Here is a 42776-nt window from a genome sequence, read left to right as displayed (position 1 = left end):
TCCCTCCACCGCGAAAAGCTGCTCCTCGACATGGTCGAGAGCGAGCCGCAGGGCGCCCGTGGCCACCGCCGCCTCGCCGAGCAGCGACAGCGTGACCCGCGGTGGCCTGAGGCAGTAGCGGGCCAGCTCACGGCGGAGCGGGTCCAGCACACCGTCCAGCCCCGCGGCCCAACCGCCGATCACCACCAGCTCGGGGTCCAGCGCCAGCACCAGCGCCGCGACATCGTGCACCAGACGCTGAATGAACCGCTCCACCGCCGCCTGCGCCCGGGCATCGCCATGGCGTGCCTCCGCGAACACAGCGGCGACCGCAGGCTCGTCCAACGGGTCCAATGGCGTGTCCGTCGTCGACAGAAGCCTCTCCGGCGTCGCCTCGCGGCCGAGGAGATGCAGCGCGCCGATCTCCCCCGCCGCACCGCCGAAACCCCGGTGCAGCCTTCCGCCGATCAGCGAACCGGCGCCCGGGCTCAGCCCGGCAAGGACGAACACGATGTCGTCCGTTTCGGTGGCCGCGCCCTTCCAGTGCTCCGCGACCGCCGCCGCATTGGCGTCGTTCTCCACGAGGACGGGACAGCGGAAGGAGCGCCTCAGCCGCTCGCCCAGCGCCAGACCCGTCCAGTCCGGCAGTGCGGTGCCGAGCCGAACGGTCCCGTCGGCCTCCACAATGCCCGGACTGCCGATGCCGACCGCACGCAGACTGCTCCGGGCCACACCCGTCCGCCGGAGAACATCGGCGACCACGGCCCTGACCTTTTCGAGCCGGTCGTCGGCGCAGGCCGTCTCCGACACCTCGCGCGATCCCGCCCCGATGATCCGTCCGTCGAGCCCCGACAGCAGAGCGGAGATCCGGTGTGGGCCGATCTCGATGCCGAGCAGATGCCCCGCCTCGGCGCGAAACCGGAACCGGCGGGCCGGCCGCCCCTGCCGCCGGGCCTCGCCGCCGTCGGGCACCGACTCGACGACCAGTCCGGCTTCGAAGAGCCCCTCCATGACGCCCTCGACCGTCGGCCGGGACAGACCCGTGATCCGGGTGAGGTCCGTGAGGGTGGGGGAGTCGGCGCCCCGGAGGGCATGCAGTACCACCGCGGAATTGATACGTCGCAGCAGCGACGGATCCCCACCGGTCAGCCGGCCCACGGTGTGTCCTCCCAGCTCGTGCGCATGTCAGGCGGATCGTACTCGCTGCCCGGGTAGAGGGCGACCGTGGGCCGGGACAGACATCCCGAGGCGGCGGTCCTCAGCTCGGCGCGACGAACCCCGACTCGTAAGCAGCGATCACCGCCTGGGTGCGGTCCCTCGCACCCAGCTTGGCCAGTACGGCGCTGACATGGGTCTTCACCGTCTCGACACCGACCACGAGCTTGGCTGCGATCTCCGCGTTCGACAGACCACGGGCCATCAGCCGGAGCACCGCGGCCTCCCGCTCGGTCAGTGAAGCCCGGTCCATGGCCGCCCGCGCTTTGCTCGTGCCGTACTCGGCGGCGAGCTGCCGGACCGCCGCCGGGAACAACAGCGACTCGCCCTCTGCGACCAGGCGCACCGCATGCACGATCTCTGCGGGCCGGGCGCGTTTGAGGAGAAAACCGTCCGCTCCGGCACGCAGCGCCTCGTACACGTACTCGTCGTTCTCGAATGTGGTGACCACCAGGATCTTCGGCGGATCCGGCACGGTGCGCAGCACCACCCGGGTCGCCTCGATGCCGTCCATCAACGGCATCCTGACGTCCATGGCCACCACATCGGGGCGTAGCTGACGCAGCAACGGGATCACCGCGGCGCCGTCACCCGCCTCGCCCACAACTTCGATATCGGGCTGAGCCTCAAGCACCGCGCGCAATCCCGCGCGGACGAGGGGTTCGTCGTCGACCAGAAGAACGGTAACCGGCATCAGGTCAGCCTAGGCCGTTCAACGGAAGGCTTGCGTGCACCCGCCAAACGCCGCCGTGCGCACCTGTCTTGGCTATTCCGCCCAGCAAGGCGGCCCGCTCACGGATGCCCCGCAAGCCGCTCCCACCTCCAGGTGTACCAGCCGACCCGGTCAGCGGATTGGTCACCTCCAACTCCAGCCGGCCGTTGGTGACGCTGATCCGTACCCGGACGGGAACCGTCCCGGAGTGACGCAGCACATTGGTGAGCGACTCCTGAAGGATGCGGTATCCCTCACGGGAGACCGCCCCCGGAACCTGCTCCAGCGGACCGGATACATCCGCATCGATCTTCGCCCCCGAACCACGAGCGGAGTCCAGGAGCCGGTCCGCTTCCGCAAGGGTCGGCTGCTGTCCCACCGGAGCCCCAGATTCGCGCAGCACCCGCAGGACCCGCTCCAGATCGTCGAGTGCCTCCCGGCCGGTCTCCTCGATCGCGACAAGTGCTCGCTCGGTGAACTCCGGGTCGCGAGCCGCACGTGCCGCACCCGCCTGAACGACCGCGACCGTCAGCGCGTGCCCGATCGAATCGTGCAGCTCCCGGGCGATGCGGTTGCGCTCCAGCAACTGCTCGGTGCGCTCCTCCAGGGCGGTCAGCCGCTGCACCGGCGAGGGGCCGAGGAGCCGACGTGCGGTGGCAGTGACGAGCTCGCCACTCGCCACGACCACGGCCAGCAGCACCAGGATGGGCAGGGGCGAGAGCAGGGCGTACCACCAGTGCGGCTCCACTTCGCGGACCAGCCACTGGCCGCTCGGGCCGGTGCCCGAGGCGGTGAGGACGAGATCGACCGCTGTCCCCGACAGCCACACCGTTGCGAACCCTACGACGACGGCGACCAGCAGGCGTATCTCCAGCCACAACACGGTTCGCCAGCGATCCGACCAAGTGGTCGCAGCGGTTGCGGAAATCGTGGCGTCGGGCCTGCCCCGCTCCGCAGGCGTGAGCAGGAGCTGTGCCTGAACGCCCTCGGCCAGCCGCATGCCGGGCAACAACCCCACCGGCACAGCGAAGACCATGGGCGCCCACGGCGTGTCCATGGAGATGAAGAGCCACACGCTGCAGGCCGCCCCCGGGATGAGGAGATGCAACCATCGGGAGTAGGTGGCAGAGGCGGCCAGCGGGCGGAGAAGACGGAACATGCTGTCATCGTGTCAGTCCGCACGGGTGCGACGGCTCCCCCGAGCGAGGGAGATGATCCCCACCCCCGGGGGAGGCCAGGAACCCGGCGCGGCCGCGAGTCTGAGGACATGACCAGCATCGACGTCCACGAGCTCACAAAGGAATACGGCAAGACCCGTGCCGTGGACGGCCTCACGTTCAGCGTGCGCCCCGGTCGAGTCACCGGCTTTCTCGGCCCCAACGGTGCCGGTAAGTCAACCACCATGCGACTCGTTCTCGGCCTCGACCGACCCACCAGCGGCACAGCTACGTTCGACGGGCAGCCCTATGCCACGCTCGACGATCCGCTGCGCCAGGTGGGCGCCCTGCTCGACGCGCAGGCCGCCCACGCTTCGCGTACCGCGCGAAATCACCTGCTGGCCCTCGCGGTCAGCAATGGCATGGGGGCTCGGAGAGTGGACGAAGTCCTGGAGGAGGCAGGCCTCGGCCAGGTCGGCGGAAGACGCATCAAGACATTCTCGCTCGGCATGCGACAACGGCTGGGCATAGCGGCCGCGCTGCTCGGTGACCCGGAGGTCGTGATGCTCGACGAGCCGTCCAACGGACTGGATCCGGAAGGCATCATCTGGATCCGTGAGCTGATGAAGCGGCTCGCCCGAGAGGGCCGCACAGTTTTGGTCTCAAGCCATCTCATGAACGAGACATCCTCGTTCGCCGACCACTTGGTGGTCCTCGGCCGGGGCCGACTCCTTGCCGACCTGCCGATGCAGGACTTCCTGGACTCCCGCAGCCGGCCCCGGGTACGAGTGCGCACGACCGAACCCACTCGCCTGCGAGATGTCCTGATCCGTAAGGGATATTTGCCTGCGCACGACGGCGACGGGCGGTGGTCCGTCGACGGGGCCAAGGCCGGGGAGATCGGTGCGATAGCCGCTGCAGCAGGTATTGCCGTGCTTGAACTCATGGACGAGCAAACCACGTTGGAACAGGCCTACCTCGACCTCACCGCTGACGCGATGGACTTCTCCGCCGCGGCTACTTCGTCCACGAAGCGACAGGAGAGCTGACCGTGTCGACCACAGCAGTGCTGCACTCTGAGTGGATCAAGATCAGATCGGTGCGCTCCGTCATCGGATCCCTGATAGCGGTCCTTCTCGTGACGCTCGCCATCACCGTGCTCAAATGTGCCAGCGTCGGCCAGTCCGAGGCCGACAGGGCTGACACAGAGCTGCTCTTCGGCGCCTTTTACGCATTGAACTTCGGCCAGGTCGCGGCCATCAGTTTCGGGGCGACGGCGATCTCGTCCGAGTATGTCAACGGTGCCTTGCGGATATCACTCGCCGCCGTGCCGCGCCGCGGCGTCTTCTACGCGGCCAAGATGGCCCTCGTCGGTGTGCCGGCTCTTGTCGTCGGCCTTGTCACCAGCTTCAGCGCCTTTCTGGTGGGACAGATGTTCATGGGCAAGTACGCGATTGGCCTGGGGGAGCCGGGTGCCTTGCGGGCAGCCTTCGGTGGTGGGATATATCTGGCCCTGATGGCTCTGTTCGCGGCCGGGGTGACGATGCTGCTGCGCAGCGCTGTGGCCGTCCTCAGCCTGCTCATCCCGTTCATTCTCATCGTTTCCTTCGTGGTCGGAGATGTGGCGGGTGGAGTGGCGCAGTATCTGCCCGACCGGGCAGGGCAGTTGGTGCTCCACCAGAACCCCACCGACGGTCTCGGTCCCTGGAGCGGCCTCGCCGTGACTGCCGCGTGGGCAGCGGCCGCACTGCTGGCGGGCTGGTGGGCGATCCGGCGCAGAGACGCATAATCGGCTCCCGCGTCCCGCGTCCATGTTCATGTCCGCGTCGGCGTTCGTACTTCACCCTGCCTCATCGGTGGGAGCTGAGCGTTGTGGTGACGGAGATCTATCCGCTGCGACGTGCGCGGGCCACTGCCCACTGAGACGGAACGCGGCAATCGTCGTTGGGTCCGGCAGGAATGCGCTGTGAGTAAGCTCGGGACCCGCTGTCAGTGACGGCCCCGCCTCGGCCCGCCTCGCCCAGCGACGGGCCTCGGTAGTCGAGTCGGCCAGTTGGCGGGCTCGACCGCCTACGGACAGGCTGGTCGAAGGAGGGGCCGGTCAGCCCTCCGGCCTCCTTTGCTGTGGTCAGGCACGGACACCTCCACAGCAAGATGGCGGTCGCAGTCGCAGCCACGACCGCTGTCGCAGCCACAGCTATGTGGCCATCGGTGTCGAGTCTTTGTGTACTTGCCGAGGCTGTCAGGCTTCTTCGGTGGTGAGGGTGTTGTGCTCGACGAAGGCGCCGAGACGCCTGTACTCGTCCGCCATTGTCTGAGTGGTCCAATGGGCGTTCAGACCACTGGGATTGGGCAGGGCCCAGACGCGGGCGCCGCCGATCGTGTGGTCCTGCGGACCGATCCGGGCGGTCCGTCTGCCGAAGGCCGTGCGGTATGCGGTGACCCCCACGACGGCCAGCCACTGCGGTCGCAGTCGCTCGACCTTGGCCGCGAGGATCTGTCCACCTTCTCGGAACTCCTCGGTGGACAGCTCGTCCGCCCGTGCGGTGGCCCGGGCCACCACATTGGTGATGCCCAGGCCGTAACGCAACAGCTCGGTCTGTTCCGCCGGCTTCAGCTGCCGAGGGGTGAAGCCCGATCGATGGAGTACCGGCCAGAACCGGTTGCCGGGATGGGCGAAGTGGTGGCCCGTCGCCCCTGTCATCAGGCTCGGATTGATCCCGCAGAACAGAACACGCAGACCGCCCGCGACCACATCGGGAACGGTGCGGTCGCGGGCGGCCTGGAGCTCTTCGGGTGTCATCCGGGTGTGGTGGCGGCCGTCAGAGGATGGAGCCGGGCGCGTACCCGGCGGCCTCGGGATGCTGCTTGGTGATCTCTTCGATGCGCGAGATCAGCGCGCTGACCTGGTCGCCCGCCGCCCCCGTGAAGGAGAGCTTGTCGGCCATTAGCGCGTCCAGCTGTGCGCGGTCCAGCGGGATGCGATCGTCGGCGGCCAGCTTGTCGAGCAGTTCGTTGCGCTCGGCGCCCTGCTCGCGCATGGCCAGGGCCGAGGCAACCGCGTTCTCCTTGATCGCCTCGTGAGCGACCTCACGGCCGACACCGGCGCGCACCGCACCCATCAGGACCTTGGTCGTGGCGAGGAACGGCAGGTAGCGGTCGAGTTCACGGGCGACAACGGCCGGGAACGCTCCGAACTCGTCGAGCACCGTCAAGAAAGTCTCCAGCAGACCATCGAATGCGAAGAACGCGTCGGGGAGCGCCACGCGGCGGACCACGGAGCAGGACACATCGCCCTCGTTCCACTGGTCGCCCGCCAGTTCACCGGTCATCGACGCGTAGCCACGCAGGATCACCATCAGGCCGTTGACGCGCTCGCACGAGCGGGTGTTCATCTTGTGCGGCATCGCGGACGAGCCGACCTGGCCGGGCTTGAAGCCCTCGGTCACCAGCTCGTGCCCGGCCATCAGGCGGATCGTCTTCGCGACCGACGAGGGTGCCGCGGCCAGCTGTACCAGCGCGGTCACCACGTCGTAGTCGAGTGAGCGGGGGTAGACCTGGCCGACCGACGTGAAGGCCTGAGCGAATCCGAGGTGTGCAGCGATGCGCTGCTCGAGGTCGGCGAGCTTTCCGGCGTCGCCGCCCAGCAGGTCGAGCATGTCCTGGGCCGTGCCCACGGGCCCCTTGATGCCCCGCAGCGGGTAGCGGTCCAGCAGGTCCTCAAGCCGCCCGTAGGCCACCAGGAGCTCGTCCGCCGCGGTAGCGAAGCGCTTGCCGAGCGTGGTCGCCTGGGCGGCGACGTTGTGGGAGCGGCCGGCCATGACCAGCTCGCGGTACTCGCCCGCCAGCTTGCCGAGCCGGGCCAGGACCGCCACCGTGCGGTCGCGCATCAGCTCGAGGGAGAGCCGGATCTGAAGCTGTTCGACGTTCTCGGTGAGGTCCCGGGAGGTCATTCCCTTGTGGACCTGCTCGTGGCCGGCGAGGGCGTTGAACTCCTCGATCCGCGCCTTGACGTCGTGGCGGGTGACCTTTTCGCGCTCGGCGATCGAGGCCAGGTCGACCTGGTCGAGGACACGTTCGTAATCGGTGAGGGCGGCGTCCGGCACCTCGATCCCGAGGTCCTTCTGAGCGCGCAGCACCGCCAGCCACAGCCGGCGTTCCAGCTTCACCTTCTGCTCGGGGGACCAGAGGACGGCCAGCTCCGTGGAGGCGTAGCGGCCGGCCAGGACATTGGGGATGCGAGGCTTCGCAGACACAGCAGTCACGTGTCCAGAGTTTACCTGTCGTCTTCAGCGGTTCGTGAGCGTCCACAAAGTACATAAGGTCCAGGTCAGAGGCTCCTGGACCACAGCCTCACACACAGCGTGCGAGACACGCGTGAGACGAAACGCCCCCGGCCGGTGATTCCAGCACCGTCGGCGCCTTGAGACGAACCCTCCGATCAAGGGAGCCGAACCCATGCAAGACCGTAGCCCGAGCGCCTAGCTGGGCGGCATCCTTGCGGCTGTCAGGGCCGCGGCCGCGGCCGTGACCGTCGTTCTCGCCGGTGTCGGATGCTGGCAGAGCGCGTGACCTGCGGGTCAATACAGCTAGCCCCCCCGGGACGGCCGGGGCGCTTTTCGCCCTGAACCGTTCGCTCGGCAACGGAGTGGGGAACCTCGGTCAGTGTGCGGTGGGCACGGAGCTTCGACGCCGATATTCTGCACGACGTGATCAACTCATACGCGAGCCTTGACGATGCCGGCATTGCCATAGCTGCGGCACGTGCCGGCGCGGATGTGGTGCACAACATGTACGGTCAGGGGCTCACCCGCATCGACAAGGGCGCCGGGGACTTCGCCACTGCCGCCGATGTCGAGGCCGAGAAGACGATCCTCGGCGTCATTCGTGCCGCTCGACCCGATGATGCCGTGCTCGGCGAGGAGGGCGGGCATCAAGGTGCCGCCGAGGCCGTCCGTCAGTGGTTGGTAGACCCTTTGTGCGGCACGCTGAACTATGCCGTCGGCAACATGCTGGTGGCCGTCAATGTGGCGCTGCGAGACGGGGCGGCTGCCGTGGCCGACCCGTTCAGTGGCGAAGTTTTCTTCACCGATGGTGAGACCGCCTGGGTGCAGCACGACGGGGCCGATGAGCAGCTGGCACCCACGTCCGCCACCCGACTGGTGGACGTCAACCTGGATCCGCCGTTCCCGAGCGCGCCCGGATTCCGGGCCGTGGACCTGCTGGCCCACCCCGGGTTCGTTGAACGGTTCCGGCCGCGAGTCGTGTCTACAACGCTGGCGTTGGCCTGGGTCGCCGCAGGCAAGCGTGCTGCGTACGTCACCGATGGCGGCGACCTGTCCGGGAGTGTGCATTTCGCCGCCGGCATCGCTCTGTGCCGGGCCGCCGGCTGTGTGGTCACCGGGATCGACGGCGCTCCGATCGGGCAGTCAGACCGCGGACTTGTCGTCGCCGCCGACCCCGAAACCCACGGGCTGCTGATGTCGTTGATCCGCAGTCGAAGCCAGTAGGGCTTGGCCAGGTTGGTATCGGGGTGGGTATGTGGCGGTGGCAGGTGGGGCAGGCGCCGGTCCAGAGGGTGACGAGGGTCTGCAGTTCGCGGACCACCTGATAGAGGCTCAGGCGGCGCCGCGTCTTTGGAGGCCCGGGCAGCCGCGGTTGGGGTCTTCGGTACTCGTCGACCGTGTGAAGGGCGGGGGCGCGTCGTGTGAGCTGTTCGACGCCGAAGGTCGGCACGCCGACGCCCGCTCCATCCGCAATACGCATCGGCGGTCGTCCGCATCAGCTCGTAGCCGACCCCTACACCCAGGCAACCCCGAACGGTCAGCCGCTGAGCGCCGAACGCAGCCCCGGACAAGCCGAGTGACCCCGGGAAAAGCCCTCCTGCGCGCGGCTCGCCCAGGCCGCGGGGCGGCGTCGGGCCGGGGGCTGCCCGCGCCGGACACCGCGCCCGGGCCGAGGCGAAAGAGGAACGATGCGCTGAGACCGCGCGCAGCCGCCGCCCCGACAGCATGGCCCGCATGGCTCGGCCGGCCGCATAACTCCGTGGTGACACGGCGTCGGATGTCCGCGTACACCCGCCCCTCACGCCGCCCCTCCTGGAGATCGCCGCGCCGGAGTGATCCTGGAGGTGGCCCACCGCTGCGGCAGGCTGTCCATCACCGCACGGATGGTGTGCTCGTCGTCGGCGGTGACGTTCAGGACCACGAGGCCCGGCTCGGTGAGGTGCTGCTCGTCCGTCACGCCGACCGGCCGAAGGGTGCTGTGTCCTCCGGTGGAGCCGATGCTCGCCCAGGTCCGTGACACGGTGCTCGCACCAGGCGCGCTGCCCGGCGGCCTTGCCCTCGAAGTCAAATTATGGACAGGGTTTGATGTTGTCCGCTGTCCAAGGGAGTTACCAGCACCGAATGATGCGGTACGAAGTCCGGTGTGAACGAACAGACTCAGCCCGCGACCGTTCGCGTGTTCATCGCCCTCGCCCCGCCCGACCACGCGAAAGAAGAACTAGCCAGGGAGTTGCGGCCCGCCTATGACACACACCCTCAAATGAGGTGGAACCGCATCGAGGACTGGCACATCACCCTGGCCTTCCTCGGGGAGCTACCGGCCGAAATAGTTCCGTTCCTGCGCCCGCCCCTCGCCAACCTCGCAGCGGATCACCAACCACTCTGTTTGGCACTGCGCGGCAGTGGAACCTTCGACGACCGGGTGCTGTGGAGCGGAATCGACGGAGACCTCGATGGGCTGCACATGATGGCCGCCGATGTGCGTGCCGCGGTCAAGAGCTGCGGTGTCGACTTCGAGGATCGGCCCCTGCGCCCACATCTGACGTTGGCCCGTGCACGCCGGGGAGATCGATCATCGGCGGGCGAAATCGCCGAAGGGCTCGCCGGATTCACCGGCTGCCGGTGGCGTGCCGAACGTCTGCACCTGGTGGGCAGTAACCTCGGCCGAAGCCGTGGGCCGATCCACTACCGCGACATCGAGGCTTGGTCCCTCGGCAACGGGACTGCACTGGATCTTGAACGAATCAACCAGGGCCAGCCGACAGGCAATATTCGACCTGGCGGGCCATGAAATCGTCGAGCGCGGCGCGTCGTCCGGGGCTGGGGCTGCGGCCCACCGTTCCTCCACCGCGTTGCAGGGGCCGCGTGTTCGGCGGTCGTTGATCCTTCGAGCATGAAGAGCAGTTCAACCGCATGGCCGTCTCCCGACCGCCGACGAGCCCCGGCGCGGCGTGCCCGAACTGATGGCAACCGGCATCTGGCTGCGGATGGCGCGCTCCGTCCCCCACGGCGACACGACTCCGTAGCGTCGAAGGCACCGACGGACCACCAGCCGGAGAGGCGGGACTCGATGAGCAGCTGCTGCGCGCCCGGGGCTACAGTCACGACTACGACGACCTCGACCCGGGCTCGGGGGTGCGCTGGATGCAGACCATGGCGGCGTCGTCTCCCAGGCGCCCGCCCACATGGGCCAGAAGGTCGGCGCGCAGGTGGTGGATCAGGGCCTGGGGGCTGTCGTGTGCCTGGGAGGCGGCACGTTCGGCCAGCGGGTAGAAGACTCTGCCGGGGTCCCGGGCCTCTATCACACCGTCGGTGTAGAGCAGCAGCAGGTCTGCGGGTTCCAGGGCGAAGGTGTCCACCTGGTACTGGGGTGTGGTCAGCTCGCCCAAGCCCAGTGGCGGCGCGGGGCGGCCGGCGTTGAGTGCGGTGGCCTGTCCGTCGCGTAGTAGCAAGGGGGGCGGGTGCCCGCAGCTGATCATCTCCACCGTCTCACCTGCGTCGGGGATGTCGATGATTGCGGCGGTGATGAAGCACTCCCCTTCCTGCTCCGACTCGGTGGGTTCCACCATGCTCCAGCACACACTGTTCTCGAGGTAGGCCATGAGGTCGGGCAGGGAGGATTGCCGGTGTGCTGCCGCCCGGAACGCACCCAGCAGCAGCGCAGCATCACCGATCGCGGTCAGACCCTTGCCCCGCGCATCCCCGATGATCAGCCTGGTGCCGACCGAGGTGCGGGTGGCCGCATACAGGTCGCCACCGATCTGAGCCTGCTCCTCCGCCGCGAGATACACAGACGCCACCCGCAGCGGCCCGATCCGCCGCGGCAGCGGTCTGAGCACCGCTCGCTGCGTGGCCTCCGACACCGTCCGCACCTGCGCCAGCTCACGACCGTACCGATCCCGCAGCCACCGGAACACCGTCACGATCGCCGAGACCACCACCACGGCGACGATCTGCGCACCGATACTCTCCGTGGTCAGGATGCGGAGCCCTACGCCGACGCCGAACAGGGCCGCCACGGCGATGACTCCGACCACGGCGGTCACGAGGGGGCCGGCGAAAGAGGCGGTGAGCGCGGGCGCCACGATCAGCAGGGGCCCCAGCGGCACGTCGGACCCGGTCGTTGCGTCGGCCAGCACGATGCATGCGATCAGAGCGAGCGGGATGGCCAGCAGGGCGTCGCTGGCCTGCCAGGAATGTTGGCGGAACGCGAGCCGCCGCCGTATACCCATATGCCGGAATTGTACCTTCCGGGGTGGTCTCGCAGATCCGTCTCCGGTCCTGCCGGAGCGGTTTTGGCCGTGACCGTCGTGGTTGGTGAGGTCACCATGGGCAGAAGGGACCCTTCGGTTCCTGTCCGGCCTGCTGAGCGCCCGACGTCGCGAACGCGGCACGCGGTGGCGTCGGCTTCCGGCGGACCGGCATACCCTACTCGTGCCGGCCCGGCTGCGCTGCCGAGACAACTGCACCCAGCTCGCGGCAGGCTTCGGCGTGGGGATCGCCACGGTCTACCGCTATGTGGCGGAGACCGTCGGGATGCTTGCGGCACTCGCCTCGGACCTTGCCGCCGCCACCCGGACAGCGGCATGCAAAGCGTTCGTGATCCTCGATGGCCGATCGACCGACGACGGGGACACGATGCGAGTACCTCCTGGTGTCGCTCGTGGCACAACGGGCCGATCCCGGCGACCGGTTCAGCGATCACATCGGGCGACAAGTCGGTGAGGCGCTGGCTCTGGATGATTGCTGAACGTGCTCGGTTCCCCACCACAAAAGTCGCGGCCCGCCGGGTGATCCGGGGCGGGCGCCGGCCTCTTGCTGAGCCTCATGGGCTTACGGCCTGCTGAGGTCCGCGGCATGCGCTGGACGGACGTCGACCTGAAGCTGTCGACCCTGGAGACGGCCAGTACCTGCTGGCGGTTCGTGCAGGCCGGCGCCGCGGTCCGGATTGTGGGTTGCTACGAGAGCGGAGGCGCGTCCACCTGGCGCCAGGTCGCCACGGGGCCGGGGTCGCGGACATCCTCGGGGGTGACCCAGAATGCCGTCCCCAGTTCCGCGTTGTACTGCGCGCCCGTCCGCCCGTCCCCGGACGAGCGGCCGGTCAGCCGGCGGCCGATCCACGGCATCAGGTGCCGGCGGGCGAAGCGGACGTCTTCGGCGCGTCGTATCGCCCATCCCGGGGGCACGGAGGTCGGGAGCGGCGTGCGCCAGTCGTTCTCGGGCGGCAGCCCCAGCGTCTGCCAGACCGCCTCCGCCACCCTGTGGTGCCCGTCGGCGGTCAGATGGAGCCGGTCGACGTCCCACAGCCGGGGATCGCCCAGGGCCGGTGCCCCGTACAGATCGACGACCAACGCACCGTGGCGGACCGCCAACTCGTCGACCAGGGAGAACAGCTCCTCCATCCGCGGCCGGAATCGTTCCATCACCGGGCCGTTGCGACCGGGGCTGCGCATGAGCACAAGCTTCTTGCACGAGGGCGCGAGACGTTCCACGGCCTCTTCGAGACGTCCGCGGACCATGCCCATGTCGCACTTGGGTCGCAGCGTGTCGTTGAGACCGCCGACGAGCGTGACGACATCCGCCCGCATGGCGGCCGCCGCATCGACCTGCTCGTCGACGATCTGGCCGATCAGCTTGCCTCGTACGGCGAGATTCGCGTAGCGGAATCCTGGCGTACGGACCGCGAGCCGTCCGGCGAGAACATCGGCCCAGCCTCGGTACGAGCCGTCGGGCAGCAGGTCCGACATGCCCTCGGTGAACGAGTCGCCGACCGCGACAAGGCTGGTGTAGGAGGCATTCAATTCCATGACGGTGCGATCGTATCGCGGTGTCCACGAACCCTTCCGGGCGACGTCGGCCAGGCACGAGGCGTGGCAGTGGGCTGCGAGCGGCCGCGTCCTCAGCCGCTCCGCCTGCAGCCGGGCCCCAGGACCAACCCGGCGTTGACGGTCCCGGAGCGACAGTCCTCCCACGACCGGCGTCCCCTCTCATGACTGGCGGCTCTCATGACTGGCGGCCCCTCCCGTGAGCGGTGGTCCTTCCGCGGGACGGGGCGCGGCCGGACCCGCGCGGAACCCGCGCGGAGCCCCCCGCGGCCGGACGCGCGCGGAATCTCGGCCGGACCCGCGCGGAACCCGCGCGGAGCCCCCCGCGGCCGGACGCGCGCGGAATCTCGGCCGGACCCGCGCGGAGCCCTGCGCCCTGCCGCGCTCCACCGCCTCGGTTCACCGGTCAGCGTGCCTGCGTCCGGCCCACCAGTTCCCGCAGCACGTCCTCCATCGTGACCAGCCCGGCCAGTCGACCGTCCTCGTCGAGCACCGCCGCCAGGTGCGTACGGCTGCGTCGCAGCGCGGTCAGTACGTCGTCGAGCGGCGTGGCGGCCCGCACCCGGGCGATCGGCCGCATCGCCGTGACCGGGAACGGCACATCGCGCGGTGTGGCGTCCAAGGCGTCCTTCACATGGAGATAGCCCAGGATCCGCTCCTCGCTGTCCATCACGGGAAAGCGCGAGAAACCGGTCTCGTACGAGAGCTGTTCCAACTGCTCCGGCGTCGTTCCGATCCGGGCGTACACCACCCGCTCCACCGGCAGCACCACATCCCGCACGGGGCGCCGGCCGAGCTCAAGAGCGTGGTGCAGCCGTTCGGCCGCGCGGTCGTCGACCAGTCCCGCGTCGCCGGCGTCCTTCACCAGCCGGGCCAGTTCGTCGTCGGAGAACGTGGCGGACACCTCGTCCTTCGTTTCGACGCGCAGGAGTTTCAACAGTGCGTTGGCGAAGGCGTTGATCGCGAAGATCACCGGACGCAGTGCCCTGGCGAGAGTCACCAGCGGCGGTCCCAGCAGCAGCGCGGCCCGTACCGGCTCCGCCAGGGCGATGTTCTTCGGCACCATTTCGCCGAGCAGCATGTGCAGATACGTCGCCAAGGACAGTGCGATCACGAATGAGATCGGGTGGATCAGTCCGTGCGGCACACCCACCGCGTCGAAGGCGGGCTCCAGCAGATGTGCGATGGCCGGTTCGGCGATGATGCCGAGGACCAGTGTGCAGAGGGTGATGCCCAGCTGCGCCGCCGCGAGGAGCGCCGATACGTGTTCGAGGCCCCAGACGACGCTGCGGGCCCGCCGGTTCCCGGCCTCGGCCTCGGGCTCGACCTGGCTGCGGCGTACGGAGATCAGCGCGAACTCCGCGCCGACGAAGAAGGCGTTCACGACCAGGGTCATCGCCCCGATGAAGAGCTGGACGGCGATCATCGTGCGTCCTCCGTCCGCTCGTCGCAGTCGCCGGGCAGCGGCGCATGCAGCAGGGCCCGCGCGGCACGGCGCCCGGAGGCGTCCACCACATCGACCCGCCAGCCGGCCAGCTCGAACGAATCACCCACAGCGGGTATGCGGCCGACCTCGGTGGCGACGAGTCCGGCGAGCGTCTCGTACGGTCCGTCCGGCACTCGCAGTCCGATCCTCTTCAGCTGGTCGATGCGGGCGGCGCCGTCGGCCGACCACAGGGTCCGACCGTCGGCGTCCTCGCCCGCCGGTGCCAGATCCGGTGTCTCGTGCGGGTCGTGCTCGTCGCGCACCTCGCCGACCACCTCCTCGACGATGTCCTCCAGAGTCACGACGCCGGCCGTGCCGCCGTACTCGTCGATGACGACGGCCATGGCGAGCTTGCCGGACAGCCGGTCCAGAAGCCGGTCCACAGTGAGGGTCTCCGGTACGAGCAAGGGTTCGCGCAGCATCTCCGAGACGCGGGTCCGGGGCCGCTGCTCGGCCGGGACGGCCAGCACGTCCTTGATGTGCGCCACACCGACGACGGTGTCGAGGCTGCCGCGGTAGACGGGGAACCGGGACAGGCCGGTCGCCCGGGTGGCGTTCGCGACGTCCTCGGCGGTCGCCTGCACCTCCAACGCGGTGACCTGCACCCGTGGCGTCATGACGTTCTCCGCCGTCAGCTCCGCGAGGTTGAGCGTGCGGACGAACAGCTCCGCGGTGTCCGCCTCCAGCGCGCCCGCCTTCGCTGAGTGCCGGGCCAGCGCCACCAGCTCCTGTGGGCTGCGCGCGGAGGCCAGCTCCTCGGTGGGCTCCAGACCGAGGCGGCGCAGGATCCGGTTCGCGGTGTTGTTGAGGTGGCTGATGAACGGCCGGAATACGGCGGTGAAGGCCCGCATCGGGGTCGCCACGGCCTTCGCTATGGCGAGCGGGGAGGAGATGGCCCAGTTCTTCGGCACGAGTTCGCCGACGACCATCAGGAACACCGTGGACAGGGCGGTTCCCAGGACGAGTGCGACGGAGGACGCCACGCTCGGGGACAGGCCCACGGCCTCCACAGGACCGCGGATCAGCTTCGCGATGGACGGTTCGGAGAGCATGCCGACCACCAGATTGGTGACGGTGATGCCGAGCTGTGCGCCGGAGAGCTGGAAGGTGAGGCTGCGTACGGCCTTCATCGCGCTCGCCGCGCCGCGCTCACCCCGTTCCACGGCCCGTTCGAGCTGGCCGCGCTCGACAGTGGTCAAAGAGAATTCGGCCGCGACGAAGGCACCGCAGGCGAGCGAGAGCAGCACCGCCACAAGCAGCAGAAGCACTTCGGTCATCGGTTCACCTCCGTCCCATGATCGGGCAGGGGCGGGAGGATTGCTCGGTGCCGGGACTGTCGACTACTGGGGGGCTCGCCCATGGGCGGACGCTCACACCTTTCGGAAGGATCGGTCAGGAGTCCACCTATCGTAAAGGATCGGCAAAGAAGGCTGCTCCTTTCGGGTGGTCATCCTTCAATCCGTGAGGGGTTTCACCCAACGGCTCCACTGTGGCTCGGGCCCGTAGCCCGCGGCGCGCCAGGCGTGCTGCGCCAGTTCATTGCGGTCGAGCACCATCGCGTCGCCGCGTCGCCCGCCCAGCCGGACGAAGCGTTCCTCCGCGGCGGCGAGCAGCGCGCTGCCGACTCCTCGGCGCCGTCTGTCGGGATGGACCGCGAGCCGGTACAGGTGGCACCGCCAGCCGTCGAACCCGGCGATCACCGTTCCGGCGAGCACGCCGTCGGACTCGGCGAGGATCAGCGCCCGCGGATCGCGGGCGACCAGCCGCTCGACCCCGTCCCGGTCGTCACTGATGCTGTTTCCCTCGGCCGCTACCTTCCAGAAGGCGAGGACGGAGTCGAGGTCGGCCGGTGTCGCGGTCCGTACGACGAGGTCGTGCATGTCGGCATCGAGGTTGTTCATGCCGGGATCCCATCACCGGGACGGCGGGGGCGACGAACGAATTCCACCATGTGGTCACGGGCGGCCGGGCCGGCATGCACGACCGCGTGGTCATGGACGACCGGTGCGGTCAACGCGGCGACCGGAGCAGGTGCAGTCACGCACGACCGGTGTACGGGGCACCGTAAGGCTCCTCTTGCTGGTGCTAGCACGCCCGCGCTAGCGTGTTGCTGTGCCCAAGACTCAGTTGAATGTGAGAGTGGACGAGGCCACCGCCGAGGCCGCGCGACAGCGCGCGCTACAGAGGGGGATGAGCGTGAACCGCTACATAGAGGAACTCGTGAAGCAGGATGCGGGCGAGGCCGGACACACCTTTGTCGAAGCCGCGGCCGACTTCATGAAGCAGTACGAGTCGGTGTTCGCCGAGGAGTTCGGCCCGGAGCGCAAAGGCACGCGTTGAATCTCCAGATCGACCTCTCCTGGCTGCTCATGGTGGCCGAGCACAAGACTCCCGGCGATCCGCAGGTCGCGGACTGGGGTGCGCTCGTGGCCGCGGTGGCCCGCCATGAGGCCGAGATCTTCGGCAGCCCTGTCTACAGCGACCCGCACTCCAGGGCCGCGGCCCTTCTGCAGTTGCTGCTCCATGTCCCCGCGCTCGAACACTCCAACGCGATGTTCTCCTCGGCTGTCGCGTACGGCTATCTCGTCGCCTCCGGGCTGAAGGTCATCACCTCGCCCGAGCAGGTGCGTGACCTGGCCCGACTGGTGAAGGAGGGCAAGGCGGACGTCCGGGCCATCGCCGACGAACTGCGCCAGTGGAGTCTGTGAGGTCTCCGGATCACAGGCCCCCGGCCCGCGGGACGCTTCCGGTGCGTGCGTGGGCTGTACGTGTCCGATGCGCGCGGTGGGCTGCGCGGCGGTGAACCGACGGGTCAGTCCACCACGGCCGGCCTCCGGGCCACGCCCAGCACGCAGTCGGACGTGGGCAGCCGGAATCCCCAGTCCGGCATTCTGACCCGCCGGTAGGTCTCCACCGTGAGTCCGGCCCTCTCGATGGCGGCCAGGGTGTCGCGCGCCGTGTGACACCCGCCCGCCAGCAGTGGCCAGACCGTACGGTCCAGTGCCCGCTGGGTTGCTGCCATCACCCGGTCATCGGCTCGCACATGCTCGAAGAAGCGCAGCTCGGCGCCGGGCCGCAGCACCCGCACGATCTCCGTGAGCGATCGCTCCACATTCCGTACGGTGCACAGCACGAGCGAGGTGACCGCCCCGTCGAACGCCTCGCTCTTCACCGGCAGGGCCTCCGCCACGCCCGGCACCACATCCACCGGAATTCCGGCACGCAGCGCCGATGCCACCGCCAACTGCCGCAGGCTGCGCTCGGGTTCGATGGCCACCACCTCCGATACCGCAGGCGGGTAGTGCGCGAAGTTCAGGCCGTTGCCCGCACCTATATCGATGACGCGGCCGGACAGACCGGCCAACAGCTCCGAGCGCACCGCGGCCAGCCCCGCCCCGGTCTCCGCCGCCACGCTCATCCGGGCGTAGATCCGGGCGAAGACGGGGTGGTGCACGGCGTCCTCCGGGATTTTCGTGCTGCGAAGACGCATGACGCGCATGGCGGACCTCCTCGACACGGCACTCGACCCGCAAGGTACGGCTACTTCGATTCTCCCCCGTCACGCACGGCTCAGCCGCTCATCCGGCGGCCGGTTCCCGCCCAGCTCCGCAGCCAGCCAACTCCCGGCCCGTGCACGGAAAACGGCCGGCTCCAGTGCCCCAGCACCGGCCGGGACCGCGCCGAGCAGCGGAGCACCCGCCGCCACCGGAAGGTCTGACAGATTGCAGCGCGCCGCGAGGTCCGGCTCGGCGGGCATGCTGCCCACCACCACACCCAGGCACTCCAGCCCCCGGGCCCGCAGGGCCTCCGAGGTCAGCGCCGTGACATTGAGCGTGCCCAGTCCCGCCTGCGTCACGACCAGAACCGGTGCGGTCAGCAGCCGGGCCGCGTCGGCGAGGGTCGTGCCCTCGTCGTCGAACCGCACGAGCAGTCCGCCCGCACCCTCGACCAGCACCAGATCGTGTTCGGCTGCCAGCTTCTCGGCCGCCTCGGCGATCTCGTACGGCCGTACCGGTGGGAGACCGGCCCTGCGGGCGGCCGTGGCCGGGGCCAACGGCTCGGGGAACCGGGCCAGTTCGACCGCGGTCACATGGCCGCCCGCCAGCCGTACGACCTCGGCGGCGTCGCCGTGCTCGCCGGGGGCCAGCCCTGTCTGCGCGGGCTTGAGCACCGCGACGCGCCGATCCCGGTACGCCGCCGCCACGGCCGCGGTCACCACCGTCTTGCCGATCTCCGTGCCCGTACCCGTCACTACCAGAACCGTCATCTCAGCCCTCCCGCGCAGCCGCGCACACGGCGCGGCAGATCCGCGCCACATCGTCGTCATCGGTCACATACGGCGGCATCGTGTAGACGAGATCGCGGAACGGCCGCAGCCACACGCCTTCCCGCACCGCCGCCCGGGTCGCGGCAGCCAGGTCCACCTCGTGATCGAGCTGTACGACGCCGATGGCCCCCAGCACCCGCACGTCCTGCACGCCGGGCAGCTCCGCCGCCGGGGCGAGACCTTCCCGCAGCCCCGTACCGATCCGCCGGACCTCCCGCTCCCAGTCCTGGCCGAGCAGCAGGTCGATCGAGGCGCACGCCACCGCGGAGGCGAGCGGATTGCCCATGAACGTCGGTCCGTGTGCCAGCACCGGCACGTCGCCGCGTGAGATGCCCTCCGCCACCCGAGAGGTGCACAGCGTCGCGGCCATCGTCAGGTATCCGCCGGTCAGCGCCTTGCCCACGCACATGACATCGGGAGAGATCCCCGTGTGCCCGGCGGCGAACAGCTTCCCCGTGCGGCCGAACCCCGTGGCGATCTCGTCGAACACCAGCAGCACGTCGTGCGCGTCGCACGCCTCGCGCAGCACCCGCAGATAGGCGGGGGAGTGGAACCGCATGCCGCCCGCGCCCTGCACCACCGGCTCCACGATCACCGCGGCCAGCCGGTCGGCGTGCTCCGCGATCAGTTCCCGCAGATGGCGGGCGTACGCGGCATCCGGCTCCGCGTCGAAACCGGCCGGTGGCTCGTTCGCGAAGATCTGCCGGGGCAGCACGCCCGACCACAGCTCGTGCATGCCACCCTCGGGGTCGCACACCGACATCGGCTGCCAGGTGTCCCCGTGGTAGCCGCCGCGCCAGGTCAGCAGCCGCTGCTTGGCCGGCCGGCCGGCCGAGCGCCAGTACTGCAGACACATCTTCACCGCGACCTCGACCGACACCGAACCCGAGTCGGCGAGGAAGACATGCCGCAGCGGCTCCGGGGTGATCTCGACCAGCCGGGTGGCCAGCCGCACGGCGGGCTCGTGGGTGAGCCCGCCGAACATCACATGGCTCATCCGGTCCAGCTGGCCGCGCGCCGCCTCGTTGAGCACCGGGTGGTTGTAGCCGTGCACCGCCGACCACCACGACGACATGCCGTCGACCAGCTCCTGCTGCCCGTGGGCCGGTTCGGCGAGCCGGAGCCGTACCCCGGACGCGGACTCCACGACCAGCGGTTCCTGACGTCCCGGCATGGGGCCGTACGGATGCCAGACGTGGGCACGGTCCAGGGACCGCAGCTCGGCAGGGGCGAGGGACTCAGGCATTGGGAGCGAGATCCGTGCCCGCACCGCGACGGCGCACCGCCACCAGATCCGTGCGCGCTGCCGGGACGTCGCCGGGATCGGCCACGGCATCCCCGGGCGCGTCGCCGCACGGCGCGCACCCGGCGTCCTGCGAACCGCATCCGGCGTCGCGCGAACCGCAGCCGCCACCCGCCGGCGCACGGTGTGCGGGCAGCGTCGTCGTCTCCGCTCCCTCCACCTCGAAACCGGCGTCCGCGATCATGTCCAGATCCGCCTGCCCCGCCTGCCCCTCACTGGTCAGGTAGTCGCCCAGGAAGATCGAGTTGACCAGGTGCAGGGCGAGGGGCTGCATCGAGCGCAGATGCACCTCGCGTCCGCCCGCGAGCCGGACCTCCACATCCGGGCACACGAACCTGACCATCGCCAGAATGCGCAGGCACCGCTGCGGGGTGAGGTTCCACTCCTTGGCCAGCGGGGTTCCCTCGAACGGGATCAGGAAGTTCACCGGCACCGAGTCCGGGTCCAGCTCCCGCAGCGAGAAGACGACATCGACCAGATCGTCGTCGCTCTCGCCCATCCCGGCGATCAGCCCGGAGCACGCCGAGAGCCCGGCGGCCTGCGCCTGCTGTACGGTCTCCACCCGGTCCGCGTAGGTGTGGGTGGTGGTGATGTCCCCGTACGTCCCCTCGGACGTGTTGAGGTTGTGGTTGTACGCGTCGGCGCCCGCCGAACGCAGTCGGTCGGCCTGTCCGTCGGAGAGCAGACCGAGACAGGCGCACACCTCGACGCCCTCGTGTCGCTCCTTGATCGCCTCGATGGTCTGCGACACCCGGTCGACATCACGGTCCGTCGGTCCGCGGCCGCTCGCCACCAGACACACCCGCTTGGCGCCACCCGCCACCCCGGCCGCGGCGGCCTTCGACGCCTCATCCGGTTTCAGCCAGGTGTACTTGAGGATCTCGGCCTTCGAGCCGAGCCGCTGCGAGCAGTACGAGCAGTCCTCGGGGCAGAGCCCGGACTTGAGATTGACCAGGTAGTTCAGTTTCACGCGCCGCCCGAACCACTGACGGCGCACCCTTCCGGCCGCGGCCACCACGTCGAGCAGATCGTCGTCCGAGGTCGCCAGTACGGCGAGTGCTTCTTCGCGGGTCGGCAGCTCGCGCCGCAGCCCCTTGTCCACCAGCGTGTTCAGGAGGTCCATGACGTTGATCCTGGCCTACGGGACGGCCCGCAGCCAAGGAGGAACCGGACAACGGAGCCCGCCGATGGTGTGTGTATTGCCACACCATGACCTGCTGCGCCCCCGGCTAGGCTCTGTGAGCTGCCTACAAAAGGGACCGCTCATGTCCTTCGCACCGTTCGACTGGATCGACGGCGAGGCGCGCCGCCGCGCGGACGCCGGACTTGTCCGTACGCTCCGCCCCCGGCCCGCCGAACCAGTACTCCTGGACCTCGCGAGCAACGACTATCTGGGCCTGACCCGGCACCCCGAGGTCACCGCTGCCGCCGCCGAGGCCGCACGCCGGTGGGGCGCGGGCGCGACCGGATCGCGGCTCGTCACCGGCTCCACCGCCCTGCACACCGAACTCGAACACGAACTGGCCGAATTCTGCGGGTTCGAGGCGGCCCTGGTCCTGTCATCGGGGTACGCGGCCAATCTCGCTGCCCTTACCGCGCTCACCGGCCGCGGCTCGCTGATCGTCTCCGACGCGGGCAACCACGCCTCGATCGTGGACGGTTGCCGGCTCTCCCGGGCCGAGACCGCCGTCGTGCCGCACGCCGACCCCGACGCTGTGCGCAAGGCACTGCAGACGCACGACGGCCGTGCGTTGGCAGTCACCGACTCGGTCTTCTCGGTCGACGGCGACGCCGCGCCGCTGCCCGAACTGGCCGACGCCTGCCGGACGGAGGGCGCCGCACTGCTCGTCGACGACGCGCACGGTCTGGGTGTGCTGGGGGAGGGCGGCCGGGGTGCGCTCGCCGCCGCCGGTCTCGCGGGCGGCGACGGAATCGTCACCACGCTCACCCTCTCCAAGTCCTTGGGCAGCCAGGGCGGAGCGGTCCTCGGTCCGGCCCGGGTCATCGAACACCTGGTCAACACGGCCCGGACCTTCATCTTCGACACGGGTCTCGCGCCGGCCGCTGCGGGCGCCGCGCTGGGCAGCCTGCGGCTGCTCGGCCGCGAGCCGGAGCGCGCCGAACGAGTCCGAGGCGTCGCCACCGCGCTGTACGAGCGGCTGACCGCCGCCGGCCTGACCGCCGTGCGCCCCGATGCCGCCGTGGTCTCGGTACGGGCGCCCTCGGCGGACGCGGCGGTGCGCTGGGCGGCCAACTGCCGTACCGCCGGAATCGCGGTGGGATGTTTTCGGCCCCCGTCGGTGCCGGACGGCGTCTCCCGGCTGCGGCTGACCGCGCGCGCCGATCTGACCGAGGAACAGATCGCCGGGGCGGTGGCGATCATGCGACGGACCGCTCCCGTCAGCTGACCTGACCCCGGTGCAGGCCGGAGACGAAAGAGGTCCAGGCCGCCGCGGAGAACCGCAGCGGTGGCCTGGACACGTCCTTGGAGTCCCGCACGGCGAGCCGTCCGTCATCGAACGGCGCGGCCTCCACGCAGTTGTTCATCCCCGTGCTGCGGCTGCTGCGCCGCCACCGTAACGAATGCTGTGCGAAGCAATCCGACATGACGCCCCCCTCGGGCGGTCCGGGGTCACTGATCGTCGCGGTCGATCGCGACGATGAGGTCCAACGAGTGCTGCGGCGACAGCGCGTGCGCCTGCATCGTGCGGAAGGCCGAGCTGTACGCCTCAAGGTCTTCTTTCCGCTCCAGATAGAGGCTACTCGTCAAATGGTCGAGAACTACCACGTCCAGATCAGAAGTGTTCGGAAATGAGAAGATAACGAAAGGCCCGGTGAGACCGGCATATTCACCCACCGAGAACGGGAGCAACTGAAGCTGAACGTGGGGAAGTTGAGCCACTCGGGTCAGATGACGCAGCTGGTTTCTCATCACCCGGCGCCCGCCGACCCGGCGCCGCAGTACCGCCTCGTCGAGCACCGCGCTCAGTCGCAGTGGCGGATCGGTCCGCAGCACCCCCTGCCGGGCGAGCCGCACCTCCACCAGGGAGTCCAGCTGGCCGGCGGGTAACCCGTCCAGCGACGCCCGGGTCACCGCACGGGCGTAGTCCGCCGTCTGCAGAAGCCCGGGCACCACCGACGTCTCCAGGGTCCGCGCGGTCCGCGCCTGGGACTCCAGACTGATGAAGTCGCGGTACTGGGGCGGAATCAGACCGCGATACGCATGCCACCAGCCGGTGCCGCCACCGCCCGCCGAACCCGCCAGTCCCTCCAGGAGCGTCCGCAGTCGTGGGTCGTCCACGCCGTACGCGTCCAGCAGCAGTGCCACATCGGCCGGCCGCACTCCACTGGCACCGGTCTCGATCCGGCTCACCTTCGACTGGTGCCAGCCGAGCATCCGCCCGGCGTCCCGGCTGGTCAGTCCCGACGCCAGACGCAGACTCCGCAACTCCTCCCCGAGCTTGCGGCGTCGTACCACAGGACCATGCCGCATCTGCGGCCTCCCTCCCTTTTCCGCTCCTCTTTCTGCCGAGCGGACAGTGTGACGCCCGCATACGGTTTTGCGTGGCAGGGTTCACCGCATTGAGCGACAGATATATGCATATCTTGGTGGATCGCCGCCGGAGGGGGCAGCATCAGTGGCAATCTGGCGCGAAGCACAGCCGGGACCGATCGCGAGTCGGTCCGGGTGGGAAAGGGACGGCTCGCCATGGCAGACCACCAAGAAGCAAGCGTCACTCTGCCGAGCGAGCCGGTCTCGGTCGCGGCGGCCCGGAGATACGTGGACCGGGTGCTCACCGAATGGGGACTCGCCACCGACACGGAGTTCGCCGACGGCATCCGGCTCATCGTCTCGGAACTCGCGACCAACGCCGTCCAGCACACCTTCGGACAGTCGCCCACCTTCACCGTGGACCTGAGGCTGGAGCGGGAGGAACAACTGCAGTTGGGGGTGACGGACAGCCACCCGCGTCGGCCCCGGCGGCTGCCGGCCGCCGTTCAGCAGGACAACGGACGGGGCATGGTGATCATCCGCTCCCTGGCCAAGGAGTGGGGAGGCCGGCTCACCGTCACCCCCACCGCCGACGGCGGCAAGACGGTCTGGATCGCGCTCCCGTGGAGCATCCCCGTACAGAACTGAGCGGCCGCCCGATCCACCCCGTTCCCCTGGCAGGCCGACGGCCACGGCTCGCTCGCCGACCGAACCTCCGGGGCAGCGCGCCGGATTGACGGATCGATCCTTGTCCAGTGGCAGTTGGAGACCCATGGTGACCGAAGTCGTGCTGTTTCATCATGCCCAGCGCCTGCCCCCGGGGGTGACCGCCTTTGCCGACGAACCGCGCGGCGACGGGTTCACCGTGCGTACGCCCGACCTGTACGACGGCCACACCTCCGACACCCTGGAGGCGGGACGGGCGTATGCGGAAAAGATCGGCGTCGAGGACGTACTCGATTCGCGGCACGCGGGCGGTGGCCGACTCACCGGCCGAGCTGATCCGCATCGGATTCTCCCCCGGCGTGCTGCCGGCGCAGACGCGGCCCGGCATACGCGGTGCCGTACTCGTCCACTCGTGCGTGCCGAGATCCTTCTTCGGAACGTGGCCATCGTAGGTACCGGCCCATATGCACGCCATGCGATGGGCCGGTGGCTGCGCCGGCCGCGTACCGCCCGCGCCATCGAGGGCGGCAGTGGCGCGGCGCTCGCCGCGTTGGGGCCGGCGTTGGTGTCGGGCCCCCTGCTCCGCTGAGACCGCGTCAACGGACCCGACCGTAATAGACGTGTTTCGTCCAGATCTTCTCCAGCCGGACCACCGCACCGGTCCTCGGCGAGTGCCAGATCTTGCCGTGACCGGCGTAGATCCCCACGTGGTAGACGCTGCGGCCGTAGTGGAAGAAGACCAGATCGCCGCGTTGCCTGTGTGAGGCCGGGATGTGGCGGGTCTTGTTGTACTGCTGCTGGGCCGTGCGGGGGAGCTTCTTGCCGGCCTTCTTGAACGAATAGGCCGTCAGCCCCGAGCAGTCGAAGAGGTTGGGGCCGGTGGCCCCCCATCTGTACGGCGATCCCTTCTTGGACGCGGCGACCTTGAGCGCCTTCATGGAGAGAGTCGCCGCCTGGGCCTCCGTCGCGGCGCCCGGGGCGAGCATGGTGCCACCGACGGCGGCCAGAGTCAGAACCGAGGCCGTACCGGCCCGGGCGAGCAGAGACGGGACATGAACCTGCGCAGTCATGCGCAACCCTTCGTCAGCCGCCTGTGAAGGATGACCTGTCGGGTTCGGGCTGGCGAAGTTGCCCGGCCGCGCTCGGCGGCTTCACCCCGAGGGCCGACCGGTGATCCGGTCGACCCGTTGTGCTCGGGTCCTCCACTCCTGCCGATCCACTTCTGTCGACCAGACATCCGGACGGCGGCAGGACTCGGCGTCCGCCCGGACCGCCCCGTCGCTGTGGCGGGGGCTTGTCGTCCCAGGGATCTTGACGCACCGACTGCCGGATTTCAGAGGATAAGCGATGAATTGTGAGGTCCCTCACGCCTGGCCCGTTCGGGTGGAGCCGAAGATTCCGTGAGCGCTGACGGTTACTCGGACTGGTCCCCGTACCAGCGGTGGAATCACAGATTCCGCCCATTTCTCACCTGGGGAACGCAAGTGGAGAAATCCCTCGCAAGAGGGACTTTCTACGCCGAAAGAGCTAGGAATTTTGATGTGACCACCGGGCGTGTCGCGAAGGGGAGTTGGACGCCTCCTGTCGGGGGTGGGTGCGGGGGAAGCCGGCTGGTCCCGGCCGGCCTGGCGGCGAATCGGTTGATCAACTCGTCGGAGCGGGGGGTACGGTGACGCGTCCGGCCCGCCGTTCCCCGTCCAGCACCCGCAGCGCCCGGGCGAGGGTGATGGCGTGGAGCTGCGCCTCGCCGCGCTCGTGCATCAACGCGAGGGCGTCCCGCAGCGCGCCCGCCCGTGAGGCCAGTGCCTGTGCGGCCCGCAGTGCGGAGTAGGTGTCGCCGCCGTGGGCCGGATTGATCCGGCCCAACTGGTCGAGGACTTCGAGATAGCGGTCGATGAACTCGCCCTCGGCGCGCGTCAGTGCGGGCAGTGGTGGCAACTCGGGTGGCCGCATCAGGCGTTCACCGTGCGTCGTGCGGCGGGAGCGACGACTTCCGGTTCTCCATGATGTGGTCCACCAGGCCGTACGCCTTGGCGCCGGGGGCGTCGAGGATGAGATCGCGCTCGATGTCGGTGGCGATCTGCTCGGCGTCGCGGCCGGTATGGCGGGCCAGCAGAGTGGTGAGCATCTCGCGGACCCGTTCCAACTCCCGTGCCTCGATCTCCAGATCGGACGGCTGGCCCTGTACCGGTTCGGTGAGCGCGGGCTGCTGTACGACGACCCGCGCCCCGGGCAGTGCGTGCCGCCTGCCGGGAGCGCCCGCCGCGAGCAGTACCGACGCGCAGGAACCTGCCTGGCCGAGGCAGTAGGTCTCCACCTCGCAGGTGAGGTACTCCATCGTGTCGTAGATCGCCGACATGGCCCCGAACGAGCCGCCGGGGGAGTTGATGTAGAGGGAGATGGGCCGGTCCGGGGCGGCGTGTTCCAGATACATGAACTGGGCGACCAGGTCATTGGCCGCGGTGTCGTCGACCGGGGTGCCGAGGAAGACGATCCGTTCGGCGAGCAACTTGGAGTACGGGTCGAGGGTGCGGGTCCCGTTGGTCGTGCGCTCGGTGAACTCGGGCAGCACATAGCGGGCGGCAGGACGGAACAGCATGAACGATGCCTCTCCTCCGGGATCTGTACGAGATGCGCGTGAGCGGGCTCTGCGCAAGTACCTGTAAAAAATGTACAGGACGTACAGGAGATTATGATGGGAGCACATCCTAGTGATCCACTAAAAGTCCCAGGTCAGACGCTATTTTAGCTGTTCTCTGAGGGCGTGTATCTCACAATCTGTCACGACGTCTTGATCATCAGGCTGCTTCGCCCTCACTGAAACCGAGTAGAGAAGCGAGGTGGTCCGAGGCGACGCGGAGGTCCTCGGGGCTCGGGCGGACGTACACCCGCTTGGTGAAGTTGGCGTTGGCATGCCCGGCCCATGCGGCGAGGACGACGTCCGGCACGCCGTTGACGGCAAGAAACGTGAGGCACGAGTGGCGCGCGTCGTAGAGCCGGACCTTCCGCAGCTCCAGCTTCCGCTGCAGGGAGTACGCGGCCTCACGCAGGTGGCGAGTCGTGAGGGGCTGGCCGAGGTGGTCGACGAACATATAGTCAGAGCGCTGATAGCGCACGCCCATCGACATCTGCTCTGCCTCTTGCGTCACCTGAAAGGCGAGCATCGCCTGCTTCACCGGCAGCGGCAGCGGCAGTGTGCGTTCGCCCGCCTCGGTTTTGGTGTTCTTCTCCAGCACACGGGCGTTGCCGATCATCGTCCTGGTGTTGGCGATGACCAGCGTTTCGGCGTCGAAGTCGATGTCCTCCCAGCGCAGACCGGCGACCTCAGCGGGACGCAGGCCCATGAGGCTGAGTATCAGCGGGGCAAACAGGCGTTCGTCCTTGATGCCGAGAAGGAAGTCCTTGACCTCGACGACGTTCCACGGGGCGGGACGCTTGTTGGTGCGCTTGTCCTCCTTGCGGGCGCGGCGAGGGATCTTCACGTACTCGGCGACGTTGGCATGCACCAATTTCCGTACGACGGCCCGACCGAGGGCCTCTTTCAGGCGACTGAGCACCCCTTGGGCCGTCGAGGGGCGCAGTCCTGTGCCGGCTTGGCCGCCGCGCCTGCGGGCGCCGACGAGTAGCCAGGCGACCATGGACTCGACGTGTTCCTCCGTCAGTTCCTGCAGGCGCATATAGCCGAGGTAGGAATGCACGTGGACCAAAGCGTTCTTGTACCCCTGGACCGTGCTCTCCTCCAGATCCTCGGCCTTCTTGGCCAGCCAGATGTCGAGCCACTCGGACACCGTGATCCTGCTCGGCATGACGAACATGCCCGTCGCCCGCTGATTGCGGATGCGGGCGATCTCGTCACGCACCTCTGTGGCAGTGTCCATCGTGACGGTGCGCTGCATGCGCTTGCCTTGGGCGTCATGGCCCATGTCGACGACGGCGCGGTAACGGACCTTGCCGCTCTGCAACGTGACCTTCTTTATCTGCGGCATGTACCCCCCTTAACTGGCCTACTTCAGCAGGCTTCCTGAAGTGCCTAAGGTAAGCCGCGATTCCTCCTGCCCGGGAGGCCTTCCGCCTGGTCAGGCCCGCACGGCCATGCTCCCGTCATAGATCAGTGAAAGAGCGCGTGAGACGACGAAGCCCCGTCAGCACGCCCCGGCGAGGCTTCGTCGCGCAACGGGCTACGACGTCGTGTGGCATTCGGCGCGGGCAGCGTTGTACTCCGGCTCTCCGCTATCAAGCACGCGGTGACGACGCGAGTCGAGCGGCCAACCCTGAGTACCCGGCACGGGAACTCGCCCCGACGAACCAGCGCGTAGCCCTTCGCCCGCGAAAAGCCCAACGCCTTCGATGCGTCCGTGACGCTTCCCGTTCCGTCCCACGTGGCTCGAATGCGTGCGGAGCTGTACTGGGATTCCGGCAGCTCGGGGGTTTCTTTGTGCAATTGGATTCTCCAGGTCATTTCGGGTCCGCGATCAACGAGTCTGGCTAAGAGTGCGTGTGGCTGTCAGGTCGTGGCTAATGACCCAACACAGCAGTGGCGTATCCGTGATCTGCGGGATCGCCGGTTTGGGTAACCGGCGACCCCGCGCTTTGTTGCTCCGTCTTGAGTCACCTTGCTGAGTCTCGTCGACCTGTTCCCGATGACGCATCATGTGGGGTGCTTGGCGATCCTAGAACCCATCGCAAAGGGTGCCTGACCTGCGAGTTTGGGTGATGTGCGTTATGTGCACTGTGAGCGTTACGGGCGATATCTTGACGCTGAAATGACGCTCTGCGAGGCATCTTGACGCTCATTCTGATGGAGCGTCAGGAGTCGGTTCTTGCAGGTGATGGTTGGTTAGGCGCCGCTTGCGGGAAGTCCGTCTTTGCCGTCTCTTGACGGGAAACGGCTCAGCAAAAGTGAGGACCGTGCAGGCTTCAGCCGTGGAGTTCCGGCTCCAGGGCTACGGGTCTGGGTGTGGGTGGCGTGGGGAGTTGTTGCCTGTCTGCGGCGTTTTCTGGGCTACGCGGCGTTTGCGTTCTATAGCTTCGCCGCGTATGACGACTTCTTGCGTGATTTCCGAGAGCTGTTCCTCGAGAGGACGGCTGGGAGTGCCGGCGCTGCGGCCACGGCCGCGGAGTCACTCAGCGGCGGAGGGTGAGGGCTGCCAGGCCCGCTGGTCCGCCGAAGGCGATCGCCGGGTCGGTGGTGTCCGGCATGCCGCCGTCGGGCAGGGCTCTGAGGGAAGTGAGGGGCGTGCCGGTGACCACCCGCATGAGCTCTTCCCCAGTCCACCGGTTCCAGAGGCGCACGGTGGTGTCGCTTGAGCCCGCAGTGGCGAGGAGCGGCTGCGGCGAGGTGGGGGTGGGCGGCAGAAGGTCGATGGCGGAGACCGGGCCGTGGTGCCCCTTGAGCACGGGGTACGCCTCCGTCCGAGGAGCGTCCGGAGACCAGAGCCGGACGCAGCCGTCGCTACCGCCGGTGACCAACAGGGAACTGCCGTCCTCCGCGGGGCAGACGGCCAGCGAAGGGACGGGGCCCGTGCGGCCGGGCAGGCGCAGGTGCGACGGCGCACCGACCGCGTAAGCCGCCGCATTAGTTTCCCACCAGCGGCCCAGCGCCCGTACAACGGGATGGGGCAGCAGGCGTGCGGCCATCTCGCGGTCCACCGCGTCCGCACGTTCCTGGCGACCCTGCCCGTCCTGTTCGTTCACGAGCCGTTCCTTGCCTGATGTGCCGCCGGGCTCGAGGAGGACACGGCAGATTCCTTCGATTCTTGCTGCGGTACGCCCCCGCCGGGCACGAGCTCGGCGGCTGCCTGCTCCAGCTCCTGCCGGCGAAGTTCGCCGCCCTCGATCAGGTACGTGTCAGGCAGAGGCCGTGCAGGCAGCCCCCAGGCGCGGGCGCGGGTCCGTACACCGATGTCGCGGCTGACGACGACCACCTCCGCAGGAGCGACGGCCTGGTGCAGACGCAGTGCCGAGGCCACCAACTCGTCGTCCGGCACGGGAAGGCGGGCGTGCCCAAGCTCATCGGCCGCGATGAACACCGAGGTTCCGTCGTCCGCGGTCGCTTTCTCGGGCCCTGCTTCCAGTACCGAATCCAGCAGCCGGAATACGCCGCGCGCCAGCCGGGAGATCTTCCTGTCCCCGGTCTGGTAGCTCTTGGTGTCGATCTCGTCGACCACGACGTGCGGCAACATGACCGCGGTGCCCTTCCCGAGCACCTTCTGCCAGGGGACCTTGTCGAACCGCGTGAAGTGCAGCGTGGTGTTCGTGTCCAGCACCGCGTACCGGACGGCACCGGCGCGCCCGTACCGCTCCTGCATGGCACGCACCCGGTTGGCCACGGACCTGAAGTAGCCCTGGAGCTCGGCGATTTCCACGTGCATCATCAGCCGGGCCTCGTCCAACGGCGCAGTGAGGATAGCCCGGTAGCGGCCAGCGCGGAGCTGCCCTGCAACCTCCCGGTCGCTGAACCGCCGGTTCAGCTCCTCCGCGGCTTTCCAGGTCCACTCGTCGTACCGCTTGCGTACGGCCCGCATCTCGGCCTCGGCTTCCGCGCCCGTTTTCATCATGTGAGGAATCTGGATAGAGACGTCGTTGAGGCTCCCGGCCACGAGATCGTTATCCAGGAAATTGATTGCGTCAGTGCAGGTCGTTCCCGCTCTCAGCATGCCCTTGTTCCCCCGTCGGGACGGGGCTCGGTACGCCCCGTCCCGTCCCATCCTGCCAGCGTTGATTACGTCCGATGCGAGTTCCGCTTCCTGCGCGCGGCGGCCTGCTTCCTCCCGGGCGGGGGCGCCGCGCCCGGAGACCTCCCGGTGTCGTTGTCCAGGTGCCGTTCAGCAGGAAACGGGGCGACGGCGTCCAGTTGTCGATCGGGCCGGTCGCCGTGACGGACAACGGTGCGCCGGGCCTGCAGGGCAGCGGCGAGCGGGTGCCGGCCGCCGTGCTCCTCACGTGGCGCATGCTGGAGCTGATGCGGCTGGTCCCCGAGGAGATCGGCCACCACGGTGGCTTCGTTCATGTTCAGCGACAGCGATTGTCGACGGGTTTGAGCAGTGTTTAGTGATCAATGGGCTCGCAGATGTTCACGAGAAATGGTTCTGGTCCAACTTTCGTGGTGTGCCTACTCCCTGTGACTGTTGGTACTGCTGGCAGGTCTCGCGAGATCGTCTGGAAACTGCCGATGCCGACCCTGTTCGGGCTGATGGTTCTGGGCTGTGCGCAAGGTACTGCTTGGGCTGGAAGAGCTGCTCTTCCTGGCGGATCCGAGGATCAGGGTGGAGTCGATGCAAAACGATGGCGAGGTGATCCGAGTCGGAGGCAGATGCCGGACGGCCGGGGCTCGGTGCCCAGGCTGCGGAAGCTGGTCGGGGCGGGTGCACGGCTCTTACCTGCGGTTTCCCGCTGACCTTCCCGTAGCCGGCAGGTGGTGTTGCGGCTTCGTGTCCGGCGCTTCACATGCGAGGACGCCTCATGCGAGCGGCGGACATTCGTCGAGCAGGTCGCGGGCCTGACCCGGCCGTACAGTCAACGGACCGAACGAATGCGGTCGGTGCTGGCCGAGGTCGGCCTCGCCCTGGCCGGTCGCGCCGGTGCCCGACTGGCTGACGTCTTCGGGGCGAGGGCCAGCCGGAACACGGTCCTGCGACTGGTCGATGCTCTCCCGGAACCCCAGCCACAGGTCCCGCAGGTGGTCGGCGTCGACGAGTACGCGATGCGCAAGGGCCGTGTCTACGGGACCGTGCTGGTCGACGTCGAGACCCGCAGGCCAGTGGACCTACTGCCGGATCGCGAAGCAGGCACTGTCGCGGCCTGGCTGGCCGAGCACCCGGGGATTGAGGTCGTCTGCCGCGATCGCGCCCCGTTCTTCGTCGAGGGCGCCAGGATCGGGGCTCCCACCGCGGTCCAGGTCGCCGACCGGTTCCATCTGTGGCGCAACCTTGGCGAGGCGGCCGAGCGGTGCGTCTCCCGCCATCGCTCGTGCCTCCGCGCGACCTTCGTCGAGTCGGCGCCGGAGAAGGCTCCGGCACAGGTGCCGACCGAGAGCGGGTCGCCATGGCCCACCGGGCACCGTTTCGCCGACCGCACCCGCGCCAAGCACGCTGCCGTCCACGCGCTGCTGGCCGCCGGCCACAGCCGACGCTCGATCCAGCGACAGCTCGGCATGACCTACCGCACCGTCCAACGGCTGGCGGACGCTGCTCCTCGAAGCAGTGCTGCATGGTCGGCCAGCTCAGGTGCAGGTCGCGGCCGGCCTGCACGACGGTGCGAGAGCCGTCGCAGACCGCGGCCCCCGCCGCCCGGCGCAGAGTGAGGGTGGTGCGCATCCCGGCGGGCACCGCGGGGATCGCCTCGGTGAACGAGCCGCGTTCGCAGGCGGGTTCGGTGCAGTGCCAGCGCGCCTTGTGCCACCGGATACTCACCGGGCGTCCACCGCAGGGCAGGTGCCGGGGCCGGGTGGTGCGGTAGTCCTTCAGCCGGGTGGCGAAGACCCCGCACGAGGGGCAGGCCCGGGCGGAGTCCTCGCTCGTGACGACGTACACCGTCGAACCGCCCGATCCGTCGTCCTTGACCTCCGTCACACTCACCCCCTCCAGCCCCAGAAGTCGCGTCGCCGCCTCATTGATCCCGGTATCGTCGATGTCCAAGCCCGTGGGGTTTCATGATCGGTTGCGTAGAGAACAACCATGATCACGAAGGCCCGCGAGCGACTTGCGTCCGGGGCGCCCTCACCTCCACCGCCCCACGCAGCGTGACCGGCAGGCCTGCCCGTCACCGCCGCGCCCCCATCAAGTTCGAAGCCCCCTCTTCCCTCCCAGGCAATCTGCCAAGGGATTGGTCGACATCAAGAGGCAAGGCGAATCGATCACCGTTATCGCCGAAATGCTCGGTCTCGGACCACCAATAACGTTCATTTTCGTGAACGAGACCGCATTGGAAGGCTGTTACGCCTTCCACGTCCCACACGGGGCCCCGCGAGTTTCCGTGCGGCAACTCTCCGATGAGACATGCACAGCCAGTACGGCCAGCACACCTCCGAGCGCGCTCACTCGGTGACGTGCCGCGGTTTGGTGCCTTTCTTGTTGGTGGGCGGGGCGGCTGAAGGCCTTCCCAGTGGCGAGGACGCGGACCACGTCGTGGCGGATGGCCGTGCAACGGTCCTTCGGGCCCGCTGGCCTTCCGGGGCCTGGCCGTGAGGGTTTTGGTGCACCGGCCGGTGAGCGGGCCTTCGTGCGCAGGTTCCTGAACCCCCTGCGGACCCGGGCGGGCGTGAGTTTGTTCGGCTCTGCCGGCTTCTCCCAGGGCCTGCGGAGGTCGGCGGCCGGGGGGCGGGCGAGTCGGGAGCTGGGCATGCGCTGCGATCACCAGCCACGTCCCCCGGTCGGCCGCCTCCGAGCTGCGAAGCCGGGGCTTGGTCCACCCGAGCGTCTGCTTGAACAGGTGAAACGTGTGCTCGCGGTCGAAGCGGCGGAGGAAGGACTGCCAGCAGCGGTCGACGTCTGTGGTGGTGGCGCCGGTGTCGGACCACCACAGCCAGAGCGGCTTGTTCACCCCGCCGCTGGGCAGCTTCTCCACGATCAGCCAGATGACGGTGCCCTCGATGATGGGGAGTGGTCAGCCGGGGATGCAGCCGGTCCCACGCCTGCGCGGTGGCCTTCCCATAGAGGCGGGTGACGGTGACGGCCGGGCGCTGCGCCGCTGAGTCAGCGACCGCTGCGGCGGCCAAGGGGCCCCACGCGGGTATCCTGCTGCGGGAGTTGCAGGTGACAGGTACGAGCGGACGCAGTTTCAGCCGGAGGCAACGTGGTGCGCGTGCTTAAGGCGGTAGTCCCGGTCCTCGCCCTGGTGGCGGTGACGGCCGGGTGTTCCTCGTCCGAGGGCAAGGACGAGCAGCGGCTGACCGCGCAGCGGGAGAACTACTGCACGCAGCTGGGGGCGTGGCAGAAGGCGCGGAACGCGGCGGGCACGGACACGCCGGAGTCGTCAGGGTACGACGAGGTCGGGGCCGTCGCTCAGGACGCCTTCCTCGCGATGCGACCGCTCCGGGATGAGACTGTTGGCGGAGGCCGCACCTTGGCGGAGGCGACGGTGGCAGCGATGAACAACAGTGACTCCGAGGCGGAGGGGCGCGTCGTGCAGTACTGCGAAGATGTCGGCTTCGAGACGCTGACCCGCTAGTGCCGTAGCAGACAACGTTTGCCCCGTTGTGATGTGACGCACCGTCCGGGTGTTGTGCCGGGCGGCGCGTGGCCGTCACCCTGACTGGGAGAGATCCCGCACGCCTCCGCCATCCGCACCAGGCCCAGATTCGTCGCCTCCGCGATCAGGACCCCCAGCGGGTTGCGCTTGAGCTCCGGCGAGCGGGTCTGCTTGCCGCCGGCGTGAGTGAGGCAGTCCAGAAAGCCGGTACGGCGGTCGAGTTCGACCAGCAGCGAGGCAATCGGGGCTAGCGGCAGCAACTCCGAGAGCTCTTCCTTCAGCTCGGCAGCCTCGGCCGGGATGTCCTCCGCCGACAGCGGCGGGATGATCAGCTCCCCCTCCGGCAACAGCCGCACCTCACCGGCACCGGCCTTCCGGTTGCCCAGCACCTTCTCCAGGTCGCCCACCGCGGCCGCCAGCTCCTCCCTGCACGCGTCCAGCGCGAGGCGGACCTCGGTCGGCTTGCCGACCAACTGGCAGAACTGCTCCTGCTGCCCCTCCCACTGTGCGGCCGTGAACAGGTACGAGGCGGGGTCGGCGTACCGGCGCGAGGACGGCACGTACACGTCCCCGCTGCGCAGCCCGTCCCGCAAGGCCCAGCAGCACCGTCAGCTCCCAAAAATGGGCTCTCCTGCCGCATGTGTGGGTGCCCTGAACTGCGCTGATACGTGAAACACGCCGCTTCCTGCCAGGCTTGGAGTGTCGAGCAACAAACCTGATCTTGCAGAGAAGCGGCGTGTCTGTCTTCAGCATATGGAAGCGGATCCTGACGGTCGAGAACACCGTGGTCGAGGGCGTCCGCTGGGACGAGGGCGAACAGAGCGTGATCGTGTCGGTACGGCCCGACGCCCGTTGGCGTCAGCGGTGCGGGCAGTGCGGCAGGCCGGCGCCCTGGTATGACGCCGGCCGGGGGCGTCGCCGCTGGCGGGAGCTGGACCACGGGGCGGTGAAGGTGTTCTTGGAGGCGGACGCCTGGCGGGTGGACTGCGGGCGGCGGGCGGCTCGTCCCCGGTGACGGTTCCGAGCCCCTGACGCTGACCCCGAGCACCGTCACCTGGCTGCCCCGCACCTCACGCCGTTCGCTCGCCGCGGGTGCGGACGGGCTGGCCTATCTGACCGTGCACCGCCGCCGCCCCGGTTTTACGGTCGGCCGCGCCCCGGCCCCGGTGGCGTACGAGGGCGGCGAGGCGCCGTGTGCGCTGGACCGGGCCTGTCCCGAGTGCGGCCGGATGGCGATCGAGTCGGCTCCGGTGTTCTGCAGCGCCTGCGGCGAACGCTTCCCGGACCGCTGACCCCGGGAACTGCCCGCGCCGCCCGTCCGTCCTAAAGGGCGAGGCCACAGATCATGCGGGAACGGACGGATGGCACGGTGGACGCGGAGGCGACGACGGGATCGGCCTCGGATTCGGCTGCGCGTCCGGGGCCGGAGGCGGGCGCGGGTCCTGCCTCGGATTCCGCTGTGGCGGGTGGCGCCGGAGCGGGTGGCGGGGCAGGTGGCGGGGCGGCGCGCTCGGGGCGGTGGCGGCGCGGGCGGGTGACGGCCGGGTTCGCCGCCTTGACGGCGGTGCTGCTGGTGTTCCCCCGGGTGGTGCCGAACACCCCGGGCCGGCTGGGCAGTCTGCTGGAAGCGTTTCTTCCGTGGCTGGGGCTGTGCGTCGTTCCGCTGCTGGCGGTGGCGCTGCTGCGGCGTTCGGCCACCGCGCTGGTCGCGTCGGTGCTGGCGGTGGCGGCGTGGGCGTACGCGTTCGGCGGGCTGTTCCTTCCGGCGCCCGCGCCCAGCGCACGCGACCTGGTCGTGGTGCAGCACAACGTCAGCGATGTGAACAAGGACCCGGCGGGGACCGCCCGCGCGCTGGCCGCCGCCCGCCCCGACCTCATCGCGCTGGAGGAACTGGTCCCGGACGCGCTTCCGGCGTACGAGAAGGCGCTCGCGCCGCAGTACCGGTTCCACGAGGTGCGCGGCACCGTCGGCATCTGGTCGAAGCTCCCGCTGTCCGGTACTCGTGCCGTGGACATCAGACCGAAGGGCGTCGAGGAGGGCTGGAGCCGGGGCCTGCGGACCGTCGTCCACACCGCGCAGGGCGAGGTCGCGGCGTACGTCGCCCATCTGCCGTCCATCCGGTTCGGCGCGGGCGGCTTCGGGTCGGCGCGCAGGGACGAGAGCGCGCATCTGCTGGGCCGCGCGATCGCCGCCGAGACGGTCTCCAAGGTCATCGTGCTCGGCGATCTCAACAGCACGGTGGATGACCGGGGGTTGACTCCGTTGACCTCTCAACTCCACGTGCCAGAACGCGGGTTCGCCTTCAGCTTCCCGGCATCCTTCCCCGTGGCCCGTATCGATCAGGTCCTCGTCCGCTCGGCCGCGGTCGGCGCGATCCAGGCGCTGCCCGCGACGGGGAGCGACCATCTGCCGGTGCTGGCACGGGTGTTGCTGGACTGAGGCTCGGGAAGCCCAGTCCCGTGGCGGGCGGGCACTGTCGACCCAGGGGCCTTGGCGGCGGGGCGGAGCCCTTCTCGTGCTGCACGTAAACGGGGCAAACTCTGCAATACAGGTGAATTGTATGTGGATTTACTGGATCGATCGACAAGTGAACTGTGCCGGTGAATCGCAGTCAACAAGCGGTTCGTGCCCGTAGGTAGAGTTTGTTATTGATGCCCAATTTTATATTCAATGCCCCGTTGCCCGGGGTCGCGTGGATAAAAGCCCTCGCAAAATCCGCGCCCGGTGCGATACTCTCCGTGCGCAAGGGTTACATGGTTATCGCATCTAGGGGGAAATGTGAACCGCGGGTACTGCGGGCAGACGTACTCGTACATGAAGGTCGGCACGATGGTCGTCGTCGACAACTACATGACCGTCGGCGCATGCAACTGACGCGATTCCGCCGGCCTGTGCGCTCCATCACCTGGAGCGCGGCACTGCTGGGCACCGTGCTGGTCACGGGATGCTCAAGCTCTTCTCCGTCCGATACCCCGCCGCAGGCCCCCGCCGTGACTCCCTCCGTCTCCCCTCCTGCCGCGTCGAGCGGTGCGCCGAGCGCTCCGGAGACGGATGCGGATGCGGGCGCGGACTCGGATACGGACGCGGAGGCCAGTGCGGAACCGTCGCCGGTCGTCAGCCATATGGGGAAGACCAAGGTCGTCACGCTCGGGGATGTGGAGGTCCGGGCCGCTCGCAGCGCGATCGGCTTCACTGTGGCCTGTAATTACCTCAACAGCAGAAGCCAGACCCTCAACATCAAGGTCACCGTCAGCATTGGCGACGGCGAGGAATGGGTGCGGAGTACCAAGTTCGACTTTCCGCACCTGGCGGCTGGCCAGACGGGCAGAGGTTCCACCACCGTCATGGGGGATTTCCCCGAAGGTGAATCCCCGGACGATCCGAAGATCTATATCGACTCGGTCATCGAGTACTGAGATCTCGCTCTATTTCCCGCGCTCCATATCCCATACCCCATACCTCATACCCCGCACGCCGTGCGGGGTATGTGTAGTTTGCCGTGCTCTATCGAACTCGGCTCGCCCGATATAGGGAATGATAAATGCGTATAGGACCGAAAAGGCTGGCCACAGTGCTGGCGTTTTCGATAGTGATATCGACACTGTCGGCCTCTGCTCAGGCCGGGGGGCCACAGGTCCCCGAGGACGCTGTGCAAGCCGGCGCGACTCTGCCGGATGCCACCCATAAACCCCGTGAGGTCGCCGCGAAGGACCGTGCCTCGGTGCTGGGTGCGGGCTCTTCCTCGTCCAAGGATGTGGCGCTCTCCACGTCCGGTGACGGCATGGGCTTCCATGTACTGGGCGGAAAGGAGCGGGAGGGGTACAAGTTCGGCACGGTCGCCACTCTGCGTGAGGACGGCTTCGACGCGGATACCTGGATTGGTAATACGTGTGTGACGGGGTCGGGGAAGTACGCGGCTGTCGCGTACGCGCCCCGGACGTTCACGAACAACCCGGAGCTGATGGTGCGCGGTGCGTTCACCGCGGTCGTCGAGCTGGGCAGTGGCAAGGTCACCAAGCTGCCGTTCACGGCGTCGCTGGCGTATTTTTCGCCCGGCTGCGGTTCCGGGGACGATGTGGTGTTCACCCAGCTGAGCCATGACGGGGACAAGGCGCAGCGGACTCGTCTGGTCACGGTGGACGCGGTGACGGGCAAGGTGTCCGAGCCGGTGGCGCTGCCCGGGCAGGTGACGTCGGCCGTTCCGACCCGGCACGGGATCGTGGCCGGTCATGGGAACAAGCTGGTCCGCATCAATGGCCGGAAGGAGACCGTTCTCGCCGAGACGAAGCATGTGCCGTTCCAGATTGCCGCCGACAGCGGTGACGGTGTGACGTTCATCGACCGGGACGCCGACACCAAGGACGCCAAGACGCGGTCCTGGGCGAAGCGTCTGGACGCCGCGCAGGTCAAGGGGAGCGGGAAGTCCACCCCGAGGACCGTGGCCGAAGGGCGGCTGGCCGACTGGGACTTGTCGGTCACCCCGGGCGGCACGGTCTTCGTCACGGGCCGGGCTACGAGCAAGGGCGCTCTGCCCGGTTCGGTGAAGAACCCGGGGCATCTGGCCAAGGGCGCCCGTATGTCGAGTCTCGGCCACGCGGGTGTGTCCACGTCCTGGGCCGATGGCAGGACGAGCCTGATCACTCCTGAGGAGACCGGGCAGGTACGCGATGCGCGTATCGCCCTGGATGTGGTCGCCACCGGCAGGCGCGCCGAGCTGGACGCCACGCCGCGACTGTCCGCCGAGCGGGCCGAGGCGGGCAGCAGGCCCTCCCCGGCGCTGGTCGCTCCCACGGGCAAGAAGGCGTCCCCGAAGCCGTCGAGCACGGACGCCAGCGCCACCGCGGACGCCCGGGGCACGGGTGCGGCCAGCGACACCGCCGCCGCCCGGAGCACCGCCGACGCCCGGGGCACCACCGCCGCCGCCCGGGGCGCCGACGAGGGCCTGTCCACGCAGACCGTGCGTACGCAGGTGCTCGCCGCGTCGCCGACCGGGCCCAGTGAGGGCACCGACGAGCGGTACTGCGCGGTGGCCCGGAACGATGTGAAGAAGCAGGCGTTCCAGCCGACTCCGCGGCAGGTGGAGTGGGCGGTGGACCAGGCCGTCGTCGGTGAGCTGCACGTCAGCCGACCGGCGAACTGGAAGAACACGGGGATGGACTCGTACACCCCGCAGGGTTTGTTCCCGCCGATCACGCTGGCCGGTGACCCCACGGGTTCGCTGGACAACGAGGACCCCGACGTCACCGACCGCTGGCACATTCCCTCGCAGGTGATGCTCGGCGTCACGGCGCAGGAGTCGAACATGTGGCAGGCGACCCGCTTCGCGGTTCCCGGTGTCACGGCCAACAGCCTCGTCGGCAACTACTACGGCACGCAGTACACCGCCGACGGCACCCAGGCCGACCCCTGGCGGATCAACTTCTCCGAGGCGGACTGCGGTTACGGCATCACCCAGGCCACCGACGGCATGCGGCTCGGCGGCAAGACCAAGCCGGGCGAGACGGCGCTGCCGCCGGCCACGCAGGAAGCGGTCGCGCTGGACTACGCGGCGAACATCGCGTACGGCGTGACGATCCTCTCCCGTAAGTGGAACGACCTCTACGGCCAGGAGATGATGGTCAACGACGGTCATCCGCAGTGGATCGAGAACTGGTTCTTCGCCCTGTGGGCGTACAACTCGGGCTTCTACCCGGCCGCCGACTCCGGCGGGCACAAGGGGCTCGGCTGGACGAACAACCCGGCGAACCCGCTGTGGAAGGCCAACCGGGTCCCGTTCCTCCAGCACGCCGTCGATCCGCACCTGGACGACTACTCCCACGCCGCGCACCCGCAGGACTGGCCGTACGAGGAGAAGGTCCTGGGCTGGGCCGCGCGTCCGATCTCCGCGATGTTCGGTCCTGGTGACTTCAAGGCCGGCTATCTGGCCGCCTGGTGGAACAGCGACCTCCAGCGTTCCGGGGTGAAGCCGCCGCTGGACACCTTCTGCGACGCCTCGAACTCCTGCGACCCGTCGAAGATCGCGGACAACGACTCCAACGATCCCGGCATGGGCGCCTGCGGGCTGGACGCCGGGGACAGCGACACCAACGCGCACTGGCTGCACTGCTGGTGGAGCAAGTCCGCCGAGTGGAAGGACTGCGACAAGGCCGCCGCGTGCGGGCACCAGGTCCACCGGTTCAACACCAGCTATCCGGAACAGCCGGACGCGGCCTCGTACCCGCCGCAGTGCAGCACCGGCCTGCCGTCGAACGCCCTGGTGGTGGACGATGTCAGCAACGGTACGACTCCGGCGGGGTCGGCCTCACGCGGCTGCGGGGCGGCCAAGTCGGACGGCACGTTCAGCCTCACGTATCAGCCGTCCGACATCATCGACGCCGATACCGGGCAGGCCGTCACCACCTACCCCGGCAAGATCGACACGCACCAGATCGGCGCCGGCTACGGCAACCACTTCTGGTTCACCCACACCCGCTCCCCGGAGTCGTACCCTCCGCCGGGCGACCGGATGAAGGTCACCGGGACGTGGACCCTGGGCCAGGAGCTGACCGCGAACGAGGGTCAGGCCAAGGTGTACGCGTTCGTGCCCGATCACGGGGCGCAGACGGGCGCGGCCCACTACCGGATCACCACGGGCGGCGGTGTCGTCGAGAAGGTGATCTCCCAGAAGGACAACCAGTCCAACAAGTGGGTCGATCTGGGCGCCTACTCGTTCGCCGGGGTGACGCCCAAGGTCACGCTCGACAACTTCAACGGTGGTGACGGGAGCGCGGACATCGCGTACGACGCGATCGCGTTCGTGCCGGGCGACTACTGGGGCCTGCCCAGTGATCTGGCGTTCTCCGATCCCACGGACGAGAACGGTCCCGACCCCGATTTCCCCGAGGACCCGCAGGAGATCACCGGGCACCCGTTCTGGACGCAGGGCGTGGCCGGTCTGACCGTGAGGGACACGGGCCCGCAGATGAAGGGCGGGCCCGCGTCTCTCCGTTCGGCGGAGGGGGCGACGGCCACTGCGGCGGACACGGTGTCGTGTTCGCTCACTCAGCTGTCCATCAACTACAACCGCACCGACGCGTGCATCGTCAGTTCGATGGGCATCAGCGGGGTCTTCCAGAACAACCCGATCGACATCGAGTTCAACTACCGCCACGAGATCCACACCAACTACAAGACCAAGACCATCACGCAGAAGGTCGACATCAGCGTCCTCCGTGCCACGGCGAACGTGACCAGCGCGACGGTCAACCTGGACTTCGAGTGCAAGCTCGGCTACTGCAAGAACAACCCTCCGACCTGGACCGGTTCGAAGACGTTCACGGGCGCCAGTGATCTGCACCATCTGACCGCGACGCAGACCATGGAGTGGACCGGGACGGGCAAGAGCAACATTCAGCTGTCGTGGAGCAGTACCGCCAGTGTGAACGGGCTGACGGCACCGAACCCGATCAAGGCGAGCGAGGACGACCTCGAAATCCGCTGCGACGACCAGCTGACCAGCCGGCCGGCGGGCTGCGTCTTCCCGCGCTACAAGCCGACCTACACGTTCAGCGAGTCCAAGTACCCGGCCGCGGCGGCCCATATCTCGCTGCTTCAGAAGCGGCTCCCCTCCCACTTCGGGCTGAAGGGGAAGGGCGACCCGCTGAACTTTTTGGCCAACGACACACCGCAGAAGAGCGACCCGACCAAGATGCAGAAGGACGTCAACCGCGACGTCATCTGCCCCAGGGGGTGGGCCAACCAGTTCAATCCGACGCTCGTCACGCCCACGGACAAGCCGAACTGTGACGAGTTCACCTTCGCCTCCACCTATCAGAGCGGTGGCATGGCCAAGGTCGACAACGGAAAGAATCCCAAACCGGTCGATTCCGGGGCCGAATGCGTCAACACCGTCACCATGAAGGACCCGGACGGCAAGTGGCGACTGCACCCGGCAGCCGGTGAGAACGTCCCGACCTGGACCGAGACCTGTGGCCGGTCCTCCATGTCCGGCCGGCACAACCAGGGGTCCATGAACCGCTTCGGCACCTCGTTCATGTACTCGTACCGGGTGCTCGACGGCGACCCGTACTGGCTGGATGTGAAGGAGCCCCATTAACCCGGGAGGAAACAGCGGCAGGGCCCATGGCGTCGTCCGACGC

At 68.7% G+C, this 42776-nt stretch carries 39 protein-coding genes, 5 pseudogenes and 1 riboswitch; of the genes and pseudogenes, 18 read left to right on the top strand and 26 right to left on the bottom strand.

The features are described 5' to 3' along the window. The 3 genes from ACFU8Q_RS08835 to ACFU8Q_RS08825 all read right to left on the bottom strand — a co-directional run. On the bottom strand, nt 1–1137 hold a 1137-nt coding region (locus ACFU8Q_RS08835), incomplete at its 3' end, for an ROK family protein (protein WP_384449857.1). A gap of 100 nt (nt 1138–1237) precedes the next feature. Next, nucleotides 1238–1888 carry a response regulator gene (locus tag ACFU8Q_RS08830; RefSeq protein WP_384449854.1) on the bottom strand — a complete coding sequence of 217 codons (651 nt, stop codon included), beginning with the start codon at nt 1886–1888 and terminating at the stop codon, nt 1238–1240. Between the two features lie 4 nt (nt 1889–1892). Next, a complete protein-coding gene (locus ACFU8Q_RS08825) occupies nt 1893–3065 on the bottom strand; it encodes a sensor histidine kinase (protein WP_384449851.1) in 1173 nt (390 codons plus the stop codon). A gap of 108 nt (nt 3066–3173) precedes the next feature. Between ACFU8Q_RS08825 and ACFU8Q_RS08820 the strand changes: the two genes are divergently transcribed. Beyond that, nucleotides 3174–4112 (top strand): ATP-binding cassette domain-containing protein, encoded by a 939-nt coding sequence (locus tag ACFU8Q_RS08820; RefSeq protein ID WP_384449848.1) that lies wholly within the window; start codon nt 3174–3176, stop codon nt 4110–4112. Continuing rightward, nucleotides 4109–4852, top strand: a complete 744-nt coding sequence (locus tag ACFU8Q_RS08815) for an ABC transporter permease (protein ID WP_384449868.1) — start codon at nt 4109–4111, stop codon at nt 4850–4852. Before ACFU8Q_RS08820 ends, ACFU8Q_RS08815 begins: the two co-directional genes overlap by 4 nt. A gap of 453 nt (nt 4853–5305) precedes the next feature. Here ACFU8Q_RS08815 and mug read toward each other — a convergent pair whose 3' ends face one another. Both mug and purB read right to left on the bottom strand, forming a co-directional pair. Then, on the bottom strand, nt 5306–5866 hold the full coding sequence (mug, locus tag ACFU8Q_RS08810; RefSeq protein ID WP_384449845.1) for a G/U mismatch-specific DNA glycosylase: 561 nt from the start codon (nt 5864–5866) through the stop codon (nt 5306–5308). Between the two features lie 19 nt (nt 5867–5885). After that, nucleotides 5886–7328 carry an adenylosuccinate lyase gene (purB, locus tag ACFU8Q_RS08805; protein ID WP_384449842.1) on the bottom strand — a complete coding sequence of 481 codons (1443 nt, stop codon included), beginning with the start codon at nt 7326–7328 and terminating at the stop codon, nt 5886–5888. A 444-nt stretch (nt 7329–7772) separates the two neighbouring features. Between purB and ACFU8Q_RS08800 the strand changes: the two genes are divergently transcribed. Further along, on the top strand, nt 7773–8573 hold the full coding sequence (locus ACFU8Q_RS08800; RefSeq protein ID WP_384449838.1) for an inositol monophosphatase family protein: 801 nt from the start codon (nt 7773–7775) through the stop codon (nt 8571–8573). A gap of 574 nt (nt 8574–9147) precedes the next feature. Here ACFU8Q_RS08800 and ACFU8Q_RS08795 read toward each other — a convergent pair. Continuing rightward, entirely contained in the window at nt 9148–9369 is a 222-nt protein-coding gene (locus tag ACFU8Q_RS08795; protein WP_384449835.1) for a DUF6207 family protein, read from the bottom strand. A gap of 123 nt (nt 9370–9492) precedes the next feature. Here ACFU8Q_RS08795 and thpR point away from each other — a divergent pair, with 123 nt between their 5' ends. After that, nucleotides 9493–10140, top strand: a complete 648-nt coding sequence (thpR, locus tag ACFU8Q_RS08790) for an RNA 2',3'-cyclic phosphodiesterase (protein WP_384449832.1) — start codon at nt 9493–9495, stop codon at nt 10138–10140. 316 nt (nt 10141–10456) lie between these two features. Here thpR and ACFU8Q_RS08785 read toward each other — a convergent pair whose 3' ends face one another. Next, entirely contained in the window at nt 10457–11581 is a 1125-nt protein-coding gene (locus ACFU8Q_RS08785; RefSeq protein WP_384449828.1) for a PP2C family protein-serine/threonine phosphatase, read from the bottom strand. A gap of 82 nt (nt 11582–11663) precedes the next feature. Between ACFU8Q_RS08785 and ACFU8Q_RS08780 the strand changes: the two are divergent. Continuing rightward, nucleotides 11664–11963, top strand: a pseudogene (locus ACFU8Q_RS08780) (transposase family protein); the annotation flags it as partial. A 344-nt stretch (nt 11964–12307) separates the two neighbouring features. Here ACFU8Q_RS08780 and ACFU8Q_RS08775 read toward each other — a convergent pair. From ACFU8Q_RS08775 to ACFU8Q_RS08760, 4 genes are all read right to left on the bottom strand, one after another. Continuing rightward, nucleotides 12308–13156, bottom strand: a complete 849-nt coding sequence (locus ACFU8Q_RS08775) for an SGNH/GDSL hydrolase family protein (protein ID WP_384449825.1) — start codon at nt 13154–13156, stop codon at nt 12308–12310. A gap of 424 nt (nt 13157–13580) precedes the next feature. Next, entirely contained in the window at nt 13581–14600 is a 1020-nt protein-coding gene (locus ACFU8Q_RS08770; RefSeq protein WP_384449822.1) for a hemolysin family protein, read from the bottom strand. Next, nucleotides 14597–15937: a hemolysin family protein gene (locus ACFU8Q_RS08765; protein WP_384449819.1), complete on the bottom strand. Its 1341-nt coding sequence runs from the start codon at nt 15935–15937 to the stop codon at nt 14597–14599. The genes ACFU8Q_RS08770 and ACFU8Q_RS08765 overlap by 4 nt, the downstream gene beginning before the upstream one ends. Before the next feature lie 177 nt (nt 15938–16114). Next, nucleotides 16115–16540, bottom strand: coding sequence for a GNAT family N-acetyltransferase (locus ACFU8Q_RS08760; protein WP_384449865.1), 426 nt, complete (start codon nt 16538–16540; stop codon nt 16115–16117). 232 nt (nt 16541–16772) lie between these two features. Between ACFU8Q_RS08760 and ACFU8Q_RS08755 the strand changes: the two genes are divergently transcribed. Both ACFU8Q_RS08755 and ACFU8Q_RS08750 read left to right on the top strand, forming a co-directional pair. Next, a complete protein-coding gene (locus ACFU8Q_RS08755) occupies nt 16773–17000 on the top strand; it encodes an antitoxin (protein WP_384449815.1) in 228 nt (75 codons plus the stop codon). Then, the gene (locus ACFU8Q_RS08750) at nt 16997–17368 is read left to right on the top strand and encodes a fic family toxin-antitoxin system, toxin component (protein WP_384449812.1); all 372 of its coding nucleotides are present in this window, start codon (nt 16997–16999) and stop codon (nt 17366–17368) included. The genes ACFU8Q_RS08755 and ACFU8Q_RS08750 overlap by 4 nt, the downstream gene beginning before the upstream one ends. A 104-nt stretch (nt 17369–17472) precedes the next feature. Here ACFU8Q_RS08750 and ACFU8Q_RS08745 read toward each other — a convergent pair whose 3' ends face one another. From ACFU8Q_RS08745 to bioB, 4 genes are all read right to left on the bottom strand, one after another. After that, entirely contained in the window at nt 17473–18150 is a 678-nt protein-coding gene (locus tag ACFU8Q_RS08745) for a class I SAM-dependent methyltransferase (RefSeq protein ID WP_384449863.1), read from the bottom strand. A gap of 69 nt (nt 18151–18219) precedes the next feature. Then, complete coding sequence (gene bioD / locus ACFU8Q_RS08740) at nt 18220–18927, bottom strand: dethiobiotin synthase (RefSeq protein ID WP_384449809.1); 708 nt, start codon at nt 18925–18927, stop codon at nt 18220–18222. 1 nt (nt 18928) lies between these two features. Next, on the bottom strand, nt 18929–20233 hold the full coding sequence (locus tag ACFU8Q_RS08735; RefSeq protein ID WP_384449806.1) for an adenosylmethionine--8-amino-7-oxononanoate transaminase: 1305 nt from the start codon (nt 20231–20233) through the stop codon (nt 18929–18931). Beyond that, nucleotides 20226–21413: a biotin synthase BioB gene (bioB, locus tag ACFU8Q_RS08730; protein WP_384449803.1), complete on the bottom strand. Its 1188-nt coding sequence runs from the start codon at nt 21411–21413 to the stop codon at nt 20226–20228. The genes ACFU8Q_RS08735 and bioB overlap by 8 nt, the downstream gene beginning before the upstream one ends. 142 nt (nt 21414–21555) lie before the next feature. Between bioB and ACFU8Q_RS08725 the strand changes: the two genes are divergently transcribed. Next, entirely contained in the window at nt 21556–22698 is a 1143-nt protein-coding gene (locus tag ACFU8Q_RS08725) for an 8-amino-7-oxononanoate synthase (protein WP_384449800.1), read from the top strand. Here ACFU8Q_RS08725 and ACFU8Q_RS08720 read toward each other — a convergent pair. Together ACFU8Q_RS08720 and ACFU8Q_RS08715 are read right to left on the bottom strand one after the other, a co-directional pair. After that, a complete protein-coding gene (locus tag ACFU8Q_RS08720; protein ID WP_384449797.1) occupies nt 22691–22897 on the bottom strand; it encodes a DUF397 domain-containing protein in 207 nt (68 codons plus the stop codon). The genes ACFU8Q_RS08725 and ACFU8Q_RS08720 overlap by 8 nt on opposite strands. Nucleotides 22898–22922: 25 nt before the next feature. After that, nucleotides 22923–23783 carry a helix-turn-helix domain-containing protein gene (locus ACFU8Q_RS08715; RefSeq protein ID WP_384449793.1) on the bottom strand — a complete coding sequence of 287 codons (861 nt, stop codon included), beginning with the start codon at nt 23781–23783 and terminating at the stop codon, nt 22923–22925. A gap of 216 nt (nt 23784–23999) precedes the next feature. Between ACFU8Q_RS08715 and ACFU8Q_RS08710 the strand changes: the two genes are divergently transcribed. Next, nucleotides 24000–24431: an ATP-binding protein gene (locus ACFU8Q_RS08710; RefSeq protein WP_384449790.1), complete on the top strand. Its 432-nt coding sequence runs from the start codon at nt 24000–24002 to the stop codon at nt 24429–24431. Nucleotides 24432–24927: 496 nt separating this feature from the next. Continuing rightward, nucleotides 24928–25038: pseudogene (locus ACFU8Q_RS08705) on the top strand (LysE family translocator); the annotation flags it as partial. Nucleotides 25039–25045: 7 nt separating this feature from the next. On the opposite strand, the gene ACFU8Q_RS08700 reads toward ACFU8Q_RS08705, so the two are convergent. The 6 genes from ACFU8Q_RS08700 to ACFU8Q_RS08675 form a co-directional block, all read right to left on the bottom strand. Further along, the gene (locus ACFU8Q_RS08700) at nt 25046–25519 is read right to left on the bottom strand and encodes a C40 family peptidase (protein ID WP_384449787.1); all 474 of its coding nucleotides are present in this window, start codon (nt 25517–25519) and stop codon (nt 25046–25048) included. A gap of 3 nt (nt 25520–25522) precedes the next feature. Further along, a riboswitch (cyclic di-AMP (ydaO/yuaA leader) is annotated at nt 25523–25706 on the bottom strand. Between the two features lie 387 nt (nt 25707–26093). After that, a complete protein-coding gene (locus ACFU8Q_RS08695; RefSeq protein WP_384449784.1) occupies nt 26094–26402 on the bottom strand; it encodes a hypothetical protein in 309 nt (102 codons plus the stop codon). Between the two features lie 7 nt (nt 26403–26409). Beyond that, nucleotides 26410–27045 carry an ATP-dependent Clp protease proteolytic subunit gene (locus tag ACFU8Q_RS08690; RefSeq protein WP_384449860.1) on the bottom strand — a complete coding sequence of 212 codons (636 nt, stop codon included), beginning with the start codon at nt 27043–27045 and terminating at the stop codon, nt 26410–26412. Nucleotides 27046–27247: 202 nt separating this feature from the next. Further along, nucleotides 27248–28435 (bottom strand): tyrosine-type recombinase/integrase, encoded by a 1188-nt coding sequence (locus tag ACFU8Q_RS08685; RefSeq protein ID WP_384449781.1) that lies wholly within the window; start codon nt 28433–28435, stop codon nt 27248–27250. Nucleotides 28436–29573: 1138 nt separating this feature from the next. Continuing rightward, nucleotides 29574–30143 carry a hypothetical protein gene (locus ACFU8Q_RS08680; protein WP_384449778.1) on the bottom strand — a complete coding sequence of 190 codons (570 nt, stop codon included), beginning with the start codon at nt 30141–30143 and terminating at the stop codon, nt 29574–29576. Beyond that, entirely contained in the window at nt 30140–31006 is an 867-nt protein-coding gene (locus ACFU8Q_RS08675) for a PIN domain-containing protein (RefSeq protein ID WP_384449774.1), read from the bottom strand. The genes ACFU8Q_RS08680 and ACFU8Q_RS08675 overlap by 4 nt, the downstream gene beginning before the upstream one ends. 260 nt (nt 31007–31266) lie before the next feature. Between ACFU8Q_RS08675 and ACFU8Q_RS08670 the strand changes: the two genes are divergently transcribed. Then, the gene (locus ACFU8Q_RS08670; RefSeq protein WP_384449772.1) at nt 31267–31500 is read left to right on the top strand and encodes a hypothetical protein; all 234 of its coding nucleotides are present in this window, start codon (nt 31267–31269) and stop codon (nt 31498–31500) included. 363 nt (nt 31501–31863) lie between these two features. After that, the gene (locus ACFU8Q_RS08665) at nt 31864–32751 is read left to right on the top strand and encodes an ISL3 family transposase (RefSeq protein WP_384449769.1); all 888 of its coding nucleotides are present in this window, start codon (nt 31864–31866) and stop codon (nt 32749–32751) included. Between the two features lie 79 nt (nt 32752–32830). Here ACFU8Q_RS08665 and ACFU8Q_RS08660 read toward each other — a convergent pair. Both ACFU8Q_RS08660 and ACFU8Q_RS08655 read right to left on the bottom strand, forming a co-directional pair. Continuing rightward, nucleotides 32831–32980 (bottom strand): annotated as a pseudogene (locus ACFU8Q_RS08660) (transposase family protein); the annotation flags it as partial. A 503-nt stretch (nt 32981–33483) separates the two neighbouring features. After that, a pseudogene (locus tag ACFU8Q_RS08655) lies at nt 33484–34251 on the bottom strand (transposase); the annotation flags it as partial. Here ACFU8Q_RS08655 and ACFU8Q_RS08650 point away from each other — a divergent pair. After that, nucleotides 34251–34616, top strand: a complete 366-nt coding sequence (locus ACFU8Q_RS08650; RefSeq protein WP_384380804.1) for a hypothetical protein — start codon at nt 34251–34253, stop codon at nt 34614–34616. The pseudogene ACFU8Q_RS08655 and the gene ACFU8Q_RS08650 overlap by 1 nt on opposite strands. Here ACFU8Q_RS08650 and ACFU8Q_RS08645 read toward each other — a convergent pair. Further along, on the bottom strand, nt 34613–35230 hold the full coding sequence (locus ACFU8Q_RS08645; protein WP_384449766.1) for a Tn3 family transposase: 618 nt from the start codon (nt 35228–35230) through the stop codon (nt 34613–34615). The genes ACFU8Q_RS08650 and ACFU8Q_RS08645 overlap by 4 nt on opposite strands. Nucleotides 35231–35373: 143 nt before the next feature. On the opposite strand from ACFU8Q_RS08645, the gene ACFU8Q_RS08640 reads away from it, so the two are divergent. The 5 genes and pseudogenes from ACFU8Q_RS08640 (at nt 35374) to ACFU8Q_RS08620 (ending at nt 42733) form a co-directional block, all read left to right on the top strand. After that, a complete protein-coding gene (locus ACFU8Q_RS08640) occupies nt 35374–35652 on the top strand; it encodes a transposase family protein (protein ID WP_384449763.1) in 279 nt (92 codons plus the stop codon). After that, nucleotides 35627–35929: pseudogene (locus ACFU8Q_RS08635) on the top strand (hypothetical protein); the annotation flags it as partial. The gene ACFU8Q_RS08640 and the pseudogene ACFU8Q_RS08635, both read left to right, overlap by 26 nt. Nucleotides 35930–36096: 167 nt before the next feature. Continuing rightward, nucleotides 36097–37077 carry an endonuclease/exonuclease/phosphatase family protein gene (locus tag ACFU8Q_RS08630; RefSeq protein WP_384449760.1) on the top strand — a complete coding sequence of 327 codons (981 nt, stop codon included), beginning with the start codon at nt 36097–36099 and terminating at the stop codon, nt 37075–37077. Nucleotides 37078–37529: 452 nt separating this feature from the next. Continuing rightward, nucleotides 37530–38054 carry a hypothetical protein gene (locus ACFU8Q_RS08625; RefSeq protein WP_384449756.1) on the top strand — a complete coding sequence of 175 codons (525 nt, stop codon included), beginning with the start codon at nt 37530–37532 and terminating at the stop codon, nt 38052–38054. Between the two features lie 125 nt (nt 38055–38179). Further along, nucleotides 38180–42733: a hypothetical protein gene (locus tag ACFU8Q_RS08620; RefSeq protein ID WP_384449753.1), complete on the top strand. Its 4554-nt coding sequence runs from the start codon at nt 38180–38182 to the stop codon at nt 42731–42733. The last annotated feature ends 43 nt before the right edge of the window (nt 42734–42776 follow it).

Origin of the sequence: Streptomyces sp. NPDC057543 (assembly GCF_042801895.1) — a bacterium.
Taxonomy (GTDB): domain Bacteria; phylum Actinomycetota; class Actinomycetes; order Streptomycetales; family Streptomycetaceae; genus Streptomyces.
Note: the sequence above shows the minus strand (reverse complement) of the source record. Positions and strands in the feature narration are given on the sequence as shown.

Excerpts from the sequence above, each read along its gene's own strand:
- ACFU8Q_RS08830 (WP_384449854.1), bottom strand. The coding sequence starts at position 1,888 with ATGCCGGTTACCGTTCTTCTGGTCGACGACGAACCCCTCGTCCGCGCG.
- ACFU8Q_RS08825 (WP_384449851.1), bottom strand. The coding sequence starts at position 3,065 with ATGTTCCGTCTTCTCCGCCCGCTGGCCGCCTCTGCCACCTACTCCCGA.
- ACFU8Q_RS08820 (WP_384449848.1), top strand. The coding sequence starts at position 3,174 with ATGACCAGCATCGACGTCCACGAGCTCACAAAGGAATACGGCAAGACC.
- mug (WP_384449845.1), bottom strand. The coding sequence starts at position 5,866 with ATGACACCCGAAGAGCTCCAGGCCGCCCGCGACCGCACCGTTCCCGAT.
- ACFU8Q_RS08785 (WP_384449828.1), bottom strand. The coding sequence starts at position 11,581 with ATGGGTATACGGCGGCGGCTCGCGTTCCGCCAACATTCCTGGCAGGCC.
- ACFU8Q_RS08775 (WP_384449825.1), bottom strand. The coding sequence starts at position 13,156 with ATGGAATTGAATGCCTCCTACACCAGCCTTGTCGCGGTCGGCGACTCG.
- ACFU8Q_RS08770 (WP_384449822.1), bottom strand. The coding sequence starts at position 14,600 with ATGATCGCCGTCCAGCTCTTCATCGGGGCGATGACCCTGGTCGTGAAC.
- ACFU8Q_RS08765 (WP_384449819.1), bottom strand. The coding sequence starts at position 15,937 with ATGACCGAAGTGCTTCTGCTGCTTGTGGCGGTGCTGCTCTCGCTCGCC.
- ACFU8Q_RS08760 (WP_384449865.1), bottom strand. The coding sequence starts at position 16,540 with ATGCACGACCTCGTCGTACGGACCGCGACACCGGCCGACCTCGACTCC.
- ACFU8Q_RS08745 (WP_384449863.1), bottom strand. The coding sequence starts at position 18,150 with ATGCGTCTTCGCAGCACGAAAATCCCGGAGGACGCCGTGCACCACCCC.
- bioD (WP_384449809.1), bottom strand. The coding sequence starts at position 18,927 with ATGACGGTTCTGGTAGTGACGGGTACGGGCACGGAGATCGGCAAGACG.
- ACFU8Q_RS08735 (WP_384449806.1), bottom strand. The coding sequence starts at position 20,233 with ATGCCTGAGTCCCTCGCCCCTGCCGAGCTGCGGTCCCTGGACCGTGCC.
- bioB (WP_384449803.1), bottom strand. The coding sequence starts at position 21,413 with ATGGACCTCCTGAACACGCTGGTGGACAAGGGGCTGCGGCGCGAGCTG.
- ACFU8Q_RS08725 (WP_384449800.1), top strand. The coding sequence starts at position 21,556 with ATGTCCTTCGCACCGTTCGACTGGATCGACGGCGAGGCGCGCCGCCGC.
- ACFU8Q_RS08720 (WP_384449797.1), bottom strand. The coding sequence starts at position 22,897 with ATGTCGGATTGCTTCGCACAGCATTCGTTACGGTGGCGGCGCAGCAGC.
- ACFU8Q_RS08715 (WP_384449793.1), bottom strand. The coding sequence starts at position 23,783 with ATGCGGCATGGTCCTGTGGTACGACGCCGCAAGCTCGGGGAGGAGTTG.
- ACFU8Q_RS08710 (WP_384449790.1), top strand. The coding sequence starts at position 24,000 with ATGGCAGACCACCAAGAAGCAAGCGTCACTCTGCCGAGCGAGCCGGTC.
- ACFU8Q_RS08700 (WP_384449787.1), bottom strand. The coding sequence starts at position 25,519 with ATGACTGCGCAGGTTCATGTCCCGTCTCTGCTCGCCCGGGCCGGTACG.
- ACFU8Q_RS08695 (WP_384449784.1), bottom strand. The coding sequence starts at position 26,402 with ATGCGGCCACCCGAGTTGCCACCACTGCCCGCACTGACGCGCGCCGAG.
- ACFU8Q_RS08685 (WP_384449781.1), bottom strand. The coding sequence starts at position 28,435 with ATGCCGCAGATAAAGAAGGTCACGTTGCAGAGCGGCAAGGTCCGTTAC.
- ACFU8Q_RS08675 (WP_384449774.1), bottom strand. The coding sequence starts at position 31,006 with ATGATGAAAACGGGCGCGGAAGCCGAGGCCGAGATGCGGGCCGTACGC.
- ACFU8Q_RS08620 (WP_384449753.1), top strand. The coding sequence starts at position 38,180 with ATGCGTATAGGACCGAAAAGGCTGGCCACAGTGCTGGCGTTTTCGATA.